Annotated in this window: 56 protein-coding genes and 1 other RNA gene (1 of these 57 running past the window's edge); 18 read left to right on the top strand and 39 right to left on the bottom strand. The window is 27.9% G+C overall.

Translation table 4 applies throughout. The annotated features are described in order from the left end of the window. From ACD762_RS03490 to ACD762_RS03445, 10 genes are all read right to left on the bottom strand, one after another. A protein-coding gene (locus ACD762_RS03490; RefSeq protein WP_423364474.1) for a glucosaminidase domain-containing protein crosses the window boundary here: on the bottom strand, positions 1-1,097 show its 5' portion. 1,159 nt of this gene lie to the left of the window's left edge; the window shows 1,097 of its 2,256 coding nt (coding positions 1-1,097); it begins with the start codon at positions 1,095-1,097; its stop codon lies off the left edge, out of view. Between the two features lie 164 nt (positions 1,098-1,261). Continuing rightward, on the bottom strand, positions 1,262-2,053 hold the full coding sequence (locus tag ACD762_RS03485; protein ID WP_423364473.1) for a TatD family hydrolase: 792 nt from the start codon (positions 2,051-2,053) through the stop codon (positions 1,262-1,264). Next, on the bottom strand, positions 2,040-2,651 hold the full coding sequence (locus ACD762_RS03480) for a thymidine kinase (protein WP_423364472.1): 612 nt from the start codon (positions 2,649-2,651) through the stop codon (positions 2,040-2,042). Before ACD762_RS03480 ends, ACD762_RS03485 begins: the two co-directional genes overlap by 14 nt. A 113-nt stretch (positions 2,652-2,764) precedes the next feature. After that, positions 2,765-4,732, bottom strand: a complete 1,968-nt coding sequence (locus tag ACD762_RS03475) for a hypothetical protein (protein ID WP_423364471.1) — start codon at positions 4,730-4,732, stop codon at positions 2,765-2,767. A 326-nt stretch (positions 4,733-5,058) separates the two neighbouring features. After that, positions 5,059-7,596 (bottom strand): hypothetical protein, encoded by a 2,538-nt coding sequence (locus tag ACD762_RS03470; RefSeq protein ID WP_423364470.1) that lies wholly within the window; start codon positions 7,594-7,596, stop codon positions 5,059-5,061. A 420-nt stretch (positions 7,597-8,016) separates the two neighbouring features. Then, entirely contained in the window at positions 8,017-8,229 is a 213-nt protein-coding gene (gene rpmE, locus ACD762_RS03465) for a 50S ribosomal protein L31 (protein WP_423364469.1), read from the bottom strand. 160 nt (positions 8,230-8,389) lie between these two features. Beyond that, positions 8,390-9,016, bottom strand: coding sequence for a redox-sensing transcriptional repressor Rex (locus ACD762_RS03460; protein WP_423364468.1), 627 nt, complete (start codon positions 9,014-9,016; stop codon positions 8,390-8,392). Positions 9,017-9,161: 145 nt separating this feature from the next. Further along, positions 9,162-10,448, bottom strand: a complete 1,287-nt coding sequence (locus tag ACD762_RS03455; RefSeq protein WP_423364467.1) for an adenylosuccinate synthase — start codon at positions 10,446-10,448, stop codon at positions 9,162-9,164. Next, positions 10,448-11,887 carry an NAD(P)/FAD-dependent oxidoreductase gene (locus tag ACD762_RS03450; RefSeq protein WP_423364466.1) on the bottom strand — a complete coding sequence of 480 codons (1,440 nt, stop codon included), beginning with the start codon at positions 11,885-11,887 and terminating at the stop codon, positions 10,448-10,450. The genes ACD762_RS03455 and ACD762_RS03450 overlap by 1 nt, the downstream gene beginning before the upstream one ends. A gap of 174 nt (positions 11,888-12,061) precedes the next feature. After that, a complete protein-coding gene (locus ACD762_RS03445) occupies positions 12,062-12,634 on the bottom strand; it encodes a xanthine phosphoribosyltransferase (RefSeq protein WP_423364465.1) in 573 nt (190 codons plus the stop codon). A gap of 190 nt (positions 12,635-12,824) precedes the next feature. On the opposite strand from ACD762_RS03445, the gene ACD762_RS03440 reads away from it, so the two are divergent. Continuing rightward, positions 12,825-13,403 carry a hypothetical protein gene (locus ACD762_RS03440; protein ID WP_423364464.1) on the top strand — a complete coding sequence of 193 codons (579 nt, stop codon included), beginning with the start codon at positions 12,825-12,827 and terminating at the stop codon, positions 13,401-13,403. An 11-nt stretch (positions 13,404-13,414) separates the two neighbouring features. Here ACD762_RS03440 and ACD762_RS03435 read toward each other — a convergent pair whose 3' ends face one another. Continuing rightward, positions 13,415-14,176 (bottom strand): nitroreductase family protein, encoded by a 762-nt coding sequence (locus ACD762_RS03435; protein ID WP_423364463.1) that lies wholly within the window; start codon positions 14,174-14,176, stop codon positions 13,415-13,417. Positions 14,177-14,561: 385 nt separating this feature from the next. Here ACD762_RS03435 and ACD762_RS03430 point away from each other — a divergent pair, with 385 nt between their 5' ends. Both ACD762_RS03430 and ACD762_RS03425 read left to right on the top strand, forming a co-directional pair. Further along, a complete protein-coding gene (locus ACD762_RS03430; protein WP_423364462.1) occupies positions 14,562-14,789 on the top strand; it encodes a hypothetical protein in 228 nt (75 codons plus the stop codon). An 84-nt stretch (positions 14,790-14,873) separates the two neighbouring features. Next, positions 14,874-15,392 carry a PolC-type DNA polymerase III gene (locus ACD762_RS03425; protein ID WP_423364461.1) on the top strand — a complete coding sequence of 173 codons (519 nt, stop codon included), beginning with the start codon at positions 14,874-14,876 and terminating at the stop codon, positions 15,390-15,392. Between the two features lie 241 nt (positions 15,393-15,633). On the opposite strand, the gene ssrA is transcribed toward ACD762_RS03425, so the two are convergent. The 15 genes from ssrA to spx all read right to left on the bottom strand — a co-directional run bounded on the left by ssrA (position 15,634) and on the right by spx (position 30,670). Continuing rightward, positions 15,634-15,986, bottom strand: a transfer-messenger RNA (tmRNA) gene (ssrA, locus tag ACD762_RS03420). 1 nt (position 15,987) lies between these two features. Next, positions 15,988-16,434, bottom strand: coding sequence for an SsrA-binding protein SmpB (gene smpB, locus ACD762_RS03415; RefSeq protein ID WP_423364460.1), 447 nt, complete (start codon positions 16,432-16,434; stop codon positions 15,988-15,990). Positions 16,435-16,497: 63 nt separating this feature from the next. Continuing rightward, positions 16,498-17,166 carry a histidine phosphatase family protein gene (locus ACD762_RS03410; protein ID WP_423364459.1) on the bottom strand — a complete coding sequence of 223 codons (669 nt, stop codon included), beginning with the start codon at positions 17,164-17,166 and terminating at the stop codon, positions 16,498-16,500. 56 nt (positions 17,167-17,222) lie between these two features. Then, a complete protein-coding gene (locus tag ACD762_RS03405; protein WP_423364458.1) occupies positions 17,223-17,792 on the bottom strand; it encodes a histidine phosphatase family protein in 570 nt (189 codons plus the stop codon). A gap of 16 nt (positions 17,793-17,808) precedes the next feature. Next, on the bottom strand, positions 17,809-19,953 hold the full coding sequence (gene pnp / locus ACD762_RS03400; RefSeq protein WP_423364457.1) for a polyribonucleotide nucleotidyltransferase: 2,145 nt from the start codon (positions 19,951-19,953) through the stop codon (positions 17,809-17,811). A 158-nt stretch (positions 19,954-20,111) separates the two neighbouring features. Continuing rightward, positions 20,112-20,384 carry an HU family DNA-binding protein gene (locus tag ACD762_RS03395; protein ID WP_423364456.1) on the bottom strand — a complete coding sequence of 91 codons (273 nt, stop codon included), beginning with the start codon at positions 20,382-20,384 and terminating at the stop codon, positions 20,112-20,114. 114 nt (positions 20,385-20,498) lie between these two features. Beyond that, the gene (gene thyA / locus ACD762_RS03390) at positions 20,499-21,368 is read right to left on the bottom strand and encodes a thymidylate synthase (RefSeq protein ID WP_423364455.1); all 870 of its coding nucleotides are present in this window, start codon (positions 21,366-21,368) and stop codon (positions 20,499-20,501) included. A gap of 476 nt (positions 21,369-21,844) precedes the next feature. Continuing rightward, positions 21,845-23,266 carry a L,D-transpeptidase gene (locus ACD762_RS03385; protein ID WP_423364454.1) on the bottom strand — a complete coding sequence of 474 codons (1,422 nt, stop codon included), beginning with the start codon at positions 23,264-23,266 and terminating at the stop codon, positions 21,845-21,847. A gap of 19 nt (positions 23,267-23,285) precedes the next feature. Further along, positions 23,286-24,821 carry a DEAD/DEAH box helicase gene (locus ACD762_RS03380; protein WP_423364453.1) on the bottom strand — a complete coding sequence of 512 codons (1,536 nt, stop codon included), beginning with the start codon at positions 24,819-24,821 and terminating at the stop codon, positions 23,286-23,288. Between the two features lie 4 nt (positions 24,822-24,825). Beyond that, positions 24,826-26,436, bottom strand: coding sequence for a DUF4080 domain-containing protein (locus tag ACD762_RS03375; RefSeq protein ID WP_423364452.1), 1,611 nt, complete (start codon positions 26,434-26,436; stop codon positions 24,826-24,828). Next, a complete protein-coding gene (locus tag ACD762_RS03370; RefSeq protein WP_423364451.1) occupies positions 26,429-27,772 on the bottom strand; it encodes a DEAD/DEAH box helicase in 1,344 nt (447 codons plus the stop codon). Before ACD762_RS03370 ends, ACD762_RS03375 begins: the two co-directional genes overlap by 8 nt. Positions 27,773-27,780: 8 nt before the next feature. After that, positions 27,781-28,740: a hypothetical protein gene (locus ACD762_RS03365; RefSeq protein WP_423364450.1), complete on the bottom strand. Its 960-nt coding sequence runs from the start codon at positions 28,738-28,740 to the stop codon at positions 27,781-27,783. 1 nt (position 28,741) lies between these two features. After that, positions 28,742-29,146: a hypothetical protein gene (locus ACD762_RS03360; protein ID WP_423364449.1), complete on the bottom strand. Its 405-nt coding sequence runs from the start codon at positions 29,144-29,146 to the stop codon at positions 28,742-28,744. 188 nt (positions 29,147-29,334) lie between these two features. Beyond that, on the bottom strand, positions 29,335-30,135 hold the full coding sequence (locus tag ACD762_RS03355; protein WP_423364448.1) for an NAD kinase: 801 nt from the start codon (positions 30,133-30,135) through the stop codon (positions 29,335-29,337). A 76-nt stretch (positions 30,136-30,211) separates the two neighbouring features. Continuing rightward, positions 30,212-30,670 (bottom strand): transcriptional regulator Spx, encoded by a 459-nt coding sequence (gene spx / locus ACD762_RS03350; protein ID WP_423364447.1) that lies wholly within the window; start codon positions 30,668-30,670, stop codon positions 30,212-30,214. Positions 30,671-30,756: 86 nt separating this feature from the next. On the opposite strand from spx, the gene trpS reads away from it, so the two are divergent. Then, a complete protein-coding gene (gene trpS / locus ACD762_RS03345) occupies positions 30,757-31,755 on the top strand; it encodes a tryptophan--tRNA ligase (RefSeq protein ID WP_423364446.1) in 999 nt (332 codons plus the stop codon). A gap of 54 nt (positions 31,756-31,809) precedes the next feature. On the opposite strand, the gene ACD762_RS03340 is transcribed toward trpS, so the two are convergent. The 3 genes from ACD762_RS03340 to ACD762_RS03330 all read right to left on the bottom strand — a co-directional run bounded on the left by ACD762_RS03340 (position 31,810) and on the right by ACD762_RS03330 (position 33,048). Then, on the bottom strand, positions 31,810-32,172 hold the full coding sequence (locus ACD762_RS03340; protein ID WP_423364445.1) for a hypothetical protein: 363 nt from the start codon (positions 32,170-32,172) through the stop codon (positions 31,810-31,812). After that, entirely contained in the window at positions 32,172-32,576 is a 405-nt protein-coding gene (locus ACD762_RS03335; protein ID WP_423364444.1) for a hypothetical protein, read from the bottom strand. The genes ACD762_RS03340 and ACD762_RS03335 overlap by 1 nt, the downstream gene beginning before the upstream one ends. Before the next feature lie 67 nt (positions 32,577-32,643). Next, entirely contained in the window at positions 32,644-33,048 is a 405-nt protein-coding gene (locus ACD762_RS03330; RefSeq protein WP_423364443.1) for a hypothetical protein, read from the bottom strand. Positions 33,049-33,470: 422 nt separating this feature from the next. On the opposite strand from ACD762_RS03330, the gene ACD762_RS03325 reads away from it, so the two are divergent. The 4 genes from ACD762_RS03325 to ACD762_RS03310 all read left to right on the top strand — a co-directional run bounded on the left by ACD762_RS03325 (position 33,471) and on the right by ACD762_RS03310 (position 39,956). Next, entirely contained in the window at positions 33,471-35,066 is a 1,596-nt protein-coding gene (locus tag ACD762_RS03325) for a Na+/H+ antiporter NhaC family protein (RefSeq protein WP_423364442.1), read from the top strand. A gap of 503 nt (positions 35,067-35,569) precedes the next feature. Beyond that, a complete protein-coding gene (locus tag ACD762_RS03320; protein ID WP_423364441.1) occupies positions 35,570-37,165 on the top strand; it encodes a Na+/H+ antiporter NhaC family protein in 1,596 nt (531 codons plus the stop codon). A gap of 645 nt (positions 37,166-37,810) precedes the next feature. Further along, positions 37,811-39,409 carry a Na+/H+ antiporter NhaC family protein gene (locus ACD762_RS03315; protein ID WP_423364440.1) on the top strand — a complete coding sequence of 533 codons (1,599 nt, stop codon included), beginning with the start codon at positions 37,811-37,813 and terminating at the stop codon, positions 39,407-39,409. Positions 39,410-39,515: 106 nt separating this feature from the next. Continuing rightward, the gene (locus ACD762_RS03310) at positions 39,516-39,956 is read left to right on the top strand and encodes a hypothetical protein (RefSeq protein ID WP_423364439.1); all 441 of its coding nucleotides are present in this window, start codon (positions 39,516-39,518) and stop codon (positions 39,954-39,956) included. Between the two features lie 129 nt (positions 39,957-40,085). Here the strand turns inward: ACD762_RS03310 and ACD762_RS03305 are convergent, their stop codons facing one another. Beyond that, the gene (locus tag ACD762_RS03305) at positions 40,086-40,622 is read right to left on the bottom strand and encodes a flavin reductase (RefSeq protein WP_423364438.1); all 537 of its coding nucleotides are present in this window, start codon (positions 40,620-40,622) and stop codon (positions 40,086-40,088) included. Between the two features lie 588 nt (positions 40,623-41,210). Between ACD762_RS03305 and ord the strand changes: the two genes are divergently transcribed. From ord to ACD762_RS03255, 10 genes are all read left to right on the top strand, one after another. After that, positions 41,211-42,251, top strand: a complete 1,041-nt coding sequence (ord, locus tag ACD762_RS03300) for a 2,4-diaminopentanoate dehydrogenase (RefSeq protein WP_423364437.1) — start codon at positions 41,211-41,213, stop codon at positions 42,249-42,251. A 64-nt stretch (positions 42,252-42,315) separates the two neighbouring features. Further along, a complete protein-coding gene (gene ortA / locus ACD762_RS03295; protein WP_423364436.1) occupies positions 42,316-42,612 on the top strand; it encodes a 2-amino-4-oxopentanoate thiolase subunit OrtA in 297 nt (98 codons plus the stop codon). Continuing rightward, positions 42,602-44,026: a 2-amino-4-oxopentanoate thiolase subunit OrtB gene (ortB, locus tag ACD762_RS03290; RefSeq protein ID WP_423364435.1), complete on the top strand. Its 1,425-nt coding sequence runs from the start codon at positions 42,602-42,604 to the stop codon at positions 44,024-44,026. Before ortA ends, ortB begins: the two co-directional genes overlap by 11 nt. Next, complete coding sequence (locus ACD762_RS03285; protein ID WP_423364434.1) at positions 44,026-44,397, top strand: ornithine aminomutase subunit alpha; 372 nt, start codon at positions 44,026-44,028, stop codon at positions 44,395-44,397. The genes ortB and ACD762_RS03285 overlap by 1 nt, the downstream gene beginning before the upstream one ends. A 1-nt stretch (position 44,398) precedes the next feature. Then, positions 44,399-46,585, top strand: coding sequence for a D-ornithine 4,5-aminomutase subunit OraE (oraE, locus tag ACD762_RS03280; protein WP_423364433.1), 2,187 nt, complete (start codon positions 44,399-44,401; stop codon positions 46,583-46,585). Positions 46,586-46,588: 3 nt separating this feature from the next. Beyond that, the gene (locus tag ACD762_RS03275) at positions 46,589-47,968 is read left to right on the top strand and encodes a GlmL-related ornithine degradation protein (RefSeq protein ID WP_423364432.1); all 1,380 of its coding nucleotides are present in this window, start codon (positions 46,589-46,591) and stop codon (positions 47,966-47,968) included. Continuing rightward, on the top strand, positions 47,952-49,013 hold the full coding sequence (locus ACD762_RS03270) for an alanine/ornithine racemase family PLP-dependent enzyme (protein ID WP_423364431.1): 1,062 nt from the start codon (positions 47,952-47,954) through the stop codon (positions 49,011-49,013). Before ACD762_RS03275 ends, ACD762_RS03270 begins: the two co-directional genes overlap by 17 nt. Before the next feature lie 127 nt (positions 49,014-49,140). Next, on the top strand, positions 49,141-49,878 hold the full coding sequence (locus tag ACD762_RS03265) for a hypothetical protein (protein ID WP_423364430.1): 738 nt from the start codon (positions 49,141-49,143) through the stop codon (positions 49,876-49,878). Between the two features lie 15 nt (positions 49,879-49,893). After that, positions 49,894-50,754: an arginase family protein gene (locus tag ACD762_RS03260; RefSeq protein ID WP_423364429.1), complete on the top strand. Its 861-nt coding sequence runs from the start codon at positions 49,894-49,896 to the stop codon at positions 50,752-50,754. A gap of 82 nt (positions 50,755-50,836) precedes the next feature. After that, entirely contained in the window at positions 50,837-51,175 is a 339-nt protein-coding gene (locus ACD762_RS03255) for a hypothetical protein (RefSeq protein ID WP_423364428.1), read from the top strand. Positions 51,176-51,229: 54 nt separating this feature from the next. Here the strand turns inward: ACD762_RS03255 and ACD762_RS03250 are convergent, their stop codons facing one another. The 9 genes from ACD762_RS03250 to ACD762_RS03210 form a co-directional block, all read right to left on the bottom strand. Continuing rightward, positions 51,230-51,799, bottom strand: a complete 570-nt coding sequence (locus tag ACD762_RS03250) for a chromate transporter (protein WP_423364427.1) — start codon at positions 51,797-51,799, stop codon at positions 51,230-51,232. Further along, entirely contained in the window at positions 51,799-52,374 is a 576-nt protein-coding gene (locus ACD762_RS03245; protein ID WP_423364426.1) for a chromate transporter, read from the bottom strand. The genes ACD762_RS03250 and ACD762_RS03245 overlap by 1 nt, the downstream gene beginning before the upstream one ends. Positions 52,375-52,413: 39 nt before the next feature. Next, positions 52,414-52,908, bottom strand: coding sequence for an inorganic diphosphatase (locus ACD762_RS03240; protein ID WP_423364425.1), 495 nt, complete (start codon positions 52,906-52,908; stop codon positions 52,414-52,416). Positions 52,909-53,017: 109 nt separating this feature from the next. After that, on the bottom strand, positions 53,018-53,650 hold the full coding sequence (locus ACD762_RS03235; RefSeq protein WP_423364424.1) for a TraX family protein: 633 nt from the start codon (positions 53,648-53,650) through the stop codon (positions 53,018-53,020). Then, a complete protein-coding gene (locus ACD762_RS03230; RefSeq protein WP_423364423.1) occupies positions 53,651-54,817 on the bottom strand; it encodes a homoserine dehydrogenase in 1,167 nt (388 codons plus the stop codon). Beyond that, positions 54,808-55,161 (bottom strand): hypothetical protein, encoded by a 354-nt coding sequence (locus ACD762_RS03225; protein WP_423364422.1) that lies wholly within the window; start codon positions 55,159-55,161, stop codon positions 54,808-54,810. Before ACD762_RS03225 ends, ACD762_RS03230 begins: the two co-directional genes overlap by 10 nt. 127 nt (positions 55,162-55,288) lie before the next feature. Further along, a complete protein-coding gene (locus tag ACD762_RS03220) occupies positions 55,289-55,630 on the bottom strand; it encodes a zinc ribbon domain-containing protein YjdM (RefSeq protein WP_423364421.1) in 342 nt (113 codons plus the stop codon). 143 nt (positions 55,631-55,773) lie between these two features. After that, a complete protein-coding gene (locus tag ACD762_RS03215; RefSeq protein ID WP_423364420.1) occupies positions 55,774-56,136 on the bottom strand; it encodes a YxeA family protein in 363 nt (120 codons plus the stop codon). A gap of 231 nt (positions 56,137-56,367) precedes the next feature. Continuing rightward, on the bottom strand, positions 56,368-57,666 hold the full coding sequence (locus tag ACD762_RS03210) for a GNAT family N-acetyltransferase (RefSeq protein ID WP_423364419.1): 1,299 nt from the start codon (positions 57,664-57,666) through the stop codon (positions 56,368-56,370). Positions 57,667-57,671: the final 5 nt, after the last annotated feature.

Here is a 57,671-nt window from a genome sequence, read left to right as displayed (position 1 = left end):
CCCCAATTAGAATCAGAAGCGTATTTGACACCCATTCCTGAAGCTTTATTTCCTAAACTTGTACCATTTTCTCCTAATGTAGAAACTGGATTAGCATATCCACTATTTAAATTTTTATAGTATTGTAAAATTGCTGATGACATATTTGAATATCTTGTAGCATTATTAGGACAACTATCTACTGCTCCCCATCCAAATGGATTATTGTAGTGTCTTGATAGATTTGAACGTCCATAATTAGATTCGTTTATTGTAATACCATATAAAGCACCAGCATTAACATTATATGTTCTTTGATTACTTACAAAATTAGTTCCTCTTTTATAAATATTTGATACAAAACCATTATAAGTGTTTGTAAATGAACTTTGACCACATCTTTTAAAGGTTGATGTTTGTTTAAATGAATTTCCAGCTGTTGGCACTAGATTTAATAATCTTCTATCCATTGCTGCTCCTGTAATTTTTGTCTGTGTTCTTATTGGTAAATATGAATAATAATCAAAATATGGATTATTTCTATTAGTAGCATTACTTCTTCTATTATTACGATAATCAGTTAACATTGTATTATAATTTGTATAATAATATATTCCATCATATGAGTAATATACTCTATTATTACTTAATCCAGATGGTAAATCTGTGTAGCCTAAATAATATGCAGTATTAGAAGATCCATACATTGCACTATAATATAGTTTATTGCTTCTTGATTGATATCTTGATACATTCAAACCAGCCATGTTATTTGTATTTCCACCAACTGTTCTGTTTTGATTCCCAATATTTGCAGTTGTTTTTCTTACTGCATTTTTCCCACAAGCAGTCGATTTGCCTATCCAACCTTCTACTCCAGCAACCATTATTTTATAAGCATTAGATGTCTCAGAAATAATTGGTGCATCTCGATGATACATACTATTTATATATGTAATAGCATTAGTTAAAGCTGATGTAGAATGAACATTACAAGTTCTATCGACAGCAGGCATTTGTAGTATTTGGGCTGAAGAGGCATTAACATCCTGCCTTGACAACAAACTTGTACAAGCTATAAATCCTATTAGTAATCCTCTTTTCAATATTTTCTTCATATTAAATCTCCTTAGTTTATCAATTGACTTAATTATAACATATTTAATTTAGACAACATATTAAGTGCAATAATTATAGTACTTTTAACAGCATTTTTTTATTTATTAAACAACATTCATGACATATAAGTTAGTACTAACAAAAAAATGTAGACTGTTTTTGTCTACACTTCTTCTATTTTAAAAATTTTTAAAGCATTTTTAAATGTTGTATTACATACTTCTTCATAACTTATTTCTTTAATATCAGCAATTTCTTGAGCAACATATTTAACATACCAAGGATAGTTGGTTTGTCCTCTATATGGAACTGGTGTTAAATATGGACAGTCAGTTTCTATTAGTAATTTGTCTAGTGGAATATTTTGTGCAACCATTTTAGTTGATTTAGCATTTTTAAATGTTACTACACCAGATAATGAGATTAACATGTTTAATTTAATAAATTCTTTAGCCATTTCTAAGCTTCCTGAATATGAATGCATAATACCACCAATACTTTTTATATCTTCAGCTTTTAGTATATCAAAAGTATCTTGAATAGCATCTCTACTATGTATTATTATTGGTAGATTTACTTTTTTTGCTAATCTGATTTGCTTAATAAAGTATTCTTTTTGAATGTTTGGTTTAACTGTATCCCAATGGTAGTCTAAGCCAATTTCTCCAAGAGCAACAACACAAGGTTCATGTAACATATTCTCAAATCTATCCATATCATCTTGGCTTATATCATTTACTTCTGTTGGATGTAGTCCTATTGCTGCATAGACTCTTTCAGGATATCTATACGCTAAGTCAATTGCTTTTAAGCTAGATTCCATATCAAAACCGATACATAACATTTTTTCTACATTTTGTTCTTTTGCTTGTTTCATAACATTTTCAATATCATCAATAAATGGTTTAGTATTTATATGTACATGCGTATCAAATAATTTATTATTGTATTTCATTTTTTGTTTCTCCTTCAAATAATTTTGGGTAATCAGCAACTTCATGATGAATTGAGCATCGTGGTTCATAGCTTTCTTGTGCTCCTATTAAGACAATTGGATCATTATAACTTGCTGGCTTACCATCTATTAATCTTTGTGTTCTAGTTGCTGGTTCATTACAAACAGCACAATAAGAAGTAATTTTATTAACTTTGTTTGCTCTTGCTAGTAATCTTGACATTACAGGAAATGGTTCTGCTCTAAAATCCATATCTAAACCTACTGCAACAACATCAATTCCTTGATTTATTAAATATGTAACTACTTGTTCTAATTGATCATCAAAAAATTGAGCTTCATCTATTAAGACAGCTTTTGTCTTTTCATTTATACATGTAAGTATGTCGATTGCTTTTGATATTTCTATTGCTTTTACAAAATTCCCATTATGTGATACGACTTTCTCTTTTCCATAACGATTATCTATTTTAGGTTTAATTACACAATATTGATGATTTGTTCTTGAAAGTGTATGTGCATGTCTAATCAATTCTTCTGTTTTACCTGCAAACATACAACCTGCAACTACTTCAATATTACCTATTTTATTTTTCATTTATTTCATCTCGTTTTCTTAATTTAATGATTTTATTATATCATATTAATGTTTATTTCGATAATTCAACCTATAAAAAAAACAAGAACCTTTTTAGTTCTTGTTTTTAAGTATTATACTAATTTTCCGGCAGCATTATAATCTTTTCTGACAGTTCTAAAGATTTTTCCATTTCTATAAGTTTGAACTACTCTCCAAGCTCTTAGACCTCTTCCACCTCTTAATTTACCATTTTTATTATAACGGTGCTCTACTTTTCTTAACATTTGACCTCTATTATTAAAAGTAGCTACTTCTCTTCTCATTATTCTATTAGTTTCATCTCTTCTTACAAAGACACGTCTTTTGTGTTTACCATTACTAAAGTTAGACCATAATTTTGAATCTCTTAATACTCCATTACTAAAGTATTGATTTGATCTTCTTGCAGTTCTAACACCTTTACTATTGTAACGATGTAAATCATAATGTCTTACTTTTCCATTTCCAAAATATCTTCTATGTACATTTTCTCTAGTTCTTTTGTTATTATGTCTTAAAGTTATATCTTGTGCATGTCTTTTGTTACCATTATTATCATTAAATCTAGTAACTACTCTTTTTCTCCAAGTTGAGTTATTTAAATAATTTGAATAAACTGTTCTTGTTAATATTCTATTATTCTTTGCATGACTATATTGTTCTACAGTTAATGTATTATAATTTTTTGAATTTCCTTTATAAGTAAATTTAGTAATTCTTTCCGTATTACCATTTCTAAAGCATATTTTTCGATATGTAATTCTTCCTAAAGAATCTTTTCTTGTTACTGAACAAGTATCTGTAGGTGCAGGAGTTACAACTGCTTGTTGGGTTACAACTACTTCGATTACTGCAGTAGTTTTACGATTTTCATTATCTTTATTCTTTTCAGCATTTCCATGAGTTAAATCTTCTAATTCAACATTAATTGAAGTAGTTCCTGCTTTTAATGCATTTACATCAAAGCTTTCAGTACCTGGATTAATTACTCTAGCAGCAGTACCATTTACAGCTATTGTTGCAATTGTTTTATTTTGGATATCAATAGTAGCTTTTTTCTCTTCAAGCATTCCATAATCTAAACCTAATTTCACATTTTCGTTAGCTGTTGTTTTGGCAGCTGGTATATGCATTTGTATTCTATTAGGAGCTAAAATAGCTAATTTATAAATATCGGCTTTACCAGGTATCTGCATTTTCTTGCAATCTTCATTACCACCTGGATTTGCTAAAGCAGATTCACTATCTGGATTAAAACTAAATTCTATTTCTTGTTTATGATCACTATTTTTTAGTATTGTCGCTTCACAATCTATTTGTACTTTTACTCCATCTCCAGGATAATAATAATCTTCTACACTTGAATTACTTTCACTTATTTTACAAACAGCACTTACATAATCGCTACCTTTTGTAAATTCAAGATTTTCTATAATTTTATTAATATTATGTTCTTTATAATCACTATTTTTCAAAGTTGCAACTACTGAAAAATCTACTTTGTCACCTTTGTAACCTTTAATTTTAATACTATCTTTTGTTTCATTTAAAGTTCCAGCCCTAAACCCTTTTAATTTAGGAATACCATCTTTGCTTGAGACTTTTACTTCAAAATCAACTGTTTTTTCTATTTTTTCATTATATTTACTTTTATAAGTAGCACTTGCTTTTATTTTTGCAGTACCTGATTTTAAACCTGTATAACTTATATTTTTATAAATATTAGAACTAAAAATATCATCTTCTTCAATGTTATCATTTAATTTGATTACTCCTTCGTCCTGAATAATTTCAAATTTAATTTTATCTTTTTGTAATTTATATTCTTTATCATTTTTCTTGTATTCATCATTAAATTTAATTTGAGCTTTTCCAGTTTCTTTTACTAGTAAGTTTTCATCTTTACTACAAACTTCAATTGGTGTCTTCTGACTAACCTTACATGTTGTAAGCTCAGCCTCTTGTGCATTAATATTATTCATTTCTACAGTCTGGGTATAACCTGTTAGACCAATTGCTGCTGCTAACAGCAGGGTCCTTATCTTTTTACTTGTTTCCATTTCTTTTCCTCCATTTTTTATTTTTAATTTTTTGATAATTACATTTTAACAATATACTAATAATATTTAAAATAATTTGACTACACTAAAAATACAATTTCACAACAAGTAAATAACCCATGTTATCTTGCTTATTATTAATATCTATTCCATATACATAACCCCTTAAATAAAGGATTATCAACCCTTTATAGATATTAAATATATTTTTTGTTCATATTATGTATAAATATTAAATTGTTTTTAAGATGTTAATTTAGTATTAAAATTTTGTTGTCAATACGTACAAAAAGTATGCTTTTCAGCATACTTTTTTAAAACTAATACTAAGCTATTTTACCGTTTGCTCTATAGTCTCTTCTTGTAGTTCTATTAGATCTGCCATTTCTATAAGTTGTTACAGTTCTCCAAGCTTTACCATTAGAATTTGTTCTAAGTTGTCCTCTTGAATTATATCTATAATCTACTTTTCTTGTAAACTGACCACGTGTATTAAAAGTAGCTACTTCTTTTCTAAGTAATCTATTCTTATTACTCCTTCTTGTAATAACTCTTTTTGTGTGTTTACCATTTTTATAGCTTGACCATACTTTTGAATCTCTTCTTACACCATTACTAAAGAATTGATCCATTCTTCTTGCTGTTCTATGACCTTTAGAGTTAAAGGCGTTGTTTTCATGTGTTTTAACTTTTCCATTTGCAAAATAAGTTCTAAAAACATTAGTTTTTGTTTTCTTATTATTATGTCTAGTTGTTGTTCTTAATGAAGTTCTTCTATTAGTATTATTATCTGAGAATACTGTAGTTTGTCTAGTTCTCCAAGTTGAATTATTTAAATAGTTTGAATATACTTTTCTTTCTATTCTTCTATTATTTCTTGTATGACTATAGTGTTCTACTGATAAAGTATTAATATTTGTAGTATTTCCTTTATAAGTATATCTTGTTATAGTTTGTGTATTTCCATTTTTGAAACACGTTTTTCTATATGTAATTCTATTTCTAGAATCTCTTCTTACAACAGTACACTTATCTGTAGTGCTACTTCCATTGTTATTATTGTTACCTGTGTTGTTGTTATTTCCCGTATTATTATCGCCACCATTATTTCCACCACCTGGTGTTGTTGCTGCAGGATTTACAATAATCTCTACTGTTTTAGAAACAGTTCTATTAGGATTGTTTTTATTAGTATGTAAATCACTTAATGTAAATGTTACATTTGTAGTACCTGCTTTTAAGCCTGTAAATACAAAGTTTTCACTACCATAGTTTGCAACTCTAGATGCCTCTTGAGTTACTGTAGCAATATCTTCATTAGCTACTTTGATATCAATCTTTTTAGATTCTCCACTTAAAGCTCCATAATTAGCAAACATTGTATAAATTTGTGATGCAGTTGTTGTTGTATTATTAACTAAAGTAAGTTGTTCTCTATCAGTTGATGATTCTAATTGTAGTTTAAATGTTTCAAGATTAAAGTCTACATATTTATCTTTTTGTTTTTCATTATTATATTTAATTTTAAAGTCTTTTGTTCTAGTTGCATTATATTTCTCAACTTTAATTTTACATTCTAAGATAAATTCATAATTTCCATTTTTATTAGGATTATGTGGTTTATGATTTTTCATTTCTTCATCAACACCAGCATTATTGCTCCAAATAACACATGAATCTTTTACTAAATTTACATAATCATCTTCACCTTTGAATGAAATTCTACTAGCTATAGCATTTGCGATATCTGGATGTTTTTTATATTCTTTTCCAGAAACTTTAACATTAAATCTTAATGCTTTAACATCATTGACATAACCTTTTAAATGTTTATCCTGACCTGTTGCACGATTAAATATCATTAATTCTGGTGCCCAATCTTTAATAACTAAGTTAACAGGACGACTTTCTAAATTTACAGGTTTGCGATGATAATTTTCACCTTCTGTTAATTCTTCTTCATCTATAATTCCTTCACTATCATATAGTCCTATGATATTGATTCCATTTTCAGATGTTGCTTTTTTTGTTTTAGCTTTAATTTTAAATGATACTTCGTTAAAATGTCTATCATGATCATGTTCAGGATCTAAAGGACTATTGTGATTGTTAAAACTAAAATCTGATAGTTGGACTGTTGATAAATCTAAGTAATCTCCAACTAGAATAGTTTCACTATTATTACCAGCATGATTTGAAATTGACATAGCTTTTAATTGAATGTGATCATTCATTTCATTTTTTATAAAAGACTCTATTGCCTTATTTTTAACTCTATGTAAGTTACCATTTAATTTAAATGTATATATAAATGTTGCTTTATCTCCAAGATCAACCTCTTGATCTCTTTCTAAAGTAATACCTTGAATACTATTTTCAAACTGACTAGGAGTAATTTTTTCTACTACCTCTATTGAAACTTCTTTTTCTCTAGATATATTTGTTACGCTCGAACCAGATCCTCTAGAAAATGTGCTTTTTGCTTTAATTTTAGCTGTTCCAACATCTATACCATTGATTGTTATAGATGTTTTTCTATCTACTGAGGTAGTTTCACCTAAACTAATTTTTTTAGAACCACTTTCTATTGAAAATTCGGTTTTTACATAGTTATAAGTTTTTTGATTTGGGACAGTGCCGGTTTTTACAGTACTGTAAGAATCAAATGTTAATGTAGTTTTATCTCCTTTCATCATTGTTGTTTCACCTGAACAAAGTTTAATTACGTTATTTGATGTTGCTTTACATTCAACTGCATTTTCTATGGCATTTACAGTTGTAGTATTCGATACTATTCCTGTTGTTGTACCAAGCCCTAGGGCAGCAGCTAATAATAATGTCTTTAATTTTTGACTATTATTCATTTTTCTATTCCTCCATTTTTTGTTTTGTGACACTATAATACCAATTAAATAGTTGAAATCACAAAGCATATGATTTTGGAGTCTATAATCAATTTTGCTATTTGTATAAAGTACACTTATAGTTTTTACGAAATAAGAATTAAAAACAAGTATATGGTGATATGTAGCACCTTTTTGTTTTTTTTGTGTAATCATATAGTTAATGTGTATAAAATGTGTATAAAATGAATAGATGAGCGATTATTATAAATTTTTTTTGTTTTTAAAGAATAGTAAATGTGATTATTGTTACATTTTGTGGAAATTAAGTATAACTATTGTAATACTTTTACGTTTATATATTTATCGTTTCTTTTTCAAACGATTTTTTTAGTCAAAAAAAACAGCCAATAAAATGGCTGTTCTTTATTTAAGAAAATATTATTTTTCTTCTGTTTTGTTGTATTTTTGTTTGAATTTTTCAATACGTCCAGCTGCACTAGCAAATCTTTGTCTTCCTGTATAGAATGGGTGACATTGACTACAAGTATCTACTTTAATTTCATCTTTAACAGATCCACTTTCAAATGTGTTACCACATGTAGTACAAGTTACAGTTACTCTGTTGTATTTTGGTTGAATATCTTTTTGCATTATAAGTTTCTCCTTCCGCCATTATCATTCTTAATTTGTAAATTAATTGGTTTTATTGATAATGGTAAGTAATATTTACTAGATAATTATATCATTTTAGAGTATTACTTGCAACTCTAATTTTTGACTAAAAGTTGTCAATTTTATTAATACTTTATGTTTAATATTCACTTCTTAAGTCATATACCAATGATTGAACAACTTGTGCTATATCTATATCAGTAATTAAAACATTATCTTTTTCACAGAATACTTTTTTACCTGAGAAATTGACAAAGCCTTTTATTCCAAGACTTACTAAATTATCTAAAATGTCTTGTGCACTATCACCTGGTACGGTTAACACTGCAATTGTGGCATCCTTATCAAGAGTGTTTTCTATATTTAAATAATCTAAAATTTCTATGTTCATATACTCTGTTCCTATAATAGTAGGATCTGTATCATAAATTTGAGTTACCATAGATACACTATCAAAGCCATCAAAATATGATGCTACTGCTTTTCCTAATTGTCCTAGTCCAACAAGGATTACTTTTTCAATTTTATTTAATTCAAATTCTTCTTCAAATATTGTTAACATGGTTTCGACATGATAACCTGTTCCTTTTTTTCCTAATTTTCCGATTGATGAAAAATCTCTTCTAATTGTTGTTGAATCTATTTTAACTAATTTAGCTATTTCTGTTGAAGTTACATCTGTTACTCCTTTTTCTAATAAAGCTTTAAGTAGTTTATAATATAATGGAAGTCTTTTTCTTGTTGCATACGGTACAAATTTACTCATTAAACCACTCCTAACTCTTCTATTTTATCATATCTAATATAATATAGATACATATTACACTAGATATTGTTAAATTATTCACAATTTGTTTTTTTGCTTTTTTTAATTAGTTATTATTAAAAAAACAGCACTAATGTGCTGTTAATTAATCCCATAAATCATTGATTAATAATGTTTGAGTTCTATCTGGTCCAACTGAAACTATAGAAACTTTAACATGTGTTAATTCTTCTATTCTTTTTAGATATGCTTTTGCATTAGTTGGAAGATTTTCATATGATTTACAAGTTGTAATATCTTCTTGCCAACCTGGAAGAACTTCAAATACTGGTTCACATTTTTCATAATCTGTTATTAAAGCTGGAATATGTGTGATTAGTTCTCCATTTAATTTATAGCTAGTACAAATTTTTATTTCATCTAATCCAGATAGTACATCTAGTAACATAATAGATAAATCTGTAAGACCGCTAACTCTTCTTGTATGGTTAATTACTACTGAATCAAACCAACCAATTCTTCTAGCTCTACCTGTTGTAGTACCATATTCATGTCCTCTTTCACGGATGTAATGAGCAATTTCACCATCTATTTCTGAGGCAAATGTTCCTTCTCCAACACGTGTTGAGTATGCTTTTACTATTCCTAAAGCTTTTTCAATTTTATTTGGTCCAAAACCAGCACCAGTTGCAACTCCTGCTGCTGTTGGTGTTGAAGATGTTACAAATGGGTATGTTCCATATTCTACGTCTAGTAAAGCACCTTGTGCTCCTTCAAATAGAATTTTTTTATCTTGATGATATAAATCATCCAACATTACAGAAGTATCTGCAACATATGGTCTAATAAATTCAATAAATTCTTTATACTCTTCATATACTTTTTTTGCATCAAATAGTTCTTTATCATAGTGTTTAAACATTATATTTTTTTGTTTAAGGTTAAATGATAATTTTTTGATTAAGTTTTCTTTATCGAATAGATCACAAATTCTAATTCCTATTCTATTGTACTTGTCAGTATAAGTTGGTCCAATTCCTTTAAAAGTAGTACCTACTTTATTGTCTTCTTTAATTTCTTCTTGAAGTCTATCTTCTTCAATGTGATAATTAAATGTTACATGTGCTCTGTCTGAAATGAATAAATTTTTAGTAACTACACCTGCTTCTTCTAATTTAGTAATCTCTTCTTTGAAAGCAATTGGATTAATTACCATTCCATTTCCCATAATGTTAACTTTTTCACTATTGAAAATACCAGATGGTATTAAGTGTAATGCATACTTATTTCCATCAAAGACAATAGTGTGTCCTGCATTATTTCCTCCTTGAAATCTTACAATTACATCTGAGTTTTTACCTAGGTAGTCGGTGATTTTTCCTTTACCTTCGTCTCCCCATTGAGTACCTACGACAACAATATTTTTAGTCATTATTTCAATCCTCCTGAAATTTTTTTATTTATAGCACGGGCTATCCATACTCCATTTGCTCCAGCTTGAGCAAGTCCTCTTGTTAACCCGGCACCATCACCTGCAAAATACATATTCTTTATTTCACCCTCAAAATATTCATCTACTTTTGGTCTTGCTGAATAAAACTTAGCTTCTACACCATAAAATAATGTGTGTTCACTTGCAATACCAGGCGTTACATGGTCTAATGCTGTAACCATTTCTATTAATGATTTCATTGTATTATAAGGCAATACTAATCCTAAATCACCAGCAACTGCTTCTGGTAATGTTGGTTTAACATACCCTTCTTTTAGTCTTTTATCTGTAGTACGGCGACCTCTTAATATATCACCATATTTTTGTACAATTATACTTCCATTTGATAACATGTTTGCTAAATGGCTTACTTCTGTTGCATATTCATTTGGTTTATTAAATGGTGTATCAAATGTATGTGATACAAGTAATGCAAAGTTAGTATTATGGGTACCTAATTTAGGATCTTTATATGCATGTCCATTAGCAAGCATTGTTCCTGTATGATTTTCTATAACAACATGTCCACTTGGATTTGAACAAAATGTTCTAACACTTGTTCCTACACTTGTGTGATATACAAATTTACCTTCATATAAATGTTCATTGATTTCTTCCATAATTATATCAGAACACTCTACTCTTACACCTATATCAACTTGATTGTTATACATTGACATACCTTGTTTATTTAGAATGTGACTCATCCATTTTGAACCATCACGTCCTGGTGCTAGTATTACATATTCAGCTTTTATTTCTCTTCCATCTTCAAGCGTTATTCCTTTTATTTCTTTATTTTCAACAATTACATCAGCTACTTTAGTAGTAAATGCATAGTCTACTTTATCTTTTAAATATTCAAAAATACTCTTAAGTATTTCTAGGTTTTGTTCTGTTCCTAAATGTCTTACTTTAGCTCTTAATAACTTTAAGCCAACAGCCCAACCCTTTTTTTCTATTTCTTTAACTTCTAAAGTCATTGGATCTGTAATATTAGTAGTAGCACCATGTTCTAAGTTAATTGAATCAACATATCTAATTAGGTCTTCTACTTGTTCATTTGATAAATAATCCATCATCCATCCACCAAATTCACTGGTAATATTAAATTTACCATCACTATAGGCTCCTGCACCACCAAATCCTGCAGTTATTGAACAAGCTGGTTTACACCCTATAACACCGCCATCAACTGTTTCTCCACCTGGACATTTTTCAATCTTTTTGTCTAGTATTGGACAGTTACGATGATAAATATCTTGTCCTTTATCAATTAACAATATTTTTAACTTGTTATTCAATTTAGATAGTTCATAACTTGCAAAGATACCAGCTGGTCCTGCACCTACAATAATTACATCATACTTTTTTTCCATAATGATCCTCCTCCATTAAAAAAGGGTAACATAAAGCTAAGCATAGCAAATGTTACCCGTATATAAGTGTGCCAAAAAATATGGTATATCATCGTATATCTGTAGATAATTTCGCATATTTCTCACACTCCAGCATTTCTTATTTTACAGTATAATTATCTGTTTGTCAATCTATTATTTTATTATAGCTTTGCCATCCTTGAAACTTTCTATTATTGCAAGTGATTCTACTTTGTATCCTTTTTCTTCTAATTTAGATCTTCCTGGTTGAAAACCTTTTTCAATTACAATACCAAAACCAGCAACTATAGCATTTGCAGATTCTACTATGTTAGCTAATCCTAGACCTGCTTCTCCATTAGCTAAAAAATCATCTATAATTAGTATGTTTTCATTTTCTTTAATAAATCTTTTATCTACTCTAATATTATAGTCTTTATTTTTTGTAAATGAATGCACTTTTGTATGATAAACATTATTGCTTATAATAGCTGATGGATCTTTTTTTGCATATACTACAGGTTGATAATTCATTGCCTGTGACACAAAACAAGCTAGTGCTATTCCACCTGCTTCAACTGTTAATATTCTATCTACTGTAACTCCTTCATATCTTTTTGCGATTTCTTTTCCAATTTCTTCATATAGCTTTACATCAATTTGGTGATTTATAAAACTATCTACTTTTAAAATATTTGGTTCTATAACTATTCCTTCTAAAGAAATTCTTCTTTTTAATTCTTTCATTTGATCAACCTCCACAATATATACTATTATTTTACCTAACTTGTTTAAACAATACAATTTTTTATTTAATAATATTGTTAAAATATATGATATTTTATCTTAAAAATAATATGTTATAATGAAATAGTAATTTTATTTATAAAAATCACTATTATTACTTATTTTAAATTTTAAGAAAGAGGTTATACTAATGCTGAAATTATTAAGATTATTTAATAGAAATGATTATGTTTTGTATACTATAACTAACAATATTAATAATAGAAAGTTTCTTTGGAAAGATACTTCATTAAATAATGCTGTTAAAGCTCATAAAGCTAATTTCGCAATTCAACAATATTATTTAAATGATTTATTAACCTATGATATGTTTGTGTATGGTTTTGAAAATTTTTCTTTTGATATTTACAAAACAATTAATAATATAGATTCTCATAAACTTGATTTGATTTTGACTAAGGAATTAATGAGTGAACAATATGTTTATAATAATTTATCTCCTGTTTTTTATAATGATTTTTCTTTTATTAGAAGAACTAATGAATTCTATTTTTATGAGGGCTTAAACAACCTAAAAATATGGAATGAAGTTAAATTATCTGAAAATTATCTTCAACAAAAAAAGATTAATGAAAAGTGGTTTGATTTAGCTAAAGAATATAATTTATTAAGAGATAGTTTAAGTAATTCAGTTATTAATTCTGTTAATGCTGTATTAGAAGTAGAAAACTTATATGATTTTAGTATGAAAGAAAAAAAAGGTGATTAATTCACCTTTTTTTATAACCAACGTACACTAGGTTCGTATCTTAATGCATTTCTTTCAAAATAAAATTCTGGATATCCAATTGCAATAGATGCATAAATAGTAGTATTTTCATCTTTAATATTTAAATAATTTCTAATTTCTTGATTATTTGCAATTCTATTAAAGCGACCAACTTCTACTGCACCAAGTCCTAGCATGTTTGCCATGTTCTCTATATTTGTTAAAGCTATAATTGCATTATCTTGTCTTTTTGCTGTCAATATTATAACTGTTGGTGCATTGTAAAACAAGTAGCCTCTTTCATAATTAACTTTGTCATCAATTAGTTTGCTAGCTTTTATTCCTAACTTTTCTAATTCATTGACCTTTTCTGCTTCAACTATTATATATCCAACATCTTGCATATTTACTGCTGTTGGACTATATCTACCAACTTCGATTAACATTTCTACTTTTTCTGTTTCTATTAGCTTTCTTTTAAAGTTTCTTTTACTTCTTCTATTTTTAATGAAGTTCAAATATTTTTGAGGATCTATTGTATATTCGCATTCATCTAATTCTTCAATTTCTTTAATGTTATAGCCGCTTAATGTAATTGCTTCTACAGGACAAATAGCTAAGCATTGTGCACACTTAATACAATTATCAGTTATCACCTGTGCTTTATTCATATGCATTTCTAGTGCTTTACTTACACAAATTTTAACACATTTTTGGCAACCTATGCACTTTCCATTTATTATTACTTTGTTATTTTCATTTCGATTATTCATTTACTCACCCTCTATTAATGCACTATTTATATATAACTATCTTTAAATTCTATCTTAAAAAGGAACCAATTGGTTCCTTTTTTACTAATCAAAACAACCTTAATTGTTTACTTAAAAGTAACAATTCCAAATACTCTAATGTTTGTATAAAAAAGTATATGTGTAATATTATGTTGTTTTCAACATAATTAACAATGTATTATTCAACATATCATTACATTTTAAATTGTTACTTATTTGATTAGTTGAAAACATCTGTTTTCTTATTGATAGTCTAACATAATATTTTTCAGTATACAATTAATTAGAAATATAATTTATTATTGCATTATATTTTATAATTGTGCTTATTAAATATAATATTAGTTTGAAAGGTGTGAGTGACATGATTGTATTATATACTATTGTTTTTGTTTGTGTATTAGCAGGTATTGTTTATTATCTAACAAAGACATCAAAAAAAGGTGATAAGACTAACTTAGATAAAGCAAATAGCATTTTTGAAACTAATGATTTAGGTTTAAAAATTTATCCAAAAGAAGATGTAGAAGATAATGTAAGTTTAGAGCATGAAAAAACAAAGGAGTTCAATGTAGATAAAAATAATGATTAACTTTATTTAGTATAGCCAGTTAATTTAGCAATATACAACTATATTACATATATGTTATTATTAATAAAGAAATGAGGTGCATTTATGAAAAATATTATTAACATTAGCAATTATACTGTTGTTGATATTGAAACTACTGGATTTAATAAAAACTCGGATGAGATAATTGAAATTGCTGCTTTAAAGGTTAGAAACAATGTAATTACTGAACAATTTCAACAATTAATTAATCCTCAAGTTTTAATTAAAAAAAATATTACTGACTTAACTGGAATTAACAATGAAATGGTGAAAGATATGCCAGATAAATATGTAACTGTTATGAAATTAAAAGATTTTATTGAAGATGATATTATTTTAGGACATAACATTTCATTTGATTTAGGATTTATATGTACTACTCTAAAAGAATTAGATCTTTCTTTAAATAATGATTCTGTTGATACTTTAAACATATCACGTAAGATTATCAGTAATATTGAAAATTATAAGTTAACAACCTTGAGATCATATTTTAAAATTGAAAATGAAGCTCATAGAGCATTAGAAGATTGTATTGCTACTAAAAAGATTTATGATGAGCTAATTAAATTATCATATTAATAACCTTAGTATTATATAGTATTTAAAAGTCCTAATTTAGGGCTTTTGTTGTCTATAGGCAAAAGTATATAATTGATAATTTTTCATGATGAATAGAATGTAATTCTAGAAATGGTAAATAGTCTATTAAAAAAACTGATCTAGCGGTATTTTTTTACTTACTATATATAATCAATCATATTGTTGTCATATTATTTTTAGGTATTAAAAAAAGCCCTGTTATAGGGCTTTTGTTGTCTATTGGTGGAGCTGGGGAGGTTCGAACTCCCGTCCAAAATAGATTCCATGTCAAAGGGTTTACAGTTTATTATAATTTTGAATGATTCATCTAAATTGCCAAAATTATACAAAAGTCTTATTAGATATAGATCTTAGTTAAACTATATTAATCGATCAATAATATAGCGCACATGATAAAGGTTTGCAATCTATAACAACCTCATGTAAGTCGTATTTAGATTGGCTGCGAGTCTATGTTGACTAATTATGCAGCGTAAGAATAATTTGTTTTTCCGATTATTATCGATAGTGATTACCTCACCACTGGACTGAACCTAAGACTAAACCATATCCTGTCGATACCAATGCAGCCCCATTAATAATTCTTTAATGCTTTTGCAATTTGTCTATTTGCATCTTTTACTTTTTCACTTTCTCTTTTGTCATAGTTTTTCTTACCTTTTGCTAATGCAATTTCAAGTTTAACCATTCCATTTGTAAAGTATACTTTTGTTGGCACTATTGTTAGTTGTTGTTCTTTCATTTCTTGATACAGTTTGTTTATTTCTTTTTTATGAAGCAATAGTTTTCTTTGTCTTGTTTCATCATGATTGAACTGGTTACCCATACTATAATGTGCAATATGTAAGTTTACTATATAAGCTTGCATATCATTAGAAATTCGAACATAAGAGTCTTTTAGGTTTAATCCATTATGTCTAATAGATTTTATTTCAGTACCAGTTAGCACAATACCTGCTTCATATTTATCTAACAAAAAATAGTCGTGACTTGCTTTTCTGTTGGTATTTATAACTTTCATGTTCTCACCTCTTATATATTATACCAAAATTACGTTATTGTTTAAAGTAATCATGTTTATTGTTTATATTTTTTTAAATTTCCCATCAATAAATTTTGAATGATCATCAACTTTTCCTATAGTCATACCATCGCCAAATACAACATTTTCTATTTTATTATTATGGATTATCTTTTTACATACCTTTTCATCAAAGTCAATGATATATCCTAAACCATTAGGTGGTACTAAAGAAAAAATTATATCATTTGTCTCTAATACATGTTTTACCATTGCCGAAATTGCTAAACCATGTGAAACTACTAGTATATTATCTTTATGAATATTATTTTTTATAAGCTCATTCATAAAGTTATTTATTCTCTTTTCAAAATCACAAAACAATTCTCCATTTGCAAGTTCTGGTATATCATTTGTAGTCATTAATTGTTCTGTTATATATTTTTTTAATTCTTTTTTGCTACCATTAAAATCTGAAGCATCTCCTAAGTCAAACTCGATTATATCTTCTCTATATTCATCTACCATTTTATTTGGAAATAGTAATTCAAATGTCATTTTAGTTCTTAATAATGGTGAACAATATGCATAATCAAATGTCAGATTTTTATAGACATTTTTCTTATCTAGTAAATCATCAATTCCTTCTTGAGTGAGTGCTTCATCTCCATAATACATTTTTCCATTAACATTACTATCTGTTAATCCATGTCTAACTAAATATAATTTCATTAAAACCCCTCCTTAAGCATATTATATAACAAATAGGCACCTAAGTGCCTATTATTTTATTGTTTTATTTTTTTTATTTCTTTTGTTTTGGTATCAATAATATATCCTAAACCATTATCTGGTGTTAAGTAATAAAATATTTCCTCTGGAAAATAGTTTTTATGCATTATTGCTGCAATAACCATACCATGAGCACCTACTAATATTGTATCATCTTCATTATGTTTTTCTAGTATTTCTTTTAAAAACTCAGTTGTTCTATTAAATAGATTATCAAATGTTTCTCCACCTTTAGGATCTACAATATCATTCATTGTATATCCTAATGCTTCAAGCTCTTTCATCTTATCTGTATATTTAACTCCAACCCAGCTACCAAAATCCATCTCCATTAAATCTTCTCTAAGCTCATTTACATTGATATCGCCAAATAAAATATCAATACTTTGTCTTACTCTTGTCATTGGAGATGCATATACATAGTCAAACTTTACATCTTTATATAAACCTTTTTTTGATTCTAAATCATTTCTTCCATCTTCAGATAATGGTTCATCATTTCTTCCATTATAAACTTGTAATAAGTTTGAAGCTGTTTTTCCATGTCGTATAAAATATATTTTCATAATTTAATCTTCTTTACTATTTATTTGTTGTAGTTTCTGCAATTTTTTTATCTTCTACTTTTTCATTTTTTATTAGCGCTTTTGCTGAAACATTAACTCGACCTTTATCATCAATTTCAACTATTTTAACTTTAATGATATCACCGATTTTAAGTTTGTCTTCAACTTTTTCCACTCTTTCATGTGCTATTTTAGAAACATGAAGTAATGCATCTTGACCTTTATATAATTCTACGAAAGCACCAAATTTTTCTATTCTTACAACTTTTGCATCATAGATTTCTCCAACTTCAGGTTCTTTAACAATTGTTAAAATCCATTCTTTAGCTTTGTTTATAGATGCTCTATCTGTATGATAAATTATAACTTGTCCATCATCTTCTATATCTATTTTAACATCATTTGATTCTTCTATAATTTTATTAATCATTTCTCCACCACGACCAATAACATCTTTGATTTTTTTAGGATCTATACTAAATGTATCCATTTTTGGAGCGTATTTGCTTACATCTTCTCTTGGTCCAGAAATTGTTTCTAACATATTTTCTAATATTTGCGTTCTACCAATTTTAGCTTGTGCTAATGCTTCTTCTAATATTGAACGATTTATTCCATCTATTTTAATATCCATTTGTAAAGCAGTTATTCCATCTTTTGTTCCTGCAACTTTAAAGTCCATGTCACCAATATGATCTTCTAAACCTTGAATATCAGTTAAAACAGTATAATCTGAATCTTTCATTACTAGTCCCATTGCAATACCAGCAACTGGTGCTTTTAGAGGTACACCTGCTGCCATTAATGACATTACCCCTGCACAAATACTTGCTTGAGATGATGAACCATTAGATTCAACTATTTCACTTACTACTCTTACAGTATATGGAAATTCTTTTTCATCAGGCATAACTTGAGCTATGGCTCTTTCTCCAAGTGCTCCATGACCAATTTCTCGTCTACCTGGAGAACCCATTCTTCCTGTTTCTCCTACTGAATATGGAGGGAAGTTATACTGAAGCATAAATCTTTTTTCTTGAACTGGAGATATACCATCTAATATTTGATACTCATTTAAAGCTCCTAATGTAGTTGAAGAGATACATTGTGTTTCTCCTCTTGTAAACATAGCACTACCATGTACTCTAGGTAATAAATCTACTTGTGAGTTCAGTGGTCTAATTTGTTTTAATGATCTACCATCTGGTCTGATTTTTTCTAATGTAATTTGGTTTCTTACATAGTCTTTTATCAAATCATGTAAAGCTTCTTTTACTTGTTTGATAGTTTTTTCTTTGATTTTTTCTGTCTCATATTCTTTTTCCTCATAAATGGCAACTAATTCATCTTCAATAACTTTATTAGCTTCATTTTTAGGTTGCTTTTCAAATATTTCATTTGCTTTAGCTACAGCTGAGGTTGCATATTGAGCTACAAATTCAATTATATCTGTTGGAATTTCATATAGTTCAATTTCCATTTTTTCTTTACCAATTTCTGCTTGAATACTTTTTTGAAATTCTACTAAAGTTTTAATGTTCTCATGACCAAACATTAATGCTTCTAGCATAACTTCTTCGCTTACTTGTTTTGCTCCTGCTTCTACCATGTTTATTGCATCATATGTACCAGCAACAGTTAAATCAATATCACTTACTTCAAGTTGTTCAGGCGTTGGGTTAATTATAAATTCATTATTTACACGACCTACTACTACACCGGCAATTGGGCCGTTGAATGGAACATTAGATATGCATAATGCAAGTGATGATCCAAACATTGCTGCCATTTCTGGAGATGCTTCTTGATCAACACTTAATACAGTATTTACTACTTGAACATCATTTCTAAACCCTTCTGCAAATAATGGACGAAGTGGTCTATCAATTAATCTAGATGTTAATGTTGCATTTTCACTTGGACGTCCTTCTCTTTTTAAGAATCCTCCAGGTATTTTACCAACAGAGTATAGTTTTTCTTCATATGTTACAGTTAATGGGAAGAAGTCTAGATCTTTTGGTTTTTTTGAAGCAACTGCTGTTGATAGAACAACAGTATCATTGTAGCGGACTAAAACTGCTCCACTTGCTTGTTTAGCTATTTCACCAGTCTCTATCGTAAGTTCTTTTCCACAAAATTCTAATTTGAATACTTTTTTCATAGTTATTTCCTTTCACGCTTTAAGTTATTTTTGTCTTTATCTTAGTTATTATATCACATTTTACAATTAATTTATACTTGTATAGTGTGCTCAAAAAAAAGACTGATTTCAATTCAAAGAATTAAAATCAATCAATTTTTTACTAATATTAGACATTCTTATTTTAGACTGTCTTTTAAAGTTTTTCCAGTTTTAAATCTTACCGATTTACTAGCCGCGATATCCATTTGTTCACCAGTTGATGGATTAATACCTTTACGAGCTTGTCTTTCTCTTACTTCAAAAGAACCAAATCCAGGAATATTTACTTTACCATCTTCTTGTAAAGTTTCACTGATTCCCTCAATTGTTGCTTCTAGCATAGCTTGCGCGTCTTTCTTAGAAAAGTCTGTTTTTTCTGCGATGTATGCAATTAATTCAGCTTTATTCATGTTACATTCCTCCTTGCTGTCTATTTGTTTAATAATTATAACATAACATTAAAGGATTGCCTATATTATTAGTATTGTTTCTCAATAAAATGCCTTATTTTAGATATTTGTACACTATACGGCTACTTTACCTTTAATATGTGGGTGTGCTTGGTAGCCTATTAGCTTAAAATCATCATATGTAAAATCATATATATCGGTAATTTCAGGATTAATTTCTAATTTAGGTAGAGGGTATGGTACTCTTTTTAGCTGCTCCATTACTTGTTCAATATGGTTAGAATAAATATGAGCATCCCCTAATGTATGAACAAAATCACCAACTTCTAATCCACAAACTTGTGCAACCATCATTGTTAATATCGCATATGATGCAATATTAAAAGGGACTCCTAAAAATATATCTGCACTTCTTTGATAGAGTTGACAAGATAATTTGTTATCAGGACTAACATAAAACTGCATTAATGCATGACAAGGTGGTAAGGCCATACTTTTGATTAGTGGTGGATTCCAAGCTGATATTATCATTCTTCTTGAATTAGGATTGTTTTTAATAGTATCTATTAACTCAGTTAATTGATCTACCCCACCAAAATTTCGCCATTGTTCACCATATACTGGTCCTAGCTCACCATATTTAGCTGCAAAATCTTCATCAGTTTTTATTTTATCAATAAATTCATTCATTGTTTCATTTTTATAATCAGCGCTTTTCACAAATATATCATAAGGCCAATCATTCCAAATTCTAACATCATTTTCAACTAAATATTTTATATTAGTATCACCTTTTATAAACCATAACAACTCATGAATTATTGATTTAAGGTGTGTTTTCTTTGTAGTTACTAAAGGAAATCCCTTTGAAAGATCAAAACGCATTTGATATCCAAAAACTGAGTATGTTCCTGTATTAGTTCTATCATCTTTATATTGTCCATTTTCCAGAACATAAGAAATTAAATCTTGATATTGTTTCATAATAACCTCCAACTTTGTTTTTAGCTTTTATTATACCATACTTGGATTATTAATTCTTTAAAGTATTTTTATTTTTTACGCTATATAATTGTGTTGTAAAGTGTAAAGTTAACTTCTACACTTTCACTTAATTCGTAGAATTAAGTCTTACATCGATTATCATTAAGATATCAGTAGAAGTTAGTCTTACACAGGTATACAATATTATTAATAGATTTTGCTTTCTATTTTTTATGAAAGAGTGATTAGTATGGAAACAAACTAAAATACTCACTACTAAAACTTAAAATGCTAAAGATTAGTTGTATCTGCTTATACTCTTTTTAATGTATTAGATATTGATGTAGACACTGTGTTTGATAGAGAGTATGGTTTGTTGATATCAAAAAAAGGAGTAACAATTGTTACTCCTGATGATTTAATTAGTATTTATTATTACTAATATCTTTATAATAATTTCATTTATGTATTTACTATTAATGTACCCACACTGCAGTACCCGCAGACACATAACTATAAATAGTTGCAACATCTGCATGTATCATGTTAATACAACCATGTGATCCATCGTTCAAATAATAGTTTCCGCCAAATGTTCCAGCTTTTCGCCAAGGTGCATCATGTAGTCCTACTCCATTACCACCTTCAAATGGCATCCAATATTTTACAGGTAATGCATAATCATATCCATAAGCATCTCCTCTTAAAGTAAAGTTTGTTGTTTTGTACATTATAGTGAACTTTCCTTTTGGAGTATCATGCTTACCGTTCATTCCAGTAACAACTGGAGTGCTTAATATTAGTTTACCTTTATTATATAAATATACCATTTGTTTTGAAATACTTACTTCTACTAAATTATCATCAACTGAATCATGACCTTCATAAGATATCTTAGGTTGTGAAATTGTTACAGCTTCAACATTTTCATCTAAGTTATAATTATTTGTTAAAGAATCATAAATCATAGCAGTTAAGGCATATTCATCAACACCTTCTACTGCTTTACCATCACTAACTTTTTCAACTTTACCATTACCAAGTACTCTATACACTGTATCAGTATCTTTTGTATTGCTGATAAATGATTTATTGACAGATTTAAGATAGTTTCTTATTGCATTTTTTTCAATAATAACTTTATTATTTTTAGAATCTAAAGAAATCCATTTTAATCTTTCTTGTTTTGATGGTGAAATCATATAATCATTACTAACTACTTTTAAATTAACATTATTATCTAGTTTTTCTTCTACTTCATTAACTAAACTTTTTAATTGTGAACTGAATACATTTGGCATAACTATTGCTTTATTTAAATCAATGTTTATTACACCATTTGCTAAGCCTTCATTTATAGTTTTTTTAACTAGTTTAGAATCAAGTTGTTCTCCAACTACTTCTTCATTAACTTTTATTTTTCCATTATCTTTATCTAAAGCAAAAGTTGCATCTTTTGATTTTGTTAAACCATTATTACTCACAACTTTATACTTTGTTAATGCTTTATCTAGACTAGCTTCATTTACCTTTATTTTTATAGGACTAAAATCTTGTCCTTGTACAATTGATATTGGCCATTTTAGTGGCTCTTGTGATGAAATAATATCACTAGTAATACTGTCTAAATTAGTTATTTTATAATCTAATTCCTTAACTGGAATTATGATTTCTTTTCTTTTATCTTTTAATTTTAAAGTTAGTTTTTCATTTTCTACAACTTTATTTAAACTGTTTTCATCATATGAGGCTAAATTTTGTCCATAAAGTTTTGTGTTTGGTAAAGTATTTGTACTAGCATATACATATCCTGCTCCATAAATAATTAGTGCAGCTCCAAAAACAACAAGTAATACTACCATTATTTTCTTACTTCTTTTTGAATTTTCTTTTTTCATATGACTCCTCCATTATATATTAATTATTTGCGATTTCTACATTTAAACTTCTTTTATTAAATTTTTGTTTTTTTACTTTGTTGATTAATCCATCAACATTGTTTACATTAACTGTACAGAAAGTGAAAGTTGCTTTAATATCAATGTCATACATTTCATCTTTTCCTAAGTTAAAGATTTTACTTAAATCTTTTTTAGTAACTCTATCTTTTTTACCTAAGTTTACAAATAAACGAATGTCATCTGATTCTTCTCTACCATTATTTTCTACTATCATTGTATCAAATTGCATAGCAAGTAGTCCATGGAATATACTGTCTAAATCATGTCCTTTTTCAATAAGTGGTTGAATTTTTTCTAAGTGATCAGCTTTACTATTATTAATGTAAGTTTCTAATTCATTTAATTTATTTTCAATTGCGATATTTGCAATATCAGAAGCTTTAATTGGTTCAACTTTTTTAATATCTGTTTTAAGTTCCTTAGCTAATGACTTAATTCTTCTTTCTTTGTTCTTGTTTAAAATTGTATATGCAATACCAGTGCTTTCAGCTCTACCAGTACGACCAACTCTATGTACATAATATTCATTTTCAAAAGGTAAGTCCATGTTGATTACAACTTCTACACCTTTAATATCTAATCCTCTTGCTGCTACATCTGAACATACAAGAACTTTTGTAATACCTTTTTTAAATTTTGCTAAAACATTTTCACGCATTTTTTGTGATAAATCACCATGAATTGCTTCAGCCATAATTCCTTTAGTTTGAAGTCCTTCTACAATACCATCAACTTCTCTTTTAGTATTTGCAAATACCATTATTAATTCATCTTGATGTACTGTTAAAACTTTAACTAAGTTTTCCATTTTTTCATTATTTTTAATTAGCATATATTTTTGCTCGATTGTACTAGCAATTTTATCTTTAGTAACAACTGAAATTTTTGTTGGATTAGTTAAATATCTTTTTGATAATTTATATACTCCATCATTAAATGTTGCACTAAATAATAGTGTTTGTCTCTCTTTGTTTATATGAGATTCAATTTTTTCTAATTCTGTTGCAAAACCGATTGATAACATTTCATCAGCTTCATCAAGTACTAAGTACTCAACTGTATCTAAACTTAAATATTTTCTATCTATTAAATCGATTAATCTACCAGGAGTAGCTACGACAATACCAGGATTTCTTTTTAACTCTGTTCTTTGTAATGAGTAAGAAGAACCACCATACACAACTGCTGTTTTCAAGCCATCTACATACTTTCCTAAACGATCAATTTCTTCTTTCACTTGCTTCGCTAATTCTCTTGTTGGTACTAATACCAATGTTTTAATACCTTTATTTGCTTTAAAATCAGCTCTTTCAAGTATTGGTAATGTGAAGGCTGCAGTTTTACCTGTTCCTGTTTTGGCATGTCCAATAACATCTTTTCCTTCTAAAATTACTGGAATAACTTTTTCTTGAATCTCACTTGGAGATACAAATCCCATTTTTTCAATACCTTTTAATAATTGTTCGTTTGTTATAATTTCACTAAAATTCATTAATTTACCTATCTTTCGTTTCGACTATGTAATACTTGTAGGAATCTAGCATGTAGACAAAGTATGTATAGTCTTCTATTTTTTCGACGCATGCATATTTAAATGCATTCTTTTTGTTTTGCTCGTACTCTGAAATTAGTTGATGGATAACTTCATTCTTATTGAGTATTTGAGTAATTGGTTTTGGCCTTGTTTTACACTCCTGATAATAATTTTTATACATGATTATTCGATCTTGAGAATCAAAGTCAATTTGCAATTCGATTAGCATAACATATAAATTATACTCCAAGTTTATGTTAAAGTTGTGTTCATTTAGTATACTGAATGTAAAAAAAGGATCTAAGTTATACTTATTTATTAAATGTAGTATTATTTCTTTTGCTTTATTACTATTGTAGTAATTATTTAATGAATGCTCTACATTATCTATTATTTTCAAATCTTCTTTGCTTAACCATTTTGATTGGATTATTTCATATGGAGCTTCTTTATCAAATACATATTCATTTTCATCTATAATATTGTTTAACTCTGTACCTTTAAGTAATTTTAAAAAACCTAACTGTAATTCTTCTGGATGTAAGTTAAACACTTGATTAAAAGTCTTTTTAAAACTATCTAAGTTTTCTTTTGGTAGTCCTGCAATTAAATCTAAATGTAAAACAACCTTTTGTGATTCTTGTATTTTTCTTATTATGCTTTCTAATCTATCAAAATCTTGATATCTATAAATAGCTTGATTAGCCTCTTTGTTTGTAGATTGCACACCTATTTCAAATCTAAATAAACCTTTTCTTGCTTTTTTATTGATTATTTCTATTGTTGAAAACTCTAATAATTCTCCAGTTATTTCTAATTGAAAGGTTGTTACATTATTATCATTTTCGATGATATATGTTATTATTTCATTAATTCTTTCATGATTAAAGTTAAATGTTCTATCTAATAATTTTACTAGTTTAGCCTTTTTATCCATTAAGTCTTTAATAGTTTTCTTTACTTTTTCTAGTGGTATAAATCGTAAGTTATTATCTAGTGAAGCTTGACAATAAGCACATTTATATGGACATCCTCTAGATGTTTCTAAATATATAATTTGATTGTCTAGATTTACATCATGAAAATCATTAGTTAATTTTGATGCATACTTAATATCTACCATATTTTGCTTTTTATTCATTATCTTTTCTTTAATACTTATTACATGAGTATTATCGACTACTATGTTATTTTCTAAACTTTTTATTAATTTTACTAATTCTTTTTCTCCTTCTCCACACACTACATAATCTGCTAGGTAATTATCTAGCTCGTCTTTTGAAAGGTAAGATACTTCTGGACCACCTAATATTATAATTGCATTTGGATTTGATACTTTAATTTTTTTTAATAAGTCTTTGATGTACTTAATGTTATAAATATATACACTAAAGCATATATATTGAAATTCATTTAAAATATCGACAAGATCATTTTGATTTTTTTTAGTAGAAAACTCAATAATATCTGCATGCATATCATTGAGTTTCATATCATTATTTAATATTCTTATTGCCATGTTAGGGTGAATATATTTTGAGTTTATTCCTACTAATGCTATTTTGTTAGTCATCTAAATCACTTGTTCTTTTTCTCATTTTACGTTGGTTTTTAATTCTATTTTTTATTTCATCTTGTCTTTGTTTTTTACGTAATTTTTCTAAAACTCTTTTTTGCTTTTTCTTATATCCAGGTTTTACTTTATCAGATTTTCTTCCCATGATTTTTTTAACCATTGCTTTTTCATAGTTATCAAATGTCAATTTTTTAGATTCTCTATTTCTTACTCCAGCATCAACTAAGTGTCCATCTACAAAATCAAAGTAATCAAATTTTAATCCCTTTTTTTCTAATTTCTTAATTGCTTTTTCATCGCTACCTTCATAAATGAAATAACTATATCCTGTATAATTGTGTCTTCCTGTTCTTCCACTTCTATGAATGTAATATTCTAATTCTTTAGGCATATCATATGAAATAACATGAGAAACACCATCTATATCTATTCCTCTTGCAGCAATATCACTTGCTACTACATATTTAAACTCTAAATTATTTATTCTTTTAAGTGTTTTATTTCTTTCTCTTGATGGTAGTCCACCATGTAATGTTATTACTTTATGACCACTATCTAATAATTTATTTGCTATTTCTTCTACTGTTTCTTTTTTACTTGCAAAGATTAAACATAAATATGGATCAATATCTGACATTATCTTTTCTAATGTAAGAAACTTATCTTTACCTTTTGAAGGAACCAAAATGTGTGAAATGTTTTGATTAGGATCATCATCTATTTTAATGATTGATACTCCATCAAAGTATTTTTTTAGAAATGGATGCATATCATCAGTTATAGTTGCTGAAAATATTGCAAAGCTTGTTCTATCATCAAATAATGACATTACTTTATCTGATTCTTCTATGAAGTTTTTATCAAATATCATATCTGCTTCATCAATTACCATGTACTTAACATATTTTGAATTGATAATATTTCTATTAGTTATAGCATCTAATAAACGACCAGGTGTTCCTACAATTATTTGTGCTGTAATTTCTTTTTCTTGATTTAAGTTTGTACCACCAACCATTAAATCAACTCTTAAATTTTCTGTGTTTTTTACAAACACTTGTAAATTTTCATATATTTGTGCAGCTAACTCTCTTGTTGGTAGCATAATAATAGCTTGTACTTTATTAATATCTGTATCTATTCCATCTAATATTGGTAACAAAAACGCGTGTGTTTTACCACTACCTGTTTTAGAAATACCAACAACATTATTATGTTTTCGTAATATTGGTAATATTTTTGTTTGAATCTCTGTTGGATTTTTGAAGTTTATTTCTTCTAATGTTTTGTTTATTGTTGTTTTAAAATTATAATCATTAAATAATCTATTCATTGTTCCTCCTACTCGCTCTTGCGAACATCTTCTATTGTTTGTTTTGCTTTTTGCATTGACTCTGCTTGTTTTATACCTACATATCTAAATACTGCAGGTTGATTACTTACATGTGTTATTGATATTTTATCACTTGGATATCTTTGTATAAATCCAAACTTGTACGAATTATCCAATAGCCATAAATACATTGGATCGCTTTTAATTCCACTTCCAACACCAAATGTAATTGTTTTTCCTAACTGAAAATCATTGTGCCCAGGTTTTATAAATGAAGGGTATTTTTTTTCATTATTTGATAAATCATCATATGAGATATACCCATACTGAACTAATAAACCTCCACACACTTTATCATTCAACAATTCCATGGCATCACACATTAACGATAATTGTGTTGCAGCTTTTTTATCAAGTTGAATTTTTTTATTATCTAAAGTATATTTTGTATTAATGTCTACCAGTTCTTTAGGAGCATAATCCTTTATGTAATTATTATAGTTACTTAGCGCTAAATTTTCATTAGGATAAAATTCTATTGATGCATCTTGATAATATGGACTTTTTATGCTAGCTAAAGAAACTAATTGTTCAACAGTGTAAATGTTCTCACTTAAAATTTTACTTATAGAACCTAATGTAAAATCATAATTAGCTAGCCTATTACCATACTCAACTATCTTTTCTCTATCTAAATCAGTATTTTCATCTATTATATTATAGTATTCATAATTTTTCAGTGAAAAATTAGCTGTTTTAATATACTTTATAAATTTATCTGTTTTAATATTATCATCTATCAGCATTTTTCGATCATCATCACTTAAATATTTCTCTATTAAAACTTTATTAGTTTCATTTACACTAGTATTTCTAGAAAAATCATCATAGCTTTGACTTAATATAAATAGTACACCTAAACTAAATACAATTATATAAGCAAGTACATGTCTTCTTCTTATATTCATATTACTTATTGCTTTCTATATTATCTAAATCTTTTTGTATAAGTATAGCAATTGTTTTAGAAATACTTCCAAATATAAAAGTAAATCCAGCTTTAGTTTCTACTATTCCACTAGCACCTAATTTTTTTATTTCTTCTAATTGTATGATTTTAGTATCTTTAAGTTTAAATGCAACTTTTGAAATACTTCCCTCTACTGAATTTATATTAGCTAAACCACCTAAATATTGTTCTAAGGTATTTATTTCAAAAGGTAGTGGTAATATTTCATCAAAATCTTTTTCTTTGTTTACTGAGTTTCTAAAAATTAAGAATGCTATTACAGCAATAATAACTATTATCCCAATAATTATATATAAGCTATAAGGATTTATTTCTGGATTAAAAAAATTTGCAATGTTATTCATTTTATCAAACTCCTATTTCAGTCTGTTTATTTATTGTACATTATTTCTCTTTTAATTACTGTACAATTTTAGCATAATAAGTAAAAAAAGTATAGTTAGTACTTTATAATCTATTAGCTCTATTAACTATAAATTATATCTTACTTCCATACTTTATGTATAAATAAATTATGTTTTTTTGTAATATGTTATTTTATGAAATTCTTTGAGACTCTATCTAAAAAATTTAATTTTCGATATCTTATGAAATTTACATTTTTTCTACTTAATTTAAATTCTATAGATTTTATGTTTTTATATTTATCACATAATTTAATTGTTGTAGAATCGCATCCTAAAATAATACCTTCACTTTCTGTAAAAGTTATTTCTGTGATGTGCTTTTCTGTTAAAACAAGTGGTGATCCAATTGTTCGGTAAGCTATATTATTTATTGCTGCTATTTCTGTTAAAACATAACTATTAGTTTTAGGATGAAGTATTGGACCTCCTAAAGATTTATTGTAACCTGTTGAACCACTTGCTGTTGAAAAATTCAGTCCATTTCCTCTAAAAGTTTCAAAGTGATCCTTGTTTATTTTAATGTTTAATACTTGTGTTTTAAGGTTATTTTCAATACGTGCTTCATTAATTACATGAAAAGTATCATGTCCACTTTCATGATTAATTACTACATCTAACATTCGATATGAAATATCTTCATATTCATCTTTAATAATACTTTCTAATAATAAATCTACTTCTTCTACTATAAAGTCAGTATAAAAACCTAATGTGCCTGTATGAACACCTACAAAACTAACTGTGTCTAAAATGTTTTCAAAATGGTGAATAGCTTTTAACATTGTACCATCGCCACCAACACTTATGCATAATTCAGGTTTATTTTTATCTTCGATAAAATTATTATCAATAAGTATTTTAGTCATTTTTTCTTTTATATCTATTGATTGTTTGTCACTTTTATTTATTATATAAAATCTATTCATATATCCTCCTATGAAAAAAGCAACACTTTTAAAGTAGTTGCTTAATTCATCTCATTTTTTAATTATTTTTGTGTGTTTAGCCTACTACAGCTTGCAAATCGTCATGGTCATCTGGAATGTCACTAATACTAGTAGCATCAAATAGTCCGGCCTTGAAGGTTGCGTTGTTTTTTTCCCTTAATTCCCTTGGTATAAAAACACGAATCTCTTCGTCATTGTATCCTATTTGAAGACGTCTTTCATCAATGATGATAGGTCTTTTAAGCACTGAAGGATTTTGTTCTATAAACTCTAATAAATCATTTATAGACATATCCTCGATGTCTAGTGCTTTTTCTTTAAATACTTTTGATCTTGTTGAAATTATATCTTCAAATCCATGTTCAGTTTTTTCAAGAATTGCTTTCAATTCTTCTTTACTCAACTTAGATACAAAGATGTTTTTTTCCACAAATTCAACCCCGAACTCATTTAACCATTTTTTTGCCTTTCTGCAAGATGCACACGAAGGCGAAGTGTATACTTTTACAGACATCAATATCCCTCCTTTATTTGACATCTACCCATATTTTATATTATATTTATATTATAGTAAAGGTTTTTTTAAAGGAGAAGATAGATATGGAAAGAGCTTTAAGTGGGATTCAATCATCTGGTAAACTTACACTAGGAAACTACATTGGTGCCTTAAAACAATTTGTAAAATTACAAGATGAGTTTGAGATGTATGTATTTGTTGCAAACTTGCATGCAATTACTGTTCCACAAGTAAAAAAAGAACTACAAGAAAACACTATTAATTTAGTTGCGTTTTATTTAGCAAGTGGTTTAGATACCTCTAAAAGTACAATATTTTTGCAAAGTGATGTCTTTGCACATGCGCAACTTGGTTGGATAATGCAGTGCCATACTTATATGGGAGAATTATCAAGAATGACTCAATTTAAAGATAAGAGTTCAAAATATGAAAATGTTGGTGCTGGCTTATTTGCCTATCCATCTTTAATGGCTGCTGATATTTTATTATATGATCCTGTTTTTGTTCCAGTTGGTGAAGATCAAACACAACATATTGAATTAGCTAGAACTCTAGCAGAAAGATTTAACAATAAATATGGCGATACTTTCACTGTACCTCAAATAAAACTTGTTAAAGAAGGTACTAGAGTAATGTCATTAAGTGATCCAACAAGAAAAATGTCTAAATCAGATCCAGCTGGTGATAAAAGTTGCATTTACTTGTTAGACGATGAAAAGACGATAATTAAAAAAATAAAATCAGCAACAACTGATAGTGTAGCAAAAGTTAATTATGATCCTGAAAATCAACCAGGTATTTCAAATCTGTTGACTATATATGCAGCTATGAAAGATATTAGTGCAAAAGAAGCTCTTGCAATTTTTAAAGATTATAATTATGCTGACTTTAAAAGTGCAGTTGCACAGGCTGTAGTTGATGAACTAATACCGCTTCAAGAAAGATATCATGCTGTTTTAGAAAACAATCTTGTTGAAGAGGCTTTACTTAAAGGAGCTGAACATGCTAATAAAGTTGGTTTCAAGAAAGTTATGAAAGTTCAAGATAGAATTGGTTTAAATCTTAAAAAGAAAAAAAAATAATACTAAACAAAAAAAGTACCCAGTTTTTGAAAAATCAAAAGCTTGGTACTTTTTCTATTTTTGTCTTTTTAACATTATTAATGGATAGAATATAACAGCTATCAAACTTGCCATTCCTATATAGAAGACTATTTCTAGATTAAAAGCATTTCCTATTATATAAACTGCACTACAAACTATAGATGCTTTAAATAACTTCTCTCTTACATCATAATTAATTATTTTTAAATTTGTACTATTAAAAAATAGTGCGCAAATATATACTACCATCAAAAATACACAGATATATCTTGTTATAATTGCTATACCAGTAAGTAATGGATTATTTTCAAAAAAATAACAACCTAATATGATTGCAACTACAACCCACATTGTTTTGGACACTTTTGTTTGATTTTTTGCAATAAATGATAACATTATTTCTTTCCTTTCTTATTAAATATAAACATTGCGGCTATTAAAGCAATAAAGGCTAACATGTTTCCTGCTGTACCAATGGTATATAAACTATTAATTTGTAATGAAACTCCTGCAATATATATTATTGAAATAATAATATAAGCTATAAAAAACATCTTCACAAATAAGTTATATTGCTGATTTGTTCTTACATTAACTCTACCATCATTGTTTAAATCAAATATAATCCAAATTGCTGCTGCAAAAATAAAGATTACATTACATACAGCATTTAATTGAAATGTTAGTAGATCGCTTAGCCCTATTGATTTACCTAATTTTTCTAGTAAAAACACTTGTATGATTAACACTATTAAAGCAACATTTCTTGCTATAGTTGTTTGTTTTTTATTAAAATTCATTTTAATCCTTCTTTCTTATACAATAATTATATATTATAAAATAAAAAAGTGTTAGTACACTTTTATTTTAATCATATTTGTGATGATCTTTTAATTCTAACCAAAGTACACAATACACCATAATAATTGAAACAATTATATTTAAAATACTCCAAACTATGTGGTAATCAATTAATCTAAACATCATTGCAAATAAATTAATGAATACAGCTCCATAGAAAACAGTAATTATTTTTTTAACTTTTAAATTTTCAAAGTAATGATAAGTATTATCATAAAGAATCATACATATCAATGCTATAAACCCAATTATTTCGGCAACATAACTAGCAGCCACAATAGTTCCATAAATTGTTGCAGCAGTATCACTTAAAGTTTTTCCTTTTAAAACCAAAGTTAAAATTTCTGCAAAAAGTACTACGATGACACATATTACAAAAAGTGTTGACTGAAACTTCAATTTTTTACCCATTATATGCATTTTCTCACTCCATTCTGTCAAATTTAATAATACAGTTTATTGTAAAAAAAAACAAGGTGTTTATAATAATTTATTCATATAATATTAACAAATAAAAATTAGTTTAATATTATGTTTTTACTAATAATTAAAAATATACATTTCTTTTGTTTTTTTGAAATTTATCATTAAACAATCTAATAGAACTTTTAATTATATTTTTTTTATGCCTTTTTGCTTAATTAAAACTTTTTTTGTTAATAAATAATTAAGAAATCACCATAATTATTTTTTTGCATAAGTAGGAATTATATTAATAATATTCCCTTAAAACTGTATCTTTAAAGCACTTTAATTATGTATATAATAATAATGTATTCAAATTTAAAAGTCGCTTGATGCGCAGGTCTATATTAGACAGAAAGGACATAATTATGAGTGAAATTATAATACCTGAAGTAACAACACGACGTAAATTATTTGGTGTAATTGCCATTGTTTTACTAGTAACCTATTTATTTGTTGGAATTTTAAAAATGGGATTAAGTGCTCAAATACCACTAATTCTAGGTAGCATTACTGCAGCTATTCTTGCTAAATTAGATGGCACAAGTTGGGATGTAATTGAAAAAGGAATGTATCAATCAATTATGATGGCAATGCAAGCTTGCATTATCCTTTTAGTAATTGGAATGTTAATCTCTTCATGGTTAACAGGAGGAATAGTACAGGCCATGATTTATTATGGTTTAAAAATAATTAACCCACAATTTTTCTTTGTAACTGCTTGTTTACTATCAACAATTGTTGCACTAGCAACTGGTTCGTCTTGGACTACTGCTGGAACAGTTGGTATAGCTTTAATTGGTATTTCAAAAGCTTTAAACATTGATGCTGCTATGGCAGCAGGATCTATCGTTTCTGGAGCATACATGGGTGATAAAATGTCACCACTATCTGATACTACTAATTTAGCGCCAGCTATTGCCGGCACAACTTTGTTTGATCATATTAAATCTATGGTCTATACTACTATTCCAGCATATGTATTAGTTTTAATTGCATATATTGTTTTAGGTTTCATTGTTGTGAAAGAAAGTGGTGGCGATTTAGCTCAAATTACAGAATTGCAAAATGTCTTAGCAAGTTCTTATAAGATTAATCTATTTCTACTTTTACCGCCTCTAATAATTGTAGGAATGGTAGTTTTAAAATTACCTGCTTTACCAGGATTAATGCTAGCTACTTTACTAGGAGTTGTATGTACTGTTCTAATTCAAAACCAAAAAGACTTTGCTTTAATTTTTGAACAATTACACAATGGTTATACTTATACAGGTTCTACATTAAATAATGCTGATAATGTTGCTACCTTCTTTAATGAATATAGCCTAGTAGATGCAGGTAACTATTATAATGGTATGGAATATTTTAGCAAAGCAGTTTCAGATGGTGGAAGTGCTATGGATGTATTTAATAATTCATCGCAAGCTAATCTACCAAATAATGCTCAAATATTGCTAGATGTTAAAGCACTACTTTCAAGGGGTGGTTTATCTTCAATGCTAGGAACAGTATCTCTTATTTTTTGTGCTATGTGTTTTGGAGGTGCTATGGAAGCAAGTGGAATGTTAGTTTCATTAGTAGATTCGTTAAAAGGTCTAATTAGTAAACCATGGTCTTTAGTTTTAACATCTATTTGTACAGGAATTTTAGTAAACATCTTAGCATCAGATCAGTATGTATCAATAGTAATACCTGGAAGAATGTATAAAGAAGGTTTTAAAAAGCTTAATTTAGCACCAAGAGTACAATCAAGAGTTTTAGAATCTGGAGGAACAATCACCTCTGCGCTTGTACCATGGAATACATGTGGAGCAACTATGACAAGTTTTTTAGGAGTTAATTCTTTTGCCTATGCTCCTTATGCTTTTTTTAACTTACTAAATCCTATTTTAGAAGTTATTGCAGCAGCAACAGGTTGGGCTATGTTTCCTGATGATGGAAGTGACTATATAGATTCAGTATAATAAATCATATAAATATTATTAATTATACAAAGCATAAAATATAACTAAATGATTATACATATGACTAGCTAAAACTAGTCATTTTTTTAACTTTTTTTAAAAGATATATAAAGATATTATGAAATTATAAAAATAATCATGCTTTTTTTATAATTTTTCCAAAAATATTATAATTTTTTTTGCAAAAACACTAAGTTTTATTTTTTTAATATAGTTATAATTAGTTTAATATTAAATATAAAACATTCAATCCCCACTACAATTGTTTTATCTTTATTATTTGTTTTATAACACAATCAACATACACTCATAATATTAAACACACACACACAACATTCAATAAAAAAATAATTAGTATATATATTCTCCTTTTTTATATCTATAAACAATTTTATTGTATATATATGTTTGCTAAGTGAATAATTAGTATATAATATATGTATATCAAAATTTAAAATCGTTTTATAAGTTTGAGCAATCAAACAGAAAGAGAGGAGAAAATTATGAGTGAAGTTTTTATGCCTGAGGTTACAGGAAGACGAAAAGCATTTGGAATTATTGCAATATTACTACTTGTTGTATATTTAATAGTGGGAATATTAAAATGGGAGTTAGATCCTCACATTCCATTAATTCTTGGAACTATAACGGCTGCTATTTTAGCAAAAATTGATGGAACAAAATGGGAAATCGTGGAAAAAGGTATGTATCAGTCAATTATGATGGCAATGCAAGCATGTATCATCTTATTAGTAATTGGTATGCTTATTGCTTCTTGGTTAGCTGGAGGTATTGTACCTGCTATGATTTATTATGGATTACAAATTATTAATCCACAGTTTTTCTTTGTTACTGCTTGTTTATTAGCATCAGTTGTATCTTTAGCTACTGGTTCTTCTTGGACTACAGCTGGTACAGTTGGTATTGCTTTAGTTGGTATTGCAAATGCATTGAATATTGACCCTGCTATGGCAGCTGGTTCAATTGTTGCTGGAGCATACTTTGGTGATAAAATGTCACCACTATCAGATACTACAAACTTAGCACCTGCAATTGCTGGAACTACATTGTTTGATCACATTAAATCAATGTGCTACACAACAATACCAGCTTATGTTATTTCTTTAGTAGCTTATATTATCTTAGGATTTGTTGCTGTTAAAGGTGCTGGAGGAGACTTAAAAGAAATAGTTGATTTACAAAATGTACTTTCAAGCGCATTTAACATTAACCTATTATTATTAGTACCACCATTAATCATCGTTGGAATGGTAGTATTTAAATTACCAGCTTTACCAGGTTTAATGCTAGCAACAGTATTAGGTATGTTATGTACAGTATTTATCCAAGGTCAAAATGATCCAGCTCATATCTTGAGTCAATTACATTATGGATATGTATTTGATGGTGCTACACTACCAAATGCCGATAATGTTGCCCAGTTCTTTAATGAATATAGTCTAGTTGATGCAGGAAATTATTATAATGGTATGGAATACTTTACTGGAGCAGTTCCAGATGGTGGAAGTGCAATGGATGTCTTTAATGCTACTGCAGCATCTACTCTACCAAACAATGCTCAAATTTTACTTGATGTTCAATCACTACTTACTCGTGGTGGATTAGATTCAATGTTATGGACAGTTTCATTAATCTTCTGTGCTATGTGTTTTGGTGGAGCTATGGAAGCAAGTGGTATGCTTGTATCATTAGTAGATTCACTAAAAGGATTAATTGGAAAACCTTGGTCATTAGTTTTAACATCTATCTTAACTGCAATTGCTGTTAATATCTTAGCAGCTGATCAATATGTATCAATTGTTTTACCAGGTAGAATGTATAAAGAAGGATTTAGAAAACTTAATTTAGCACCTCGTGTTCAATCAAGAGTTCTAGAATCAGGTGGTACTTTAACTTCACCACTAGTACCATGGAATACATGTGGTGCGACAATGATGGGATTCTTAGGAGTTAATCCATTTGCTTATGCACCTTATGCATTTTTAAATATTATTAACCCAGTAATAGAAGTTATTGCAGCAGCTACAGGATATGCAATGTTCCCAGATGATGGAAGCGATCACGTTGATGCTGTTTAAAACCATATAATTTTTTCTCTTTAGAATATTTTATGTAATTATTACAGACTTTTATTTGAATTAGAAAAAAAATCAATACCTTTATGTTTATGTTATCTTTAACTAAACCTCTAAAGGTATTTTTTCTTTATGTATACATGTCTTTTTATAAATAGTCTTTAATCTTACTACCCTTACAAATATATATTCAAAGAATAAATTCATTATATGTAATATTTTTTATATAAATATTACATATAATTCTAGAAATTAAACCTCTAGAAAAAAGGCGGAAAAAGCCCTTAAATAAGGTTAAAAGTAAACTGCTTGTAAACTATATTTTATATTGAAGTTTATCATTAATTTCACTTATTAATATAAAAACATGATAAGTATAACGATATTTACACGTATTTAATAAATAGTTTATTTTTTATTACTTTTTTTTTATAGTTTTTTTGTCATAAGCAACATAATTGCTTAACACTTACTCATATCACTCTTATATGACAACTCTTCTATAAAAAATAGTTATGGTTCCAAAAAAAAATAAACTATTTATGTTCAAGAAATGAATAATTAGTATATAATGTATGTATATTAAAATATTAAAAGCGCTTATAGCGTAGGGTCTGTTCAACTCAAACAGACGGAGGGGAGAGAATTATGAGTGAAGTTATCATGCCTGAAGTAACAGGCAGAAGAAAAGCATACGGAATTATTACTATCTTATTATTAGTTGTATATTTAATAGTAGGAATATTGAAGTGGGAATTAGATCCACACATCCCTTTAATTTTAGGGACTATCACTGCTGCAATCCTAGCACGCTTAGATGGTACTAAATGGGATGTAGTCGAAAAAGGTATGTATCAGTCAATTATGATGGCAATGCAAGCATGTATCATCTTATTAGTAATTGGTATGCTTATTGCTTCTTGGTTAGCTGGAGGTATTGTACCTGCTATGATTTATTATGGATTACAAATCATTAACCCACAATTCTTCTTTGTGACTGCATGTCTTCTTTCAACAATCGTTGCACTTGCTACAGGTTCTTCATGGACTACAGCTGGTACAGTTGGTATTGCTTTAGTTGGTATTGCAAAAGCTTTAAACATAGATCCTGCTATGGCAGCTGGTTCTATTGTTGCTGGTGCTTATATGGGTGATAAAATGTCTCCATTATCTGACACAACAAACTTAGCACCTGCAATTGCTGGAACTACTTTGTTTGATCACATTAAATCAATGGTTTATACAACAGTTCCATCTTATATAATTGCACTAGTAGGTTATGTAATCTTAGGATTTGTAACTGTTAAAGGTTCAGGTGGAGATTTAGCTCAAATCGCTGACTTACAAAATGTATTAGATAGTGCTTTCAACATTAATATTCTATTACTTCTTCCACCATTAATTATTGTTGGAATGGTAGTATTTAAATTACCTGCTTTACCAGGTTTAATGCTAGCAACAGTCTTAGGTATTTTATGTACAGTCTTTATTCAAGGTCAATCAGATATGGCAGGCATTCTTGGACAATTACATTATGGTTATGAGTTTGATGGTTCTACACTACCAAATGCTGATCATGTAGCGCAATTTTTCAATGAATATAGTCTAGTAGATGGTGGTAATTTCTACAATGGTATGGAATACTTTACTGGAGCAGTTCCAGAAGGTGGAAGTGCAATGGATGTATTAAATACAACTACAGCAGCTGCAAACTTACCAAATCAACCACAAATTTTACTTGATGTTCAATCACTACTTACTCGTGGTGGATTAGATTCAATGTTATGGACAGTTTCATTAATCTTCTGTGCTATGTGTTTTGGTGGAGCTATGGAAGCAAGTGGTATGCTTGTATCATTAGTAGATTCACTAAAAGGATTAATTGGAAAACCTTGGTCATTAGTTTTAACATCTATCTTAACTGCAATTGCTGTTAATATCTTAGCAGCTGATCAATATGTATCAATTGTTTTACCAGGTAGAATGTATAAAGAAGGATTTAGAAAACTTAATTTAGCGCCTCGTGTTCAATCAAGAGTTCTAGAATCAGGTGGTACAATTACATCTGCATTAGTACCATGGAATACATGTGGTGCAACAATGATGGGATTCTTAGGAGTTAGCCCATTTGCATATGCGCCTTATGCTTTCTTTAACTTAATCAACCCAGTTGCAGAAGTTATTGCAGCAGCTACAGGATATGCAATGTTCCCTGATGATGGAAGCGATCATGTAGATGCAGTTTAATATTTAATTTTTAAAAACTATAGCAAATATTTGTTATAGTTTTTTTTATAAATAATAATAGCTTATAATTGTATAAATTATTTGCTATAATATAGTTGGTGATAACATGAAAGAAAAAATAGATATCCATAAAATGAAGACAGAATTAATAGATGAATTAATTAGCAAAGATATTAGTATTATTAACGATTATAAGAGTTACAGCCTATCTGAAGCTAAGGATAAACTATGGCATCTTATAGATAGTAAAGGAACTAATCCAAATGCTGTTGGTAATGAAATCGGTATTAATAAAGCCATTTATAAAGCAACCAATTCATTTAATGAATCTAAAGTAAGTCGAGATCGTTTATTAGCTATTTTGATACACATAGGTTGTGATATTGAACAAGTAAATGATATGCTTGTAGTATTTAAATATAACAAATTATATTCAAAGATTGTTAAAGATGCTTTGATTATGAATTGTATTTTAAATAAAAAAACTCTTATAGAAATTAACCAATATTTACACAATAATGGTGAAAATGCTCTTATTAGTGAATAATTTAAATTTTAAAAAAAGAATATAAGTGCACAAAAAGATGAGTAATGATAAGTCTGTTTAACAAGACTAACATCATTTACTCATCTTTTTTTGTTTATTATTTTAATAATATACCTTAATTAGGTCTAACTATCTAGCAATATATGCATTTACTATTTCACCATAAATTGCATAGTGGTAGTCTTTATTAGCTCCTGGAAAATCACTTGCAACATCTTGAGGATAAAATTGTTTATTAAAGCGCTCTTCTATTTGATCTTTGTCCTGCAACTTTTTATAAATTACTTTGCATTCTAAAGTTAATGGAAATTGTTTTATTCCTGGTACTGATACTACATCAGATTCAATTAAATCTAAACCAGCTTCTTTGATTTTATCTGTTTTTAAACCACTCTTACTACCACAAATTCCAATGATTTTTTTATCAAAATCACCAAGTGGAACATTAACAGTAAACTCAGCATTTTCTTGAAGTTGTGTTGCAGTAAATCTATTTTCTCTAATATATGCAATAAAAATATTAGTACGCCATTCAACGCCTAAACTTCCCCATCCTATAGTCATTGTGTTAACTTTATCGCCTGCTTTTGTAGTTAACAAAATACCTTTATTTATACTTTTTAATATTTCTGATGCATAATCAAACACTTCAATTTTTTCTTTCATTATTGAGATCTCCTTTAATAATTGATTTAATTAAAAAAATTAATATTTTTTCTATTCTAATAAGTAATATTATACTTATACTTTCATGATTTATTTTATATATTGCCCTATTCTACACCGAATGTACATAAGTGTAAACTTATTAATATATACTACTTAATTTATATAATAATTATCTATAAGTTTACTTTAAATAACTATGGTAAGTATCATATTATATTATAAAATAGAAAATTGTATTCCATTTATTTCCTATATTTTTTCTAGTTACTAAGCTAATTTTAACTTAATTAACTTATCATATAGTTAATTATTTTTGTAATTTATACATTTAAAATATTACGAATAACCCTATTATTAAAGTAATTTATAGCATTAATCACTACTGTGTACTTATCATAAAATAGCACAACATATATAAAAAGAATATCCCTTTTGTAATAAATACAAAGTTTTGTTAAAAGTTTTGTTCTATTTATAAAATTTCTAACTTCATTAATAAATATTATAAAATTACTGATTTTCATATTGAATATTTGGTATAATTTAGTCATAGATTTCAAACAAGAAAGAGAGGATATTGTTATAATGGAAAACGTAAAAGTTATTATTTGGGGATTTGGTGCTATGGGAAGTGGAATGGCATCAATGTTACTTAAGAAAAAAGGGGTAGAGATAGTAGGTGTCTGTGATGCTCATCCTGATAGAGTTGGAAAAGATTTTAAATCAGTAATAAATGCTACTAGTGATCATGCAGATGTATTAATCTCTGCTGATATTGATAGTATTGTTGGAAAGGTAGATGCAGATGTTGCTTTAATTGCTACTGATTCATTTACTGCTAAAGCATATGATAAGATTGTTAAATGTCTTGAAGCTAAATTAAATGTAGTATCTACTGCTGAAGAAATGGCTTACCCTTTAGCTAATCAACCTGAGTTAGCTGCAAAAATGGATGAAATTGCAAAAGCTAATGGTGTATCTGTATTAGGAACTGGAATTAATCCTGGATTGATCATGGATTTACTAGTTTTAACATTAACTGGTTGTATGGAAGAAGTAGATCACATTACTGCACGTAGAGTAAATTCTCTATCACCTTTTGGTCCAGCTGTTATGGAAGAACAAGGTGTTGGAATGCCTCTTGATGAATTTAATGAAAAAAATGCTAAGCATGAATTAGCTGGACATGTTGGGTTCAAAGAATCAGTTAATATGATTGCTGATGGTTTAGGTTTAAAACTTGAAAATTTTGAACAACAAATGAAACCTATAGTAACTGAAGTTGATCGTAAATCTCCTTATGGATTTGCAGCAGCAGGAAGTTTAGCTGGTGTTAATATGACAGCTCAAGGTACTGTTGATGGTAAAGTTATGATTGACATGCAACATCCTCAACAAATTGAACCACAATTAGGTGGAGTTAATACTGGTGATTACATTGTTCTTGAAGGTAATCCTAAAGTAAGTATGTCTATTACACCTGAAGTTGATGGTGGAATTGGTACTATTGCAATGTGTGTAAATATGATACCTCACACTATTAATGCAACTCCTGGTTTAAAAACAATGATTGATTTACCAGTGCCAAGAGCTATCATGGGAGACATGAGAGATTTAATTAAATAATAATAAAATAAAAAAAGAAGATAAGGCAGTGCTTTATCTTCTTATTGCAAAGGAGTAGTTATAAATGTTAGTAAAAAAAGGATCTTTTGTCAGAATTGAAAGAGTTATTCTTCAACCTGAGGAAAGAACAAGCAAAATTCCTGATGAAACTAAAAGTAAACCATTTACTATGTGGACAAAAGGATTTTTATTAGAAGATTGTGAATTAAACAAAGAAGCAAAAATTTTAACAAAATCTAATCGTGAAGATTATGGGGTATTAAAAGAAGTTGATCCAATGTATGAATTAAACTATGGTGAATACTTACCTGAAATGACTGAAATCGATAGAAAGTTGAAGGCTGAAAGATATGAAAAATAATACAAATCTATATGAACAAATAATGTCAGAAAGAGAAGAGATTTTAGCTAAAGCTTTAGGTCTTGACTATGAAAAATTTGAGCTTGAAGGAATTGCCTTTGATTATGAAAAAATGATGAGTGAAGCAGCATATACACTTGAAGAAGCAATCGAAATTCAAAAAGAAAATGGTGTTGGTAATACACCATTAATAGAACTTAAGAATATTACTGCTTTAGCTAGAAAAAACAGTGCTCCAGGTAAAGGTGCAAGAATTTTTGTTAAAGATGAAGCTTGTAATGTTTCTGGTTCATTTAAAGATAGACGTGCTTCAATTTCAGCATATCATGCAAAAAAATTAGGTTATAAAGGAATTGTTGCTGCAACAAGTGGAAATTATGGTGCTGCCGTTGCTGCTCAAGCAATTAAACAAGGTTTAGAGTGTATTATTGTTCAAGAAACTTATGATTCAAGAGGTGTTGGACAACCTGAAATTATTGAAAAAGCACGTAAATGTGAAGCTTTAGGAGCTGAAGTTATTCAAACTACTGTTGGACCTGAACTTTTCTTTGAATCTTTATCAATATTAAAAGAAACAGGATTTTTTAATGCATCTTTATACTCTACATTTGGAATTGCTGGTGTAGAAACTTTAGGATATGAAATTGCAACTGAAGTAAAAGAAAAATTTGGTAAATTCCCTGAAGCTGTTGTATGTACAAATGCTGGTGGTGGAAACTTAACTGGTACTGCAAGAGGATTGATCAAAACTGGTGCAACTGATACTAGAGTAATTGCTGCTTCAGTAAATCTTAAAGGATTACATATGGCTAGTGATACTGATTTTAATAAAAAATCATTTACAACAGGTCATACTGGTTTTGGAATTCCATTTGCAACTTTTCCAGATAGAAGTGATGTAATTCGTTCTGCAGCTCGTCCATTAAGATATATGGATGAATATTACTTAGTAGAACAAGGTGAAGTATTCTTTATCACAGAAATGTTAGCTCAACTTGAAGGATATGAAAGAGGACCAGCTGGTAATACATCATTAGCTGTTGCTTTCAAATTAGCTCAAGAAATGAATGAAGATGAAATTATTGTTGTTCAAGAAACAGAATATACTGGAGCTGGTAAACATATTAATGCCCAATTATCTTTTGCTAGAAAAAATGGTGTTGATATTAAATTTGGTAATCCTAAAGAATCTGAAAATGGTAAAAATATAATTTTACCAGAATCATCAAAAGATATAAAAGTAACTCCTGTTAACTTAGATAGACTAAGACTATCTTATATAAAAGCGATGAAAGCAAATTATTCAAAAGAAATAGCTAATCTAACTAAAGTTGAATTAGACTATTTAAAAAATGAGTTAAAAGTTACTAATGAAAAATTAAAAGAACTATTTGAAAAGATGGAGGAAAAATAATGGCTGTACAAAAAAAAGCAGATACTTATTTAGAAGATCGCAAACACTTAAAGGGCTTAACTGATCAAGAAATTCATGATTTATTTTGGGAATTAACAGGGAAAATTATTGATCCATTATTAGAATTAGGGGTTAAAAATACAACTCCATCAGTTGAAAGATCAGTAGTTTTAAGACTTGGTTTTTCTTCTATCGAAGCAAAAGCTATCGTTGAAAAAGTAATGGATTATGGATTAATGTCTAAAGGTGCTGGGCATGTAATCTATGTTGCATCAAAAGAAAATAATGTATCTATCAAAGAAGCAGGTTTTGGTTTAATAGAAGACAAATACTGGGATAGTGTAACAAACTATTTTAAAGGAGATAAGTAGCATGGATATCAATAAAAAAATAGATGTAGAAGAAATACTAAAAGACTTAAAAGATTACCGTCCTAAAAGACGTGGTTGGACTTGGCGTGATGCTGGTGCTCATAAATATGGAGAATTTACTTATTATGAAAGTAGTTCACCATTAAAAAATTCAGTTCCACTTCCATCTTCTCGTTCACTTGAAAATATAGATCCACAACCTGATTGTGTTATTACAACTGAAATTGCTTCAGGTCGTTTTGAAGATGATATTCGTCGTATGAGAATGGCTGCTTGGCATGGTGCTGATCACTTAATGGTTATACGTACTGCTGGACAATCACACTTTGATGGTTTAATTGAAGGAACACCTCAAGGTATTGGTGGAATTCCAGTTACTAGAAAACAAGTTAGAGCTCATAGAAAAGCCTTAGATTTAATAGAAGAAGAAGTTGGAAGAAAAATTAACTACCATTCGTATATCTCTGGAGTAGCAGGACCAGAAATAGCTGTAATGTTTGCTGAAGAAGGAGTTAATGGTGCACACCAAGATCCACAATATAATGTACTTTATAGAAATATTAATATGGTTAGATCTTTTGTTGATGCAGCAGAAAGTAAAAAATTAATCCAATGGGCTGATATTGCACAAATAGATGGAGCACATAATGCTAATGCAACAGCTAAAGATGCTTGGAATGTAATGCCTGAATTATTAGTTCAACATGCTATTAATTCATTATTCTCTGAAAGAGTAGGAATTAAACCAGAACATATCTGTCTATCTACTGTTCCACCAGCTGCACCACCAGCTCCTGATTTAAGAATTAATTTACCTTATGCAATTGCATTGAGAAGTTTATTTAATAAATATAAAATGAGAGCGCAAATGAATACAAAATATATGGATTCATCAACTCGTGAAGCTACAGTTACACATGCTTTAAACTTAGTAATTTCAAGACTTACAAGTGCTGATATTCAATCAACAATTACACCTGATGAAGGTCGAAATGTTCCTTGGCACATTTATAACATTGAAGCTATTGATACAGCTAAACAAGCTTTAGTAGGTATGGATAACTTTAGAGAATTAGTAAATTTAAACCTTGATGGTGAAATGGGTACTAAAGTAAGAGAACTTAAAGAAAGAGCTATCTTATACATGGAAGATATCCTAGCACAAGGTGGTTATTTTGAAGCTGTTAAAAACGCCTCATTTATTGATAGTGGAGAATTCCCTCAACGTAATGGAGATGGAATTGGTAGAGATCCAGAAGGTGGAATTGGTGCAGATGCAATATTTGAAAGAGATGTTGATTATCTAGCTCCTGTAGAAGCTCACTTTGGTTATAATAACTTAGAACAATACAATGCTAAAACATATAAAGATATCGTTAAAGAGTGTACATTAGATAATCCTGATTTAATTACATTTATAGATGAATTAGATGAAGAAGATAATGTTTATGTAAGAATGGCAGAAACAGCAAAATATCGTAATTCTAATCTTTTAAAACCAGAAGTTGAATGGCTTGGAGATGGAATTATTGCAGTAGATTTATTCTATCCAACTTCAAAATTAATTGCTCAAGCAGCAGCTTTAGAAACAGGAAAAAGAATGAATTTAGAAGATGTTGAAATAATTCATACTGAAATACTTCATCCATCAGAAGGTACAAGAATACAATTTAAAGGTAGAGTTCCTTTTGATATAAACATTGATGAATTAACTTTACCAAAAGAACCAGAAGTAATGTCAGAAAAAGAAATAACTGAATATGTTGAAGACCACCCTATTCTAGTTGTAGCTGGTACTATTGGTGAAGATGAACACTCAGTAGGTTTAAGAGAAGTAATAGATATTAAACATGGTGGAATTGAAAAATATGGTATTACATATGAATATATGGGAACTTCTGTACCTATAGAAAAAATGATTGATGCAGCAATTGAGCTTAATGCACAAGCAGTACTAGTATCAACAATTATTTCTCATGATGATATCCACTATAAAAACATTAAAAAATTAAATGATTATGCAATTGAAAAAGGTGTAAGAGATAAATTAGTAGTACTAAGTGGTGGTACACAAGTTATACCTGAAACCGCTATTGAAAATGGTGCAGATGCAGGGTTTGGACGTGGAACAAAAGGTGTTCATGTTGCTACTGCATTAGTAAAAAAATTACAAGAAATGGAAAAATAAATTATGCAAATAGACGTACTAGTAGCTGAAATTGGTAGTACTACAACTTTGGTAAGTGCTTTTGATAATTTAGATAGTGATAATCCTGTCTTTATTGGACAAGGTCAGTATAAAACAACTGTTGATGAAGATGATGTTACAATAGGATTGAATAAAGCTATCGAAGATTTAAAATATAACATCAAAGTAGATACACTTGAATATAATGATCTACTAGCAACTTCTTCAGCTGCTGGTGGTCTAAAAATGAGTGTCCATGGATTAGTTTATGATATGACAGCTAAAGCAGCAAAAGAAGCTGCTTTAGGTGCTGGTTCAAACATTAAAATGATAACTGCTGGCGAATTGACACCTTTAGATATTATCAGATTACAAGAAACCCCTATTAATATTATTTTAATAGCTGGTGGAGTTGATTATGGTGAAAAAAAGACAGCTTTAAACAATACTCAAAAAATCTTAGAACTAGATTTAGATATTCCCATTATCTATTGTGGAAACATCCAAAATCACGATGATATAAGATTTTTAGCAAAACACTATGGTAAAGAAGATTTAGTTACAATTACTGAAAATGTTTATCCACAGATTGATCAATTAAATGTAGAACCTGTTAGAAAAATAATTCATGATACGTTTGAAAAGCATATTACCAAAGCCAAAGGTATGGCCCACATAAGAGAAAGTGTTAAAGATCATATAATACCAACTCCTGGAGCTGTAATGGAAGCTGCCAAAATATTAAAAGAAGATATTGGTGATTTAGTAGTAATTGATGTTGGAGGAGCAACTACTGATGTCCACTCTGTTACTATTGGAAGTGAAGATATTCAAAGAATACTGATTAATCCTGAACCAGAAGCTAAAAGAACTGTTGAAGGTGATTTAGGATTATATGTAAATGCTCAAAATATATTTGAAAATATGAATCATAAGCAAATGGCTCAGACACTTGATATTTCAATGGAAACGTTGTATGATTTATATGAAAATATCAAACCCATACCCGAAACAGAATTAGAATTAAAATTTACTAGATTGCTTTGTGAGTATGCAACTGAAGTTTCACTTCAAAGACATGCAGGTGATTTTAAAAATCTATATACTATTTCTGGGCAAAAAAAGATGGCTGAGGGTAAAGATTTAACAAATGTTAAATTTGTAGTATTAACTGGTGGTGCTTTAACTAAACTACCTGATACTCCACAGTTAGTCGAAGAAATAATGGAACGTAATTCAGCTTTTAAATTATTACCTAGAACAGGTATCACTATTTTAAAGGATACTGATTATATACTTGCAAATGCTGGTATAATCTCAAGAATTAATAAAAAAGCTGCATTAAACTTAATGAGGAGGTCTTTGAATGTATCCAAGGATTAATATTGACTTAGAAAAATTAAAATACAATGCTGAAATGTTGTATAAAAAATTAGATTTCCTTGATGAACTATATATAGTAACTAAAGCATACAGTGCATATTTACCTATAGTAGAGGCATTACACAGTTGGGGTTATAGAAACTTTGCTGATTCAAGAATAATCAATTTAAAAAGTATTAAAGAAGCATTACCAGAATCAAATACATTAATGTTAAGATTACCACTACCAAGTGAGGTAGATGAAGTAGTTAAATACTGTGATCGCTCACTTAACTCTGAAATATTTACCATTAAATTATTAAATGAAGCTGCCTTAAAGCAAGATAAGGTTCATGAAATTATTTTGATGGTCGATTTAGGAGATTTAAGAGAAGGTGTTATGTTTGATCAAGACTATTACACAATAGTTGATGAAATCTTAAAATTAAAAAACATTAAGTTACTTGGAGTTGGAACAAACCTTACATGTTATGGTGCTATTATACCAACAAGAAGTAAAATGGAACAATTAGTTGAAGTAAAAGAAAATATTGAAAAACATTTTAATATAAAACTTCCTATTGTATCAGGAGGTAATTCAAGTACACTTCCTCTTGCTTTAGAAAATAATTTACCAAAACAAGTTAATAACTTAAGAATTGGTGAAGGTTTTATTGATGGACATGAATCAGCATATGGACATATGATTGATGATATGGTTGATCATATATTTACTTTAGAAGCTGAAGTTATTGAAGTTAAAGATAAACCATCTTATCCTATTGGTAAAAGAGGTTTTAATGCTTTTGGTGAAGAGGTTGAATTTGAAGATGTAGGTATACATCGAAGAGTAATATTGGCAATTGGTAGACAAGATGTTTCAACCGATGTAATAGAGCCAATGATTGATACAGTAAAAATACTTGGATCTAGCTCAGATCATATGTTATTAGAAACAACTGATAAGAATATTAAAGTTGGCGATAAAATATCATTCTATATGGAATATGGAGCAATATTAAGTTGTTTCACCTCAAAATATGTTGCAAAAAATATAATTAAGTAGTTTTACAGGTTGTATTTTACAATTTAAAATCATATAATAAAACTAGTTATGTTATTGAGATAACGAAGACATTTCTGTCTTCGTTATTGTTGTATTAAGAGCAATATAAAAAGAGGAGAATGTATAAATGCAAGAAACAAATGGTTATTATAAACAGCTAAAAACAAATATAATATTTGATAAAAGTGGTGTTAAAATTGGCACAAAAAATATTAAATTTAATGACATTTATTTTATAAGAGAAGACTATATAACAAATCATGCTAGTATCTTTCCAACAGCTTTTACAGTTAGTATGGGAATGGTAGGAGTGTTGTTTAGCTTTCTATTATTTCAACGTATTTCATTAATCACAATAGCCTTATTATGCTTATTTGGTTGGGCTTGTAGTTTTTATATAACTAAAATAAAAGTAGTTAAAGACAACCCTAATGAATATATTAAAATAATCGATATTTTGTATACTGATACTCATGAAAGTATTATTGTACCATCAAACTTTAAAATAGATTATCAAGCAATAAATGAAAAAAATAAAGGAATATGGCAAAGAAGAGTTTTAAAAAACTATATTTCAAAAATTAATAAATCAAGAAAATATTTAGTGCAACAGCATGAAAACAATAACAAACTAGATTCAAATGAATTATTAACAAAATATAGTACAGTAGGAAAAGCTAAACACGGGATAAAAAGCTTTTTAAGTGCAAAGGCAATAGATGCTTTAATGAATGCTTATGACCACTGCTGTAGCTATTATGTTAAAGTAGGATTTATGGCTGCAAGATTTTCAGTTATGATGTTAATCATCCTAATTGCATATGCATTCTTAAATAAAGATATCACCTTTAATTCATTTATCTAAAATAAAGGAGAATTTATGAAAAATTTTAAAATTAATATGAGTGACATTGGATATGGAGCTGATGTTTTAGGAATAGGCTTAGGATATGTAAATATTAAAAAATTCAAACCAGAATTAGCAAAAAAAATAAACTACATTCCACACGTCCCTGTTGCTGAAGAGACTATTAATGCAAAAGTTAAAAATTATAACAGTATTTATCAAGCATGTTTAGATTTATACAATGAAAATCTTAAAACTGTCTCACAAGGATATAAGTATTTATCTTTAGGTGGTGACCACTCTTTAGCATTAGGTAGTGTTAAAGCCTCATTAGAAACATATGGAGATGATATTGGTCTAATATGGATTGATGCTCATGCTGACATTAATCGTTTCAGTGAAACTGAAAGTGGAAATGTTCATGGAACACCAGTGGCATCACTAACTGGTATTAATGAAGAAAAATATAACAATCTTGGAAACTCTAAGAGAATATCTTTTGAAAATATTGTATATGTTGGAACAAGAAGTGTAGATTATCCAGAGCAAATAACTATTTTTGAAAAAAATATACTTGAGTTAAAAGATGCTTTGTTAAAATCATCAACTTTTTCAAAAGAAATGGATAAACTAGTTAAACATTTAAAGAATAAAGTATCAAAAGTACATATTTCTTTAGATATTGATGCAATAGATCCTTCAATACTAAAAGGTGTTTCAACTCCAGTTGAAGGTGGCCTAAGCATCCAAGAGGTAAAACAATTATTTGAAACTGTTAATTCAAATTTTGAAATTGCAGCAGTAGATATTTATGAATTTAATCCACAAAATGATATTGATGGTAAAACAATTGACTTTGTAGAAGATTTTGTAGATTTTTTAGAAAAGCTTTAACATACAGTTTATTTGCATATTGTTAAGACTTTTTTGCTTTGCATGATATAATCAATTATATATATGAAAGGGGAATATCAAAATGGAAAAAAAATTATTTAGATGCTCTGTTTGTAACAATGTTATTGAAACAGATGCAGTAACAACAAACTGTTTTAAATGTGGTGCTACACCTGATAAATTTGTTGAATTAACAAGTGAGGCAGCAGAATTAATCTATCGTTCTGAAAGATCTAATGACCTTTTAATGGAACTTGATGGTTTAATGTTAAGTATGATGGACCTTGCTAGTGAAGGAATTGAACAAAATCTTGATCCAGCTTGTGTTAAATTATTTACATTTGCACACGAAAGTGCTTGGCAAATGAAACAATCATTAAAAGCTGAAGTTCAAAACCATATTGCTAAAGGTAAATGGTAATATTTACATAATATGAAAAAAAAAGAAGTTGATTTTAATTAATCACTTCTTTTTTTATGCTATTAATTTCATTAAAAATACAATAACAAGATTTATTAAACCTGCACTAAACATTACAACTACAATATTTAAATTCTTTTTTTTAACTAGTAAGTAAATACTTATCGCAAACAAAAATGCTTGAACTGGCATAAAATTTTCTTTAGAAATAACTCCATTGGTAAAGATTGCTGCAACTAATAAAGCTAGTCCAGCTGCTGCAATAACTCCTACAATCACCGGTCGTAAACCTTGTAATACTACTTTAATTATTGTTAAATTCCCATACTTCAAATAAATATAACCCAAGAAACTCACAATAATAAATGATGGTATTATAAAGCCTAAGGTGGCTACAACTCCTCCTATTAAACCATTTACATTGATACCAATAAAAGTTGCTGCATTGATCCCTATTGGACCAGGAGTCATTTGTGAAATAGTAATGATATCACTAAAGGTCTTCATATCAATCCATTGATGGGTATTTATTATTTCAGATTGTATTAAAGAGATCGAAGCATACCCTCCTCCAAAACAAAACAACCCTATTTTTAAAAAGGATACAAATAAATCAAACAGCATTAAATATTCCTCCTTTTTATATATCTAATATATTCCATAATTAGACTTATAATCAAGGCAGCTATTAATAAATATATGACATTAATATTCATAAAATATGATAAAAAGAATGCTGCAAGACTCATGATAATATTATAGGTTTTATTAACAGTGTTCATATCATTAAACATTGTAATAGCTGCTATTAAAATAACTGCAGCAACTCCAGCTTGCATTCCTTGTAAAACACTAGCTACATAAAAATTACTAACAAAGGCTTTGTAGAATAATGAAATTATACCAAGAATAATAAAAGGTGGTAGAATGGTTCCTAAAGTAGCAACTAATGAGCCTTTGAAACCTCCCAGTTTACGTCCTAAAATAATTGAAGTATTTACCGCCATTACCCCAGGTGCACTTTGAGCTATTGTTACTAAATCTAACATTTCATCATTATCTATCCACTTCAACTGCTCAACAAATCTCTTTTTCATCATTGCAATTATGACATAACCACCACCAAAGGTAAAAGCACTTAAAATAAATGTTTCTTTAAACAATTGAAAATAACTATCAAAAGGTTTTTTTTCTTCCATTTTATCTCTCCATAATAAAAAAGACTAAACTAGTTAGTCTTATTTATTTAATTTTTTATATTCTTCTTTTGCAGCATCTAAATATTTTTTAGCATCTTCGACACCTAAATATCTACCAGTTTCAACTGCTTTGTTTTGTAATAATTTATATGTATCAAAGAAGTTTTGAATTTCTTTTAAAGTATGAGGTGCCAAATCATCTAAAGATTCAACATGATCAAAGCGAGGATCATCTTGAGCAACAGCGATTAATTTAACATCTTCTTCTCCTGTATCAATCATTTCTAACATTCCTAATATTCTAGCATCAATTAAACAACCAGGAAATGTTGGATATGTAGTAAGTACTAAGATATCAATTGGATCATTATCTGCTGCTAATGTATTTTCAATATAACCATATTCAGCAGGATAAAACATTGATGAATATAATACTCTATCAAGTTTTACTCTTCCAGTTTCTTTATCTATTTCATATTTATTCTGACTTCCTGTTGGAATTTCAATTAATGCTTCTACTACTAATTTTTCCATTATGTAATTCTCCATTCTTTCATTAATTTATATAAAAAAGCATATTTGCTTTTATCATCTATTTAATTATAACATTACCTTTTACTTATGTCATGACTTTTTGAATACTTTACATGTATTGTGCAACTATCTGAATAATTACTATATGTAATGGATAATAAATATAAAATAGATATTTCATACTTCTGCCCTTTTTAAAATTGTAAAAATATAGTAACATCAGGCCAAAGCATGAATAGTATTGAACATCAGAGACAATATTTAATTGTGAAAAAAACATTACCAAAACTAAATTAACAATAACTAGTAAATCTATTTGTTTATAAAATATGTAACACATAAATATTAGTATTACTCCATAATAACCATAGTCCATTTGCCAGAAGTGTACAATTATTAATAATAATAGGCTGAGTAAGTATTGCTTTTTATCAAAAGTCATTATCAAAAAATAACCAAAGGCTAAAGTTATAAATATATTAGAAACATAATACTGGTTACTAATTATAGTAAATATATCAAATACTAAACCACAACCAAGTAAAGTTAGTCCATGTTTTATTTTGTTACTAGAGTGAATATATGCATTTGCTGTAAAATAAGCAAATATTACAAAGGCAACTCTACCTATGATTCTCAAAAAAAGAATATCTGGAAATAGAAAATAACCTATGTGGTCTATAGTCATTGATATTAAAGCAATTACTTTTAAAGTAAAAGCATCAAGTCCTAGTTTTTTCATTTAATAAACCAATGGAAAAGCATGAAGATTATAGCTGTTTGCATACTCATATGCTTTTTCAATTGTAACACTAACAACTAGAGTGTTTTCATCTATCATAATATTACCAATTTGATCATTTAAATTGACTATACTTTCTTTTTCACCTATAAATATAAATTCTGATTGTACTGAATTTGTAACAATGTTTTTACTTTCATCTAAATAGTTAAAAGCATTAAATACCCCATTATTATTAATTAAGTTTTCTACTTTATTAATATCTTGAATAATTGCATTTAAAATTTCTTTATTACCTGTTGCAGGGCCATAAATCATAGAATAACCAAGGTTTTTACTTGTTAAGTACAAAGCACCCATATTTCCATCAACTCTTGATAATAAAATGTTGTCTTTTACAAAACATGGTAAAACATATAAAGATAACGATCCTTCAAACATACTTGCACTAGCAATTTGTTTTATTGTATAACCAAGTCCTTTTGCAATTTGCAATGAATCTATATTTACCTTTTCAATACCTTTAATGAAAATATCATCAACAGTAATATTTTTATTGTAAGCTAGTGTAGCTATCATTGATAAACTTCTAGCTGCATCAAAACCACTAATATCTTGAATTGGGTCTTCTTCTGCATACCCATTTGCTACTGCTTGCATTAACCCTACATTTAAATCAAGTTCACTTTGATTCATTGCTGTTAAAATAAAATTGCTAGTACCATTCAATATTGCTTTTATATCATATATTTCATCGCTTTTGCTCATATTACTTAAAAAATCGGTTATTGGTATTCCACCACCTATGGCTGCATCAAAGTAAAGACCGACATTATTTTTTAATGCTATATCAAATAATTTATTATGATAAATTGCTAAAACATCTTTATTTACACTGATAACATGTTTTTTATTAGTTAAAGCTTTTTCAATAATATCTTTTGCCTCTAATGTTGTTGTTAGCACAATAATTGTATCTATACCATTATCAGAGTAAATCTCATTTAGATTATTATAGATTTTAATATTTTTATAATGTATCTCATTACTTTTATTAAAATCATAAATGCCTATTATTTTTGTTGAGTTTATTGAAACTTTAGACTTTTGTATTTCTTCAACTACAAGTCTAGTTAGTTCATTAACACCTATTAAAGCTACATTCATTTAGTTTGCTCCCTCTTTAATAATAATTTTATTTTTAAATATGTTCTATATGCTAATAAGCATAAAATTAGTGATAAAATCCATAAGCCTGTAGAAATAATTTTTAAAAATACAACATTTGTTGGTATTGTATATAAAAATGGTGAGCTTAGTAAGACTGCACAAATTATAAATGCATATTTCAACTCGAAGATTTTATATGTTTTATAAATTAGATATTCTAATATCATCATTAAAATGATAACAATCATTGTTGTTTTTATTATACTTGAAGAAAATGGAATTATATTTAGTATTGATAATCCTAATAATACTTTTGTAGCCATAACAATATTATTATTCATGCATTTCCCCTCCTTTTAAACAAATGATAAAAAAGACCTTGAAACAAAGTCTTATCTTTAATTCTATATTTATTTTAACATAATTGCTTACCTATTAAGTAATATTTAATAAGCAAATTAATGCAAGTTAAGCTTTTTTTACATAAATAGCTGTTAATTCAATTGCACCAAAACCATCTAATTTAGTATCTATGTTATGGTCTTTTTTTCCTAGTATAACTCTTATACTTTTTGCTTTTGTACCTTTTTTTATGACATTTGAACTTCCTTTTACTTTTAAATCTTTAATTACTATTACTGAATCTCCATCTTGTAGAACAGCTCCATTTACATCTTTTATTAAGTCTTCATCTTCTGCTACTATTTCATCTTTTGACCATTCATATGAACACATTGGACAAACAAAGTTATTTCCATCTTCATAAGTATATTCACTATCACATTTAGGACAATTAGGTAATTTTTCCATTTAAAACACTCCTTTTTTTCATATAGTTTAATTATACACAATAATTGTAATTATATATAGCCTTTAACAAAAAATGCTTTAACTGACAACAAAAAAGGAAAATAGTATTAACTACTTTCCTTTTCATAAGTTAAATTTAGTGACTATTTAAGTTTTTCTTGTACAATAGTTGGTATTTGATCAAATTGAACTTCTTCCCATGAAATAACACCTTTATCATCATTATATTCTAATTTTAAATAAGCATCTTTTCTAAGTTGTTTACCTTCAGAATTTGTACCATTGAAATTCATTACTTTCATGTTTCCTTTTTCATCATATGATGGAAGTGAGTAACTAAATGTTACTACTGTAGATCCATCATCAATTTTCTCAGATTTCTTTTCACCATCTGTTGTAATTTGAGTATAATAGCTATCTCCTTTGTATTGATCACTTATTAATTTATAACTACCAACTGCTAATACAACAATAGCGGCTAATAATACTAGTAAAAATTTTTTCATTATAATTGTCTCCTTTTTTAGTATTTCATTAAAAAATTATATGTTAAAAATAAAACTACCAATAATGCTACAAAAGCTAAAATAGAAAAGATAATTGATTCTTTATTCAATTTAACCAGCTCCTTTAACTTGTAGTTCTCTTTAATTTTAGCACCCTTTTTTATTTTTAACCTTTAAATTAACTTACAATATATTACATTATCGTAATATTAAAAAGCACTTGCGTGCTTTTTATAATAAATTATACTTATATCCAAAATACTTAGCTTCTAATTCTCTCATCTTTTCAATTAATAAATAGTCTTTAGTATTATCTAAGACCCATTTTATCATCTCATGCCAATCTAGAATTCTTATATTATCAGAATTAACTCTTTCAAGTCCACTATCTAAGTCTTCTTGTAGTTTAATGTTATCAAATGGTTGAATAAAAGCAACATAATCATATTCTGACTGTCTTCTTGCTATATTTCTGTAGAATTGATAGTGTGTGTAAAACTCTTTCATTTCAATATTTGTATATGCATTTTGACAATTATTTAACATTTTTTGATAAACAAATTTAAAGTTTTGGACTTTTTCATTTGTGATCTCTTCAATATTTTTATAATTTTCTTGGCAATATGCTGTTTCTATATATAAACGATATTTATTGTTAATAGTTAAATACAAGGCAATTGTAGATGATTTACCTGTTAAATCATAGTCGTTAAAATGAAAATATCTTTTAACAGAAAATATCTCTTCTGTGATTTTTATTTTAAAGAAATTTCTAACTAATTTAACAATTATATCATCATTCATAACTCTAGTATTAAAGAAGTTCATAGCAAGTACTAATGCACTGTTTAGTCTTCTCATTCTAATTGAATCATAATCTATATATCTAAATTCATCTAGCTCTTTGATATAATTTACATCAAATATAAAATTGTCTTTTATATTTGAAACATAATTTTTTTCAGAAGTATCTGCAAATTTTGTTTCTTTATATCTATTTAAATGTTCTTCTACTTTTTTTATGTAATCTTCTTCAATGTAATCTTCAATTATTACTTCATCTAAATCTAAATAATACAAATCACTTTCTTCATCAAGAATGAAACCATTAAACAGTAAAGCTTTTGCACAAGCGATATTTTCTTTTGCAGTTTGATAAATTACTTGTTTGACATTTTTGTTTAACCTAATTTTTTTAATTATTTTTGAAACAATAATATTAGCATAACCTTTTCCAAGATAAAATTCTTCGCCAATAAAAAAATCAAAACTATAAACACTGTCTTGTTGATCTACTTCTAATAAATCATTTGTAAGATTAAAGATATCATATATTTGAACAAATCCAATCGATTGGACTCCTATTTCAATAATATAATTTTTTAATTGTTTATGATTCATATTTACTGCACTTACTTCTTCTAAATAAAGTGGCTTATTATTAAAATAACTACTAATATATTCTTTTTTAAGCCATTTTGAAACACGATTGTAATCCTTGTCTTTAATTTTTCTAAGTTTTATTTCCATAATAA

The sequence above is a fragment of the Mycoplasma sp. P36-A1 genome (assembly GCF_049478495.1).
Taxonomy (GTDB): Bacteria; Bacillota_I; Bacilli_A; order JAJDGJ01; family JAJDGJ01; genus P36-A1.
Note: the sequence above shows the minus strand (reverse complement) of the source record. Positions and strands in the feature narration are given on the sequence as shown.